Genomic DNA, 56506 nt, shown 5'->3' on the forward strand with positions numbered 1-56506 from the left:
CCTTGGCAAGGTATCGCTCTACCAACTGAGCTATTCCCGCATATCTACCGAAGCCCAACATTGTACAACGTTGTTTGCTGCGATGGATGAATTGTAGCGCAGTTCTGAGCCCTCCCAGAAAAAACGCCACAATTTTCACAAACAAGCATCAATGCTTGATGGCCGCCTCTACTGGCTTGGCATCGGTGGACGCCACGGCAGCTACAGCTTCCTCAGTCAAAGGATCCGGCACGCGCTCCAGCGCCACCTTGAGAACCTGATCGATCCATTTCACAGGAACGATTTCCAGACCGCTCTTCACATTATCGGGAATGTCCTGCAAATCCTTGGCATTCTCTTCAGGAATGAGCACGGTCTTGATGCCACCACGCAGAGCAGCCAGCAGCTTTTCCTTGAGGCCGCCGATCGCCGTGACTTCACCGCGCAAGGTGATTTCACCGGTCATGGCCACATCAGCTCGCACGGGAATGCCAGTGAGAGCCGAGACAAAAGCTGTCGTCATCGCTGCACCGGCGCTGGGGCCATCCTTGGGCGTAGCGCCGTCAGGCACATGCACATGAATGTCCTTTTTCTCGAAGGCTTCATCCTTGATGCCAAGCAGACGAGCGCGGCTGCGCACCACGGTGCGAGCAGCTTCGACCGACTCCTTCATCACATCGCCCAGAGAGCCTGTGCGCGTAATGACACCCTTGCCTGGCATGGTGGCGGCTTCGATGGTCAGCAGATCGCCGCCGACTTCGGTCCAGGCCAGACCCACAACCTGCCCCACCTGATTGGCATGCTCGGCACGGCCATAGCTGAACTTGCGCACGCCCAGATATTCATTGAGGTTGTCGGCATTCACCTCCACCTTGGGCTGAAGCTTGCCAAGTTGCAAGCCCTTGACCACCTTGCGGCAAATCTTGGACAGCTCGCGCTCAAGCGAACGCACGCCCGCTTCGCGGGTGTAGTAGCGCACGATGTCACGAATCGCGGCTTCGGTCACTTCCAGCTCGCCGTCCTTCACGCCGTTGTTGGTGATCTGCTTGGGCAGCAGATAGCGGATGGCAATATTGGTCTTTTCGTCTTCGGTATAGCCCGACAGACGAATCACCTCCATGCGATCCAGCAAGGCCGAAGGAATGTTCATGGAGTTGGAGGTCGCCACAAACATCACGTCGGACAGGTCGAAGTCGACCTCCACGTAGTGGTCACCAAACTTGTTGTTCTGTTCGGGGTCCAGCACTTCCAGCAGCGCGCTCGAAGGATCGCCACGGAAGTCCATGCCCAGCTTGTCGATTTCGTCCAGCAGGAACAGGGGATTGCGCGTACCGACCTTCTCCAGGCTCTGCAGCACCTTGCCGGGCATGGCGCCGATATAGGTACGGCGGTGACCGCGAATTTCCGCCTCGTCTCGCATGCCGCCCAGCGCCATGCGCACGTACTTGCGACCTGTGGCCTTGGCAATGGACTGACCCAGCGAGGTCTTGCCCACGCCGGGAGGACCCACCAGACACAGAATGGGCGCCTTGACCTTGTCCACACGCTGCTGCACGGCAAGATACTCGAGAATGCGGTCCTTGACCTTTTCCAGGCCGAAGTGATCTTCGTTCAGCACTTCCTCGGCATTCGCCAGATTGTGCTTGATCTTGGTCTTCTTGCTCCAGGGCAGTCCAGTCAGCACTTCGATGTAGTTGCGCACCACCGAAGCTTCAGCCGACATGGGCGACATCAGCTTGAGCTTCTTGAGCTCGGCCTCAGCCTTTTTGCGAGCATCGGCAGGCATCTTGGCGAGCTTGATCTTTTTCTCGATCTCCTCGATGTCGGCACCATCTTCACCCTCGCCCAGCTCCTTCTGGATGGCCTTGACCTGCTCATTCAGATAGAAGTCGCGCTGATTTTTCTCCATCTGGCGCTTGACGCGACCACGGATGCGCTTGTCGACGTTGAGGATGTCAACCTCGCGCTCGAGTTGCTCGAACAGGTTTTCCAGACGCTCCTTGATGTCCACCAGATCCAGCACCGCCTGCTTGCTCTCGAGCTTTAGAGGCAGGTGCGCCGCAATGGTGTCGGTCAGACGACCGGCATCATCGATGCTGGCGATCGAAGTCAGGATTTCCTGAGGAATTTTCTTGTTGAGTTTGACGTACTGGTCAAACTGCTGGGTCACGGCACGGCGCAACGCTTCGATTTCGCTTTGCTCATGGGCATCGCCTTCGGGCTCCACAGGCGTCACAGATGCCGTGAAGTGAGACTCTTCGTCGGCAACCTGCTTGACCAGCGCGCGCTGCTGGCCTTCCACCAGCACCTTCACGGTGCCGTCGGGCAGCTTGAGCATCTGCAAGATGGTGGAGACACAGCCCACATCAAACATGTCTTCCGCTGCAGGCTCGTCCTTGGAGGCCGTCTTCTGCGCCACCAGCATGATGCGGCGGTCGCCTTCCATGGCCAGCTCCAGAGCCTTGATGCTCTTGGCTCGCCCCACGAACAGCGGAATCACCATATGCGGAAACACCACCACATCGCGCAGCGGCAGCAGTGGCAGGTCCAGCTCGGTAGAAGGCAAAGGGGTTTGTCCAGACATAGGTATCCTCGGTTTCTCAGCGGAAGATGGTCCGCTTACCGGTGTATTTCAACCCCTGGGGGCAAATTGTTTTTGCCGCCTCAGGGGCATTGCCTTTCAGCCGCAGGCGACAAAGCGAGCCCATTGGAGGGCCCGCCTTGCACGCAAGCACAGTATCAGGCCTTTTTGGCCGCTTCGCGGTAAACCAGCAGCGGCTCCTTGCCGTCTTCAATGGTGGCTTCTTCCACCACTACCTTTTCCACATTCTCGGCGGTTGGCAACTCGAACATGGTGCTGATCAGTGCCTGCTCGACGATGGAGCGCAGGCCACGGGCACCGGTCTTGCGAGCCAGGGCCTTGCGGGCGATCGCCTTCAGGGCCGCGGGGCGTATCTCCAACTCCACACCCTCCATGGCCAGCAGCTTGCTGTACTGCTTGACCAGCGCATTCTTGGGCTCGGTCAGGATCTGTACCAGTGCGTCTTCGCTGAGTTCGGCCAGCGCCGTCACCACGGGCATACGCCCAACCAGCTCGGGAATGATGCCGAACTTGATCAGATCCTCAGGCTCGATCTCGAGGAACATCTCCGAGATGGAGCGCTGCTTCTTGCTCTTGACGGTAGCGCCAAAGCCTATGCCCGAAGCCTCGGTGCGGTTCTCGATGACTTTCTCCAGTCCCGCGAACGCGCCGCTGCAGATGAACAGGATATTGGTGGTGTCGATCTGCAGAAAGTCCTGGTTCGGATGCTTGCGTCCACCCTGGGGAGGAATGCTGGCCATCGTGCCTTCGATCAGCTTGAGCAGCGCCTGCTGCACGCCCTCGCCCGATACGTCGCGCGTGATGCTGGGGTTGTCCGACTTCCGGGAGATCTTGTCGATTTCATCAATGTAGACAATGCCACGCTGAGCACGCTCGACGTCGTACTCACAGCTTTGCAGCAGCTTCTGAATGATGTTCTCGACGTCCTCGCCCACATAGCCAGCCTCGGTCAGCGTGGTGGCATCGGCCATCACGAATGGCACATTGAGCTGACGCGCCAGCGTTTGGGCCAGCAAGGTCTTGCCCGAACCCGTGGGACCGATCAGCAAGATATTGCTCTTGCTGAGCTCCACATCGTCCTTGCCTGCCTTGTCCTTGTGATTCAGGCGCTTGTAGTGGTTGTAGACCGCCACGGCCAGCGTGCGCTTGGCCTGCTCCTGACCGATCACATAGTTGTCGAGATTGGCCTTGATTTCGGCGGGCGTAGGCAGATCGCCGCGACCTTCCTTGGCATCGGCGGCAGGCTGTTCGTCGCGAATGATCTCATTGCACAAGTCGATGCACTCGTCGCAGATGAACACGGACGGGCCGGCGATCAGCTTCTTGACCTCGTGCTGGCTTTTGCCGCAGAAGGTGCAATACAAATTCTTTTCGGTGGAAGAGCCTTTTTTATCGGCCATGGGGGCTGTGCCTCGTTACGAAAAAACGAAAATTAATGATAACCAAAGACAAGGCGGCGTAGGCCATCAGGGACAAACGCCGCCGAGCAAGTCCCGGGAGCCAGTCAGCAACTCCCAGGTTTTTCATTGCCAGCACCTGCAATCCCAATCAGACATGGGACTCGGTGCTATGCATTTCAGGAACGCTTGCTGATTACCTGGTCAACCAGGCCGTATTCCTTAGCCTCATCGGCGGAAAGGAAATAGTCGCGCTCGGTGTCGTTCTGAATCTTTTCCAGGGGCTGACCGGTACGCTCGGCGAGTATTTTGTTCAGGCGCTCGCGGGTCTTGATGATTTCGCGGGCATGAATTTCGATTTCGGTCGCCTGACCACGTGCACCGCCCAGAGGCTGGTGAATCATGACCTGAGCATTGGGCAGTGCATAGCGCTTGCCCTTGGCTCCGGCCGACAGCAGGAAAGCGCCCATGCTCGCCGCCATGCCGGTGCACAGCGTCGAGACATCAGGCTTGATGAAGTTCATGGTGTCAAAAATCGCCATGCCTGCCGTCACGCTGCCGCCGGGGGAGTTGATATAGAAGGAAATGTCCTTGTCAGGATTTTCGCTTTCCAGGAACAACAACTGGGCTACCACCAGGTTGGCGGTCTGATCGTTAACCTCGCCCACCAGGAAAATCACGCGCTCCTTGAGCAGACGCGAATAAATGTCATAGGAGCGCTCACCGCGACCCGACTGTTCAATGACCATGGGCACCATGCCCAAACCCAATGTATCCAATGCGCTCATGTTTTCTCCAGTGCTATGCGCCTACTGTAGCCGCATTCTGAAAAGAAAATGGGGCTTGCGCGCAAAAGCACAAGCCCCGCAATTCAAGTTATCGGAACTTGCCTAGGGCAAGCACCGATAAAAGGTTCAGCCCTTAGGCCTGACCCATCAGCTCGTCGAAGGAAACGGCCTTGTCGGTGACCTTGGCCTTGGCCAGAACGAAATCGGTGACGTTGTTTTCGATCACAACGGCCTCCACTTCGGCCAGACGGTTGCGGTCGCCGAAGTACCAGCGCACCACGTCTTCGGGCTTCTCGTAGCTGGAAGCCAGCTCTTCGACATGAGCCTTGATCTGCTCGGCAGTGGCTTGCAGGTTGTTGGTCTTGACCAGCTCGGCCACCACCAGGCCCAGACGCACGCGACGCTCGGCTTGGGGCAGGAAGATGTCTTCAGGGATTTCAGCCTTGGCTGCGTCCTTGATGCCGCGCTGTTCCAGTTCGGCGCGCGCGCCTTCCAGCAGACGGCCCACTTCAGCCTGCACGGAAGCCTTGGGCAGATCCAGCTCGGCCACGGACACCAGAGCGTCCATCACGGCTTGCTTGTTGCGGCCTTGAACGCGGAACTTCACTTCGCGCTCCAGGTTCTTCTTGATGTCGTCGCGCAGGGCTTCAACAGAGCCGCCTTCCACGCCCAGAGTCTTGACGAACTCTTCGTTCACTTCGGGCAGGTTGGGAGCTTCCACCTTCTTGACGGTCACCAGGAAGTCGGCAGTCTTGCCGGCCACATCGGCACCGTGGTAGTCAGCAGGGAAAGCCAGGGGGAAAGTCTTGGACTCGCCAGCCTTCATGCCGCGGGTTGCGTCTTCGAATTCCTTGAGCATCTGGCCTTCGCCGACCAGGAACTGGAAGTCTTCAGCCTTGCCGCCGGAGAAAGTCTCGCCGTCGATCTTGCCTTCGAAGTCCACAGTCACGCGGTCGCCGTCCACAGCGGCTTCACCGGCAGCGCGCTCGGTGAAGGTGCGACGCTGCTTGCGCAGAATGTCCACGGTCTTGTCGATGGCTGCGTCGTCCACGCTGGTGGTCAGCTTTTCCACTTCGGCAGCAGTCAGGTCGCCGATCTTGACTTCGGGCATGACTTCGAACACAGCTTCGAATTGCGCTTCGCCTTCGGCAGCGCCTTCCTTCTCGGTGATCTTGGGCTGACCGGCAACGCGCAGATCGGCTTCGTTCACGGCAGCGGCAAAAGCCTCGCCCACCTTGTCGTTCAGCACTTCATATTGCACGGAGTAGCCATAACGCTGAGCCACAACGCTCATGGGCACCTTGCCAGGACGGAAGCCGTCCATCTTCACGGTGCGCGCCACCTTCTTCAGGCGAGCATCAACTTCAGACTGGATCGCAGACAGGGGCACGCTCAGCGTGATCTTGCGCTCGAGCTTTTCAAGAGTTTCAACGTTAACGGCCATGATTTTTCCTAAGAGGGATGAGGACCGTGCAGATTGCCAAGCAACCCGCACCGTATTGCGCAAAGTCACAGTGCGCGCATACCCAACGACATGCGGCACCACAAATTTCCAGAGCCTGCCCCGGTCATTTGCCCCAGCGTCTGGCGCCAGGCATTTGCTCAAATCAGGAACAGGCGAAGCCGACCATTATAACGAGGCGCCGCGCAGGCTCCGCCATCGCCCTACAGGGGTTTGCCTTAAAAGCTGACGCCGCGCCTGCAAAGCAGGGCAGGAAAAGAAAAAGCCCGTAACGGCTTGGGGTTACGGGCTTGAGGCAGCAGGGACTGCCAATGTCTGGTGCGCGGAGCCGGACTCGAACCGGCACGGTGTTGCCACCGTCAGGACCTAAACCTGGTGCGTCTACCAATTTCGCCACCCGCGCGGTCAGCAATGCGCAAATTTACGCTTACTGAGGTCAAGACGCAGATTCTAGCCGCAAAATTGGCGGTCTTTCTTTCAGAACAGGCTCAGGCCGTGTCCTTTCTGATGCGGAAAGCCGCCGCATACATGGCGGGCAAGGCCAGCAGGGTCAGCACGGTCGCCACAATCAGACCGCCCATGATGGCCACAGCCATGGGGCCCCAGAACACGCTGCGCGACAGCGGAATCATCGCCAGTACGGCAGCCGCTGCAGTCAGCACGATGGGGCGCAGGCGATGCACGGCAGCTTCCACAATCGCATCCCATGCCGGCACGCCCTGGGCACGTCCGCTCTCGATCTGATCGATCAGGATGACCGAATTGCGCTGAATCATGCCCATCAAGGCCACAACGCCCAGCAGAGCCACAAAGCCAAAGGGGCGATTCAGCAGCAGCAAGGCCGCAGCCACACCAGGGATGCCCAGCGGGCCGGTGATAAACACCAGCAGCGAACGGCTGACGCTGCGCAACTGCAACATCAGCAGGGTGAAGGTCAGGAAAAGCAGCACCGGGACTCCTGCCACGATGGCACCCGACCCCTTGGAACTTTCCTCCACGGCACCGGCCACTTCGATGCGATAGCCTGTGTCGCCCGCAGCATGCCAGCCAGCCTCCATCTTGCGCAACTGCGGCAACAGCTCGTTGGTCAGCGTTGCACCTTGCAGGCCTTCGCGCACATCGCCTTGAACGGTAATCGCGAAATTGCGCTTTTCGCGCCACATCACACCCGGCTCCCAGACCATGACGGGCTTGGCTATCTGCGTGAGCGGAACGGACTGCCCGTTTGCCGTGGTGACATAGACACCTGCGATATCGGTAATCGCATCGCGGTCCTGCTTGGGCGGGCGCATCACGATATCGATCAGCTTGTCGCCTTCACGAAACTGCCCCACTGTGGTGCCGCTGAAGTTCATGCCCGTGGCTTCGGCGATCGACTGACTGGTCACACCCAGGGCGCGCGCCTTGTCCTGATCGACCTGCAGGCGAATGACCTTGACGGACTCATTCCAGTTATCGTTCACGCCACGCATATCGGCATTGGCCTGCATGAGCGCCTTGACTTCATCGGCGTAGGTGCGCAGCTTGGCGGGGTCCGAGCCCATGATACGGAACTGCACCGGATATTGCACGGGCGGCCCGTTGGGCAGCAGCTTGGAGCGCGCCCGCACCTCGGGGAATTCCTCGGCCATCAGCGCCGGCAACTGCCTACGGATTTCCTCGCGCGCCTTCAGGTCTTTGGCCACCAGAATGAACTGTGAGACGTTGTTCTGCGGAAACACCTGGTCCAGCGGCAGATAGAAGCGCGGTGCTCCGGAGCCTATCCACTCGCTGACAGACTCCACTCCGTCGAGCTGCAAAAAGCGCTTTTCCACGCGCAGCGTCACTTCCTTGTTGGCCTGCAAGGACGTGCCCTCGGGGAACCATATATCGACCAGCACTTCGGGGCGGCTGGAATCTGGGAAGAACTGCTGCTGCACCTTGCCCATGCCCGCCAGACCCAGCACGAACACCAGCACCGTCGCGCCAATCGTCAGCCAGCGGTGCTGCACACACCAGTTCACCGTGCGGCGAAAACGGTTGTAGAACGGCGTATCGAACAGCTCATGTTCACCTGCATTGGTGTTGATGCCTGCTTCTTCGGCCGACACCTCACCGGATGCCACTTCGGGCGGCAGCTTGGCGGCATGCGGCGGCTTCTTGAGCAGCAGCAGGCCCAGATAAGGCACAAAATACACCGAGGCAAACCAGCTGAGCACCAGCGCAATCACCGTGACCGCGAAGATGGCGAAGGTGTATTCGCCCGTCATGGATTTGGCCATGCCGATGGGCAGAAAGCCCGCTGCCGTGATCAGCGTGCCGGTCAGCATGGGCTTGGAGGTGATTTCATAGGCAAAGGTGGCGGCACGGTACTTGTCGTAGCCCTCCTCCATCTTGCGCACCATCATCTCCACGGCAATGATGGCGTCGTCCACCAGCAAACCCAGCGCAATGATGAGCGAGCCCAGCGACACCTTGTGCAGACCGATATTCCAGTACCACATGGCCAGGAAGGTTGCGGCGAGCACCAGCGGAATGGTGATGCCCACCACCAGTCCGGGGCGCGGGTCGATATACCAGCGCTTCCACAGCGGATGCTGCCCCGGGCGCTTGTGCAGGCCCAGGCTCAGAAAGCTCACGGCAAGCACCACGACCACTGCCTCGATCAGCACCTGGAGAAACTCGCTGACCGAATCCGCCACCGCCTTGGGCTGGTTCTGCATATTGCTCAGCGTCACGCCCACGGGCAGGCTTTTGGCGATGCGCTCCGTTGCCTGCGTCAGCGCCTTGCCCAGCGCAATGATGTCGCCGCCCTTGACCATGGACACCCCCAGGGCCACCGTAGGCTCGCCCTGAAAGCGCACCATGACATTGGCCGGGTCAGCATAGCCGCGATGCACCTCGGCGATATCGCCCAGCCTGAACTGCGCTCCGCCCTGGCCGATGATGGGCATGGCACGCAGTTGCTCCAGATCGTTGAACTGGCCTTGCACACGCAACACAATGGTTTCGGCTGGCGTCTGCAAGATACCGGCCGATGCCACGGCATTTTGCTGGTTGAGCTGATCGAGCACCTGCTTGAGGTTCAGCCCCATCTGCGTGGCGCGGTGCGACAGCTCCACATAGACCTTTTCGTCCTGCACGCCGAACTGCTCGACCTTGGCCACATCGGGCACCTGCAGCAGTTGCTGACGCACATCGTCGGCCAGGGTCTTGAGCTCGGCATAGCTGAAGCCCTTGGCCTGCAGCGCATAGATCACGCCATAGACATCGCCGAAATCGTCGTTGAAGAACGGTCCCTGAACGCCCTGCGGCAGGGTGTAGCGCATATCCCCCACTTTTTTGCGCACCGTATACCAGAGCTGCGGTACCTCCTTGGGGGGCGAATAGTCCTTGACCTGGAAGATGACCTGCGACTCGCCAGGCTTTGAGTAACTGCTGATCTTGTCGGCATAAGGCACTTCCTGCAGCGTGCGCTCGATCTTGTCCGTCACCTGCTGAGCCACCTGCTCGGCAGTCGCGCCGGGCCAGTAGGTGCGAATGACCATGGCGCGAAAGGTGAACGGAGGATCCTCGTCCTGGCCCAGCTGGAAGAAGGCCGTAAAGCCCAGCAGCATCAGCACGACAATGAAATAGCGTGTCAGCGCCACATGATCGAGCGCCCAGCGGGAAAGATTGAAATGCGCGCCACTGGTCTTTTTGTGTCCAGCGCCGCTCATTTGCCCGCCTCCGCAGCCACCGCAGGCTGACCCACACCTGATTCATGAGCATCCTGCGCTTTGCCCGCCTGCGTTTTCGGCTGATTTGATGCAGAACCCTGCAGCGACTTGGCATACTTATCGCGATATACCGTCACCTTCTGCCCGGGGGTCAGCACGTGGACGCCTGTGGCCACCACCTGCATGCCGGCTTGCAGACCCGAGGCAATCACCGCCTCGTTGCCGTCGGCGCTGGCAATCTGCACCGGCTGCAGCTTCACCGAACTGCTGGCCGCGTCATACAGCCAGACGGCCGTACCCTGACCGTTACCCCCCTCCTGGCGCAAGGCCGTGGTTGGCAGCTTGATGACCTGGCTGCCTATGGCTTCGCCGCTGACGCCCATGCCCTCGGGCATGACATGCACGGTCGCGCCCAATGAAGGCAGGTCCGCGCCCTGCAGCGCAGCCTTGACCACATAGGTGCGTGTGGCCGGGTCGGCACTGGCCGCCACCTCACGCACCTGTGCGTTGATCACGCGCGACTCGTCCGACCAGGGACGCACCTTCACACCCTGGCCCGGCTTGATGGCGCTGCGCCGGTCTTCGGGCACGCTGAACACCGCATCGCGCGCGCCGTCCTGGGCAATCCTCACCACGGGCGTGCCGACCGCAACCACCTGACCGGGTTCAGCCTCCACGGCGGTGACCACGCCATCGGCATCAGCCAGCAACTGGGTGTAGTTCTCCTGATTGGACTGGCTCGAGAGCTGGGCACGGGCCTGATCGAGCGAGGCCTGGGCCGCCTTCAGATTGGCCTCATAGCGCTCCATCTCTGCGGCGCTGATGAAGTTCTGGGCGCGCAGCGTGCGAAAACGCCTGGCATTGGCCTCGGCCAGATCGCGCTGCGTGGTAGCCGAGGCAAGCTGGGCACGCGCGGCATCGGCGCTGAGCTGGTAATCGCGCGCATCCAGTCGCGCCAATACCTGTCCAGCCTTCACATGCTGACCCAGTTCCACTTCGCGCCTTGTGATCTTGCCCGCCACGCGAAAGCCGAGGCGAGATTCGACACGGGCCCGCACATCGCCCGAATATTGCTGAGCAGACTCGATCTGCCCCTCACCCACGGTCACCAGCTTGACTGCGCGCACCGGCTCGGGCGCGGCCTCTTTCTTGGAGCAGGCCGACAGCATGACGGCAGCCGCCACTATGGACAGCGCAGCCAAGGGCGCGGCAGGCCGGCGCGGCAAAGACAACATTGCAAAACGACGAGAAGACGAAACAGCCATGGTGTTCTGGGCTTGTAAAAATAGGAAAAGCGCAGCTGCCGGGCAGGCCGCTGCACCCAAGTCAGCGCTGATTGTGCACGCACGTGCGCTTTTGCGCCGTCTTTTTATGGGCTGCCGCCAGCCGGCAAGTCCACCCGGTCCACAATACGGGCGTGAACCATATGCCCCCAGCGAGCCCCGCCGCCAACGCGCCGGCCAGCATCAACCACTACGAAAATTTCCCTGTCGCCTCCTGGCTGTGCCCGCCACGACTGCGTGCGCCCATCGCCGCCATCTACCACTTTGCGCGCACCGCCGACGATCTGGCCGACGAGGGCCAGCACGGCACCGAGCAGCGCATCGCACAGCTGCAGCAATATGGCGCAGATTTGCAGCAGTTGGGCTGCTCCGGCGAAGCCGCCATGCTGATGCGCACCGCCTGGCCGCATGTCTTTGGCCCGCTGGCAGTCCAGGTCCAGGCCCATGGTCTGCCCAAGCCATTGCTGGCCGACTTGCTCAGTGCCTTCGAGCAGGATGTGCGCATGACGGCCGCCCAGACCCGCTACACCGACATGGCCCATTTGCTGGATTACTGCCGCCGCTCGGCCAACCCGGTCGGCCGCCTGCTGCTGCACCTGTATGGCGTGGTCAACGCCAAGGCACTGATTCAGAGCGACGCCATCTGCACCGCCCTGCAACTCATCAACTTCTGGCAGGACCTGAGCCAGGACTTGCCGCGCCAGCGCCATTACCTGCCGGATGCCGACCTGGCCCGCCATGGCATTGTGCGAAGTGCCATCAAGCCGGAGGCAGCGGCATTGACACCCGAGCTGCAGTCTCTGCTCGGCGAACTCAACCGCCAGGCCCGCAGCATCATGCACCATGGAGCGCCCCTGGTGCATCAGTTGCCCGGCCGCACGGGCTGGGAGCTGCGCCTGGTCGTGCAAGGCGGTCTGCGCATTCTGGACAGACTGGACGCCATGCAAGGCCGCAACCTCTATCAACGCATCAAACTGGGCAAGCTCGACATGGTCGCCATGCTCTGGCAAGCCGTGCGCATGTGAGCGAATAGATAGCCCCTATCCCATTAATGGGCCTATGCAAGGCGCTATTGAATTTGAAGTATGACTAGGCGCATGCCGCGCATTTCACTGTTGTGTCGGCCAACCGCCCGCGTCATGGGACAATGCTCCCCCTATGAATCCGGATCAGTACGTCCAAGACAAAGCCGCCTCTTCGGGCAGCAGCTTCTATTACGCCTTTCTCTTCTTGCCCAAGGAGCGCCGCGCCGCCATCACGGCTTTCTATGCCTTCTGCCGCGAAGTGGATGACGTGGTTGACGAGGTCACGGACCCTGGCGTGGCAGCCACCAAGCTGGCATGGTGGAAGACCGAGGTACACAGGGCATTCACCAGCCAGTCCGCTCATCCCGTGATGCAGGCACTGATGCCCCACGCCAAGACCTATGGCATCGAAGAGCGCCATCTGCAGGCCGTCATTGAAGGCTGCCAGATGGATCTGGATCAGACCCGCTACCTGGACTTTGCCGGTCTGCAGCGCTACTGCCATCTGGTCGCCGGCGTGGTCGGCGAGGTTGCCGCCCGCATCTTCGGGCAGACCGAGGAGCGCACCACCGAATACGCCCACACCCTGGGCCAGGCCCTGCAGCTGACCAACATCATCCGCGACGTGGGCGAAGACGCCATGCGCGGGCGCATCTACCTGCCTATCAGCGAGCTTCAGCAGTTCGATGTCAAGGCCCACGAGATCAACAAGCGCGAGTACTCGGAACGCTTCACGGCCCTGATGCGCTTTCAGGCCGAGCGTGCCCACAGCCTGTATGACAAGGCGCTTGGCCTGCTGCCCGATGCCGACCGCCACGCACAAAAGCCCGGCCTGATGATGGCAAGCATCTATCGCACCCTGCTGCGCGAAATCGAGTCCGAGAACTTCCAGGTACTGCACCAGCGCATCAGTCTCACGCCACTGCGCAAGTTCTGGCTGGTCTGGAAGATGCAGGCGCTGGGTCGCATGTAAGCGCGCCATGGAAGTTGCCATCATCGGTGGCGGCTGGGCCGGCATGGCTGCCTCTGTACAGCTTTCGCTAGACGGCCATCAGCCCACGGTTTTCGAGGCCGGTCGTCAACTGGGTGGCCGGGCCCGCAATCTGGAACTGCCGGGCGGCACCATCGCCGACAACGGCCAGCACATTCTGATTGGCGCCTATGCCGAATGCCTGCGGCTCATGCGCATCGTGGGCGCGACGCCGGAGCAAGCCCTGCTGCGCAAACCACTTACCATGCGTTACGCCGATGGCAACGGCCTGTCCTTCCCCGACCTGCCGGCGCCGCTGGACGCCTTGATCGGCATTGCCAGCGCCAACGGCTGGTCACTGCGCGAACGTGCCGCCCTGCTGGGGCGCGCCCTGCGCTGGCACGTTCAGGGCTTTCGCTGCGCAGAGGCTGCAACCGTTGCTGATATCTGCAGCGGTCTGCCAAAGCGCCTGCTCGACGAATTCATCGAGCCGCTGTGCGTGTCGGCCCTCAACCTGCCGGCCTCACAGGCAAGTGGCAGCATCTTCCTGCGCGTGCTACATGACGCGCTGTTCGCGGGTACGGGCGGCTCGCATTTTCTGCTTCCGCGCTACGGACTCGGTGATCTGTTTCCGAATCCGGCTGCGCAATGGCTGCAAGGCCGCGGACATGCGGTACATACTGCAAGTCGGATTCAGGAGCTAATTCCCCATGGCCGGCAATGGCTGCTGCGTACATCCAATGCGGCACTGAGACCAGCGCTTGAGCAATCGCGCTTCGATGCCGTGCTGCTGGCCTGCTCACCTCAGGAAGCCGCCCGCCTGGCCCTGCTGGCGGCCGAAGACCAGCGCCTGCCCGCGCGCGACGCGGTGGCTTACCAACACTGGGCACAGACCGCGCAGGCGCTGGAGCACACGGCCATTGCCACGGTCTATGCCCGCACCGGCCAGGGCCTTGCGCCTGAACATCCCTGGCTTGCATTGCGACCCGACGCCCAGGCTCCTGCCCAATTTGTGTTTGACCGCGGTCATCTGCAGCCCTCCGATGGCGCCCAGCAAGGTCTGATGGCGTTTGTCATCAGCGACTGCCGCACGGACCGCCAAGCCCTGGAGCAGCAGGTGCTGGAACAAGCCCGGCAACAGCTGGGCTGGCAGGACATTCAAGCGGTGCTGACCGTGGTTGAAAAGCGCGCCACATTTGCCTGCCGGCCCGGCGTGAAGCGCCCTGGCTTGGAGCTGGGCCATGGCCTCTGGGCTTGCGGCGACTATGTGAACGGGCCCTATCCAGCGACGCTGGAAGGTGCGGTGCGTTGCGCACTCGAGGCAGCCGAGCAAGTGGTCCGCAAGGAGTAGGACTGAGTAGCTCTAGCGCAAACCCTATCAGCACAATCCTGATGCCTGGATAGTCCTGCTGCACCAGGTTTGACAGCGATTTGACAGCCACAGTTGCAACCATGGCTTGAGAGGCAATCTCTCAGCCGCATAAAGCCAAAAGCAACGGAGACAACATGGCATCCACATTCGACAAGTCCACTCGCGAAGTTCTGAGCATCTCGCGCCGCCATCTGCTGACCGGCGCCGGAGCCCTGGCCTGCAGCGGCCTGCTGCCCGGCATGGCCCGCGCTGCCGATGACAGCTGGCCCAACCGTCCGATTCGCTTTGTCGTGCCGTTTGCGCCTGGCGGCAGCTCTGAAATCGTGGCCCGCTCCACCGCCGCAGAGCTGTCCAAGACCATAGGCCAGAACGTATTCGTGGACAACAAGCCCGGCGCCGCGGGCAATATCGCCATGCAGGAGGTGGCTCGCGCCGATGACCAGAGCACGGTCATCCTCGGCCATATCGGTACCCTGGCCGTCAACCCTTATATTTTTGACAAGCTGCCCTGGGACCCCAAAAAGGACTTTGTGCCTGTGAGCCTGCTGGCCAAGGTGCCCAGCCTCTATGTGGTGCACCCCGATCTGCCCGTCAAGAACATTGCAGATCTGGTGGCCTATGCCAAGAAGAACCCCGGCAAGCTCAGCTATGGCTCGGCCGGCAACGGCAGCGCGGGGCATCTGGCATTCGAATACCTGAAAATGACGGCCGACATCTTCATGCTCCACGTGCCCTACCGCGGCACCGGCCCCATGATGACCGACCTGCTCTCGGGCCGCCTTGATGCTGCCTCGGTTGGCGCCGCCGCGCTGCTGCCCTTCATCAAGGCCGGCAAGGTGCGCTGCATCGCCACCGGTTCGACCAGGCGCCTGCCGCAATTGCCCGATGTGCCCACGGTGGCCGAACAGGGCTTTTCGGGCTTTGAAATGACCCAGTGGTACGGCATGCTGGCCCCTTCCAGCATGCCTCGCGCCCATGTAGACAAGCTGGCTGCAGAGTGCGGCAAGGCCGTCAAGGCGCCCGATGCACTCAAACGCTTGCAAGGCGATGCGGCCGAGCCCATTGGCAGCACGCCGGAGCAGTTTGCCCAGTTCATCGCCACCGAGCAGAACCGCTGGCAAAAAGTGCTCAAGCGCGCACAGGTGAAACCGGGTTAACCCACTGAGACACCGCTTCTTCCCCCTTCTTTTCGGAAGGGGGCTAGGTTCTCTCTGCGGGGCGGACCTTGCTCAAGTAGTGAGCCGGTCAGCGCCGCCCCATGTATCAGCTCAGCGGCTCTCTATCCACCACTGGATGATGATCTTGGCGAGATAGCCTACAAAGCCCACGCCCAGGCCCAGAAAGATCACAAAGGTGCCGAACTTGCCTGCCTTGGACTGACGCGCCAGCTGCAGGATGATGAACACCATGAACAAGATGAAGGCACCCACACCCCAGGTCAGGAAAAAGTGGGCAAGCTGTTCTTCCGTATATCCGAATATCACGACAACCAGGTCCTTACAGCCTTTGCCAGGCCCTGGTCGCGCAGCGCTCAGACGGCAGGCACTATCGCTTCATCTCTGGCGGGGAATGCAGAGGCATCCACCAGGTCTCGATAGGCGTGCCAGCTGGCATGGCCCAGCAGGGGCATCACAACCACCAGCCCCAGCAGATAGCTGCCAAGGCCCAGCAAAGTCAACATCACAATCAGCGCCGCCCACAAGGCCATAGGGCCAGGGTTGGCCAGCACCACGGACCAACTGGTCAACACGGCCTGGCGCACGGTCACTCGCCTGTCCAGCATCAGCGGCATGGCCACCACGCTGGACGCAAAAATCGGAGCAGCCAGAAAGCTGCCCAAAGCCATCCATTGCACAAACAGCTGACCATCCCTGGCCAGCACCACATGCACAATGAAATCCTGCAGGGTTTGCACGCGCACGGGCGACATCACGGTGATCAGCGATGCCGAAATCAGCACCCAGCCCGTGGCTGCCAGCGCCAGCAAGGCGCCGAACCTGACCATGCACCAGTACCCTCCCCGGCCCGTGGCATGGCAGCTCTGCCATTGCGTCCAGGTGCGGCGGATCAGACCCCAGTCTGCCACCTCACCGCGCTCTATGGCCCGGCTGACGGCATAGAGGCTGGTGGCCACCAGAGGCCCCACCACCAGAAAGCCCGACAAGGCCCCTGCCATCAACCAGAAGCGATTGTGCCCCAGGGTCAGGATTGCTGCACCGATCAGGATCAAGGCCAGACCATGCGCCAGACTGATTAACGGAGCGTTAGAAATGTCCTGCAAGGCTCTGGACAGCCACACCATAGGCCGGCTCCAGGCAATGGTTCGCACAGGTGCCAGCGGAGGCGGCGTGAGAAGACAGGCAGACAGACAGGTAGGCATAGGCGGTCCTTGTTCGCTGACCCGCACTGCTCCCGCTCGTCCCGGTCAACGATCTGCCAGCCCCTGACACAACTGCCAAAGGCTGGCGACTGTGACGTGGGGTTCAGGTCCCACGCAAGGCCATGCTACCTGCCCGCGGTTGAGCCAGACTGCGTGCATACCCGCATCCATGGCGCCCCGGGCATCCAGCTCCGCATCGTCGCCGATGTGCAGCACATGCTCGGGGGCGACGCCGGCCGCATCCGCTGCGGCCTGAAAAAAACGCGTCTCGGGCTTGGCCATGCCGGCTCCGCTGGCAGACAGCGAGGCGCGAAAATGCTCGCCGATACCCACCACATGCACATTCGCATTGCCATTGGACAGGGCCACCACGGGCCAGCGCTGCGAGAGAAACTGCAGCGCCGGCAAGGCATCGTCAAACAGCTCGACCCGCTGGCGAGCGGCAAAGAACTCGTCAAAGGCCGGTTCGGCCAGGGCGGGATCGTCACCGGCGCGACTCAGCGCCAGCCGGATGGACTCGCGGCGCAGGCCGCTGAGGTCAGCTTTCAGATCCGGGCGCAGCCCCACGATTTCATGACGCAAGGCACGCACCTTGTCCGTATCGCCCAGGTGCTCGGCCGTACCGGGAGCATGCTGCGCGAGCCACTGCAGCAAAACGGCCTCAGCCTTGGCAATCGTGGGCCAGATGGGCCAGAGCGTGTCGTCCAGATCCAGACTGATGGCGCGAATCTGGCCACTGTGGCGCAGACGCTGAAGAGTTTCAATGGCAGGGGCTGTGGTGTCTTGGGGTTGCATACCCCGAAGAATAGCGGCCCGGCTAATGCCGCAGAGCGGCTGCGCCTATCCGATTAGCTGACACAATTGCGCCATGCCATCACGCTTTGCGCCCGAACCCAGCTTCCGTCACGACCAATCCGCACGCACCGGCATCCTGCTGTGCAATCTGGGCACCCCGGCCGCCCCCACGGCTGCAGCAGTGCGCCCTTATCTGGCGGAGTTTCTCGGTGACGATCGCGTGGTCGAGATTCCCAAGCTCGCCTGGTGGCCGATTCTGCACGGCATCATCCTGCGCACCCGTCCGGCCAAGTCGGCCGCCAAGTACGCCACCGTCTGGCATGAAAAGGACGGCTCCCCGCTGCTGCACTGGACCACGCGCCAGGCCACTTTGCTGCGCGGCTGGCTGGGCGAGCGCGGCCACAATGTGCTGGTGCTGCCAGCCATGCGCTACGGCACGCCGTCCATTGCGGCCCAGCTGGATGCACTCAAGAAAGACGGCGTGACGCGCATCCTGATCCTGCCGCTGTACCCCCAGTACTCGGGCACGACCACGGCCAGCGTGTTCGACGCCGTCTACGACTGGGCCAGGACCCAGCGCCATATTCCCGAGCTGCGTTTCGTCAACCGCTACCACGACGATGCCGGCTATATCGAAGCGCTGGCACAGCGCATAGAAGCCCACTGGCGCGGCCACGGTCGCGGGGACAAGCTGGTCATGAGCTTTCATGGTGTGCCAGAGCGTACGCTGCATCTGGGCGACCCCTATCACTGCGAATCGCACAAGACGGCACGCCTGCTGGCCGAGCGGCTCAAGCTCGGCAACGAACAGTATCTGGTGACCTTCCAGTCGCGCTTTGGTAAGGCCAAATGGCTGGAACCCTATACCGAGCCCTCGCTGATTGCCATGGCCCAGGCTGGTACCCGGCGCGTCGACGTGGTCTGCCCCGGCTTTACCAGCGACTGCCTGGAGACGCTGGAGGAAATCAAGCAGGAAGCGCGTGAAGCCTTTTTGCATGCGGGCGGCCAGCAGTTCGAGTACATAGACTGCCTCAACGACAGTGCGCCCTGGATCACCGCACTCAGCGATATTGCCCAGCGGCATATGCAAGGCTGGCCCACCGGACGCGAGGACGATGTCGATCTCAAGGCCCGTGCCCAGCGCGCCAAGGCGGCGAGCGCGCCACAGTAGACGGCCATCCAGCGAACTGGCACGGCATATGCTGCCTCCGGCTGCATGCATATTCACGCCCGCTCCATTCGCTATTTCGACATGATTCGCCGCTGCGGCTCCATACGCGAAGCCGCGCGCCATCTGCATGTGGCCTCGTCGGCAGTCAACCGCCAGTTGCTGCAGCTTGAGGACGAAATCGGCAGCCCGCTGTTCGAGCGCCTGAGCTCGGGCCTGCGGCTCACGGCCGCCGGCGAAGTTTTTTCGCGCCATGTGATCACGGTGCTGCAGGACGAGCACCGCCTCAGCACCGAGCTGGAGCTGCTGCGCGGCGTGCGTCGCGGCTCGGTCAGCGTGGCCGCCGTGGAAGGCCTGAACGCCGACCTGATGCCGGCCGTGCTCACGCAGATGCACAGACGCTACCCCACGATTCAGATTCATGTGCGCACCTGCGGCTCCCAGCAGGCGGCGCAGGCCGTGATTCAGGGCGATGCGGACGTGGGCATAGGCTTTTCCGTCAAGCGCCACGACAATCTGCGCCAATGCACCATGGGCCGCTTTGCGCTGGGTGCCATCGTGCCGCCCAAGCACCCGATTGCCCAGCTGGAGCGCGTGGACTTTGCGCAATGCGCGGCCTTTCCGCTGATTCTGCCAACGCCCGAACTCTCCATGCACGACTTGCTGCAGCCCTTGCTGGCGCACCACAAGCGTGCATTGCAGGTGTTGCTGGAAACCTCGTCCATCGAGCTGGCCAAGAGTCTTGCCGAACGCGGCGTGGGTATTTTCTTCCAGAGCAGGCTGGGACTGGAGCGCGAGCTGCGCGAAGGCAGGCTGGTCCATGTGCCGCTGGATACGCCCACCACGCTGTACTCCGAACTCGGCGTCTATGTGCGTGCAGGACGCACGCTGCCATCGGCACTCGACGCCTTCAACCGCATCGCGGCCGATGCCATAGAAAGCCGCGAGGACGAGGAAAGCGTCGCCCTGCGTGAATGGGTGGCCCGCACGCAGACCTCCGCTGCGGCGGCTTCCGCCAGGAGCTGAGAGCGCCCCGATCCATGACTGCACCGGCATTGTGCGCATCGCTTTTTGCGAATGCACCAATGCCGTGCAACACTTTACCCATCAGCGATTAGCGCTCACATTTTTAGATCACCCCGCAGCAAAAGCTGCGCTATCCAGCACGGGCTGCGCTTTCTAAACTGACTCCAGTTCTTCAGTTTCTGGACGCCATTTGTGAGCATCTCTGCCCTCCCCCTCATCGACATCAGCGGCCTGCACAGCCATGACCCTGTGGATCAGCATCTGGTGGCCGAGCAACTGCGCCAGGCTTGCGAACAGCGCGGCTTCTTCTATATCACCGGCCATGGCATAGACCCGGCGCTGATCAGCAGCCTGTTTGCCGCCAGCCAGCGCTTCTTTGACCTGCCCATGACCGAAAAGCTGGCCGTGGACAAAAAGCTCTCCCGCTGCAATCGCGGCTATGAGCCGCTGCGCGCCCAGACGCTGGAGAGCGGCGCACCACCCGATCTCAAGGAAAGCTTTTACGCCGGCGCCGAGGTCGCGGCCAACGATGCGCGCGTGCTGGCCGGCCGCTTCAATACCGGCCCCAACCAATGGCCCGAAACCCTGCCCGACTTCCGCGCCGTGATGCAGAACTATTACCAGGCCGCCTACGGCCTGGGCGCGACCATTGTGCGCGGCCTAGCCTTGTCGCTGGGCGTGCCGGTCAGCCACTTCGACGGCTATCTCAAGGAGGCCGCCGCGACCCTGCGCCTGCTGCATTACCCGCCCCAGCCTGCCAACCCTGAGCCCGGCGAGAAAGGCTGCGGCGAGCACACTGACTTCGGTGGCGTGACCTTGCTGCTGCAGGACGAGGCCGGCGGCCTGCAGGTCTGGGACAAGGATCTCGGCAGCTGGATCGACGCGCCCCCCGTGCCCGGCGCCTTCGTCGTCAACATCGGCGATCTGTTCGCACGCTGGACCAACGACCGCTATGTCTCCACCTTGCACCGGGTCATCAATGTCTCGGGTCGCGAACGCTATTCCGTGCCCTTTTTCTTCACGGGCAACCCGCTGCACAAGGTGGAATGCATTCCCACCTGCCTGGACGATGGCGAGCAGCCCAGATACCCGGCCGTCACGGTGGAGCAGCATCAGATCGAATGCTATCGCCGCACCTACGGTTGACGGAGACCACGATGACAAGCTCACGCAATATGGTGCTGATCCACGGGGCCTGGCAAGGCAGCTGGGCTTTTGCGGCCTGGACGCCGCTGCTGCAGGCCCGAGGCTGGAAGGTGCTTGCCGTCAATCTGCCTGGCAACGATGCCGCCGCCGAAGACGACAGCTGCGCCAATCTCGACGGCTACACCGCCCATGTGCTGCGCGTGCTGGAATCGCTGGACGGCCCTGCCGTGGTGGTCGGTCACAGCGGTGGCGGCATGACGGCGTCTCAGGTCGCCCAGGCCGCCCCCGAGCGGGTCAGCGCCCTGGTCTACCTGGCCGGAATGATGCTGCCCAGCGGCATGAGCTATGGCGATGTGATCGCACAATGCCGCGCCGCCGATCCGGGCTTTGACTACCAGGGCATAGGCCCGCATCTGGCCTGGAACGAGCAGCGCAATGCCAGCAGCGTGCCGCTGGAAGCCGCCATGGCTTTGTTCCTGCATGACTGCCCTCCGACCGCAGCGCTCAAAGCGGCCAGCCGTCTCTGCGTCCAGCCCGAAACGGGCCGGGCCATGGTGAACCGGCTCAGCGCAGAGCGTTTTGGCCGGGTGCCACGTATCTATGTGGAATGTCGCCAGGACCGCTCCGTGACGCTGCCGCTGCAGCAGCGCATGCAGCAGCTCACGCCGGGCGCCAGGCGCATCAGCCTCGACTGCGGCCATGTGCCACAGCTGGCCTGCCCTCAGGCCCTGAGCGATACCTTGCTGCCGGTTTTGGATGAAATTCAATCAAAACCGTTTATGAGCTTGCGCATGCCGCTCATCAATGTATAGCAACCAATTACCCAAAACTCGCATTCTTCAGGAGTTATTCATGACGCGCCCCGCTACCTACTTCAAACGCTCCGCCCTTTTCGCCATGCTCGTCGCCTGTGGCGCAGCGGCCCAGGCAGCCGACAAGCTCACGGTACAGCTCGACTGGCTGCCCGGTGGCGACAAGTCCTTTGTCTATGCCGGCGTGCAGCAAGGCTTTTTCAAGGACGAAGGCCTGGACGTGAAGATTGTTCCCGGCCGAGGCTCGGCCGATGCCGTGACCAAGGTGGCCTCTGGCTCTGCCGATGTGGGTTTTGGCGGCATCTCGGCGCTGATGATGGCCGCTGCCGAAGGCAGGATTCCCGTCAAGGCCGTGATGTCGCTGTATTCCAAACAGCCCGATGCGCTTTTCACGCGCACCGACAGCAAGATCAGGAGCCTCAAGGACATGGAAGGCAAGACGGTGGCCATGCCCACCTTCTCCTCGTCGAATGCCCTGTGGCCCATAGTGCTGCAGAAGAACGGCGTGGACGCCAGCAAGATCAAGGTCATCAAGTCGGACCCGGCGACGCTGGCACCCATGCTGGCCCAGGGCCGCGTGGACGCGACCATCAACTGGGTGACCGTGGCTCCAGCTTTCGGCGCCGTGCTCAAGCAGGCCAGCAAGGAACTGTCGGTCCTGCCCTGGACGCAGTTCGGTCTGGACGGCTATGGCTGGTCCGTCATGGCCAGCGACAAGACCATCAAGGAGCGCCCCGAAGTGCTCAAGCGCTATGTGCGGGCACTGGGCAAGTCGCTGGAGTTCTCCATCCAGAACCCGCAAAAGGCGGCCGAGTCGCTGAAGGCCCAGGTGCCCGAGGCCGACACTGCCGTGGTCAAGGCCGAATTTGAAGCCTCCATCCCGCTGCTCAGGAACGAGATCAGCCAGCGCGACGGCCTTGGCAAATTCGAGCCCCGGCTGCTGGCTGCCACCTGGGGCTGGGTGGCCCAGTCCATGAGTTACGACCTCAAGAAGGTCGACCCGGAAACGCTGGTGGACCGCCGCTTTCTGAGCCAGTAAATCCGATGCGAGGGCGTCGCTGCGCCGCCCTCGCGCTCCCGCCCCTGTTCTTTCCTTGATCGCCTGCCATGCAATACGTAATCGATCTGAACGCGGTCACCCAGACCTTTGTCTCCAGCGATGGCAGCCCTGTCACGGCCCTTCAGGGCGTGGACCTGCATCTGCGCCGCCACGAATTCGTCTCGCTGATCGGCCCCTCAGGCTGCGGCAAGTCCACCATACTGCGCCTGATTGCGGGCCTGATCCGCCCCAGCAGCGGCGAGGTACGCATCTTCGATCTGCCCGTGACCGAACCACGCGACGAGATCGGCATGGTGTTCCAGAAGCCCACGCTGCTGCCCTGGCTCTCGGTGCTGGACAACATCACCTTTCCCATGCGCCACAAATACGGCCATGTGGAAATGAAGGAAGAGGCCCGCGCCCAACAGTTGCTGGAGATGATCGGCCTCAGAGACTTTGGCCACAAGCGGCCCCACGAACTCTCGGGCGGCATGCAGCAGCGCGTCGCGATTGCACGCTCCTTGCTGCATGACCCGGACATCCTGCTGATGGACGAGCCCTTTTCGGCGCTGGACGCACTCACCCGCGACGAAATGAGCCTGGAGCTGTTGCGCATCTGGAACGAGCGCCCCAAGACCGTGGTCTTTGTGACCCACTCCATCCAGGAGGCCTTGCTGCTGTCCGACCGCATCGTGGTCATGAGCGCCCGCCCGGGCCGTGTGGCCGACATCATCGATGTGCCGCTGGCACGCCCGCGCAGCATGGCCACCCTGGCCGATCCCGTGTTCACCGAAATGGCCAACGAGATTCGTCTCCAGGTCTTCAGCAAACACCCCGCACACGCCTGAAGATCCTCCCGCAGCCCCAAGAGGCCCCCTATGTCTGCCCTCATACAACGCCATGCTTCGCTGCTGGTTTTCCTTGCCATCCTGCTGTTCTGGGAGTGCGCCTGCCGCCTGGCGCATATCCCCGAGTACATTTTTCCCGCTCCCAGCCAGATCTGGCGCTCTGCTGCCGAGATGGGGCTGCAGCGCTGGCTGGAGCATGTCACGGCCACCCTGCAGGTCGCGCTCATAGGCTATGCGCTGGCGATCGCGCTGGCCATTCCGCTGGCCATCGCCATCACGCGATCACAGCTGCTCTCGAAAATCATCATGCCCTGGCTGGTGGTGATCCAGTCCACCCCCATCGTGGCCGTCGCCCCCATCATCGTCGTCACGCTGGGCGCCGGCCTGCTGCCCCGCGTGGTCATCACCACGCTGATTGCCTTTTTCCCGCTGGTGGTTTCCACGGCCCTGGGCCTGGCCTCGGTGCCGGCAGAGCTGGTGGAGCTGTCGCGCTCGCTGCGCGCCACCACCAGCCGCCAGTACTGGCAGATTCGCATGCCGTTTGCCGTGCCCTATGTGTTTTCCGCCCTCAAGGTCTCCATCACGCTGGCCATTGTGGGCGCCGTGGTCGCCGAGTTCGTGGCTGCGGAAAAAGGCCTGGGCTATCTGATTCTGTTTGCCACCTCCTCCTTCAAGGTACCCGTGGCCTTTGCCGCACTGGCACTGCTGGTGCTGTGCAGCCTGCTGCTCTATGGTGGGGTGCAGCAGTTGCACAAGCGCCTCTTTCCCTGGAGCCAGAGCACTCCAGCCTGATCAACACAAGGACCGCCACCATGACAGACCAGAACTTCCCTCCTCAGGGCCTGACGCCCTCTGCCGAACAAATCCAGCGCAATCTGCGTCGCGCCCAGGCCGTGGCCCAGCGCGCAACCCAGATGGGCCACCACCCCTTCGGCGCCGTGCTGGTGGGCCCCGACCAGGAGAGCGTGCTCATGGAGCAGTGCAATATCGACACCGTCAACCACGCGGAATCGACCTTGGCGCGCATGGCGGCCACCAATTACACGGCAGAGTTTCTCTGGAGCTGCACGCTCTACACCAATGTGGAGCCCTGCTGCATGTGCGCCGGTACGGCCTACTGGGCCAATATCGGCCGCATCGTGTTCGGCATGACCGAGCACCGCCTGCTGGAATGCACGGGCAGCCATGGCGAGAACCCGACCATGAGCGTCTCGTCGCGCTATGTCTTCGACCATTGCCAGAAGGCCGTGGAGCTGATCGGCCCCGTCCCCGAGATGGAGACCGAGATCGCCGCCCAGCAGCAAGCCTTCTGGGCGCAGCGCTGAGGACCACGCCTGCAGAAGGCTGCCATGCTGCTCACCCACCCCTCGTCACCCCAGGCCGCGCAGGCCCTGGCCCGCAAGCTCGGCGATGCCGCCTGCTTCATCGCCGGGGGCACGCTGCTGCAGCAGTCATGGGCAGAGCCTCGTCTGGCGCCGTCGGCCACCCATTTCATCAATGTGATGCACTGGCCCGAGATGCAGCAGATCAGCCTCGGCCCGCAGTATCTGCATATCGGTGCAGGCATGCGGCTGGAAGCCGTCCGCCGTCACCCCTGGGTTCAGCAGCACGCGCCCGTGCTCGTCCAGGCCCTGGATCAGCTCGGGGCCATGGGAATACGCCGCCTGGGAACCCTGGGCGGCAATATAGGCTGGGGCGAAGGCGACTGCTGCCCGGTATTGCTGGCCATGGATGCGCAGGTCGAGTTGACGGACGGCAACCTGCAGTCGCTGGCGCAGACGCTCAAGCTCATGGACCGGCCTCTGATGCTGTCGTTCCTGCTGCCGCGCAGCGATGTGATGGAGCCCCGGCCACTGGTGTTCGAGAAGGTCGGCTATCGCGCGGCATTCTCCCCCGCGCGCCTGCGCATGGCCTTGCGCTGGAGCGATGCACAAAAGCGCCTGAACCTGGACCGCATTGCGGCGGCAGCCCCGGGCATAGGCGTGCACCGTCTGCAAGCCACGGAAAAGCTGCTGAGCTATGCGCAGGAGTTGCAGATCCGTCCCTCCCTCGGCGATATACGCACCACCTGCGAGCAAAGCCTGCCTCCCGATCTGGCCCGGATTGCCAGCCGCCTGATTGCCGGACATTGCGGGCTGCTGGCCTGAACCGTCATGGAATTCCACACCCCTCATCACATCCGCGAGCTGGGCCTGGAGGCTTTGCCGGTCCGGCCCGATGCCAGGGCCAAGCTCGGCGGCAACCCGGGCTTTCTGAGCGACCGCATTCAGCCCGGTCAGCTGCGCGCAGCGATTCTCGGCAGCCCTCATCCCCATGCGCGCATTCTGAGCATCGACACCAGCGCCGCCCAAGCCCTGCCAGGCGTCCATGCCGTGGTCACCCATGCCGATATCCCCGGCACCAAGCACTATGGCTTGCGTAAGGTGGACCGGCCTGTGCTCTGCATCGACAAGGTGCGCCATGTGGGCGACCCGGTCGCCGCCGTTGCGGCCGTGGACATGGAGACGGCGCGGCAGGCTCTGGCGCTGATCCGGGTTGACTACGAACCCCTGCCCCCTGTCTGCGACCCGGTCACCGCCCTTGACGGAACGGCGGCCTCCGACCAGCCGGTCCATCAGGATGGCAATCTGCTGCATGCCTGCAGCCACCGCCAGGGCGACATGTCTGCGGCCCAGGCAGCCACCGTGCACTGGGTGCAGGACAGCTATGTCACGCCGCGCCAGATGCATGCTTTCCTCGAGACCGAGGGCGGTGTGGCCGAGCCCGATGGCGCGGGCGGCCTGCAGCTGTTCTTCGGCGGCCACAACCCCGCGCGGGACAAGCAGGTCATCGCCGACATGCTGGGCCTGCCTCACGACAGAGTGCATGCCGTGGGCACACCCGTGGGCGGCTCCTATGGAGGCAAGGACGAGCTGACGATTCAGCCGATTGCGGCCCTGCTGGCCTGGAAGGCGCAGCGCCCCGTACGGCTGCATCTGACACGCCCGCAATCGGTGGATCTGGGTGTCAAACGACATCCCATGCAGATCGACATGCAGACCGGCTGCGACGCACAGGGGCGGCTTACCTACCACCAGGTGCAGATAGTGGCCGACACCGGGGCCTATGCCACGCACGGCCCCGAGGTGCTGGATGCCGCGCTCGAGCATGCCCCCGGCCCCTACCGGTATCAGGCGCTGGACCTCGGCGCCAGGCTGGCTTATACAAACAACGGCATCGCGGGTGCGTTTCGCGGCTTCGGCGCCGTGCAGGTGCAATTTGCACTCGAGCAGCAGATGGACAGACTGGCTGCGCTGGTCGGCATGACAGCTGACGCGTTTCGCGCCCTCAATCTCGCCGCTCCCGAGGCACCCGGCCCGCTGGGCCAGCATGTCGTGCCGTTTGACGGCGCCCAGCGCGCACTCGATGTCGCCCGCCAGCAAGCGCTGTGGCGCGGGCCGCATCGCTGGGCCAGCGCGGACGGCCGGCATCTGCACGGCGTGGGCCTGACGCTGATCCATCGCAGCGACGGCTTTGGCAAGGGCGGGCCCAGCGACTGCCGCATGGAGCTGGCCCTGGCTGCCGACGGTGCGCTCGAGCTGCGCTGCGGCTTTACCGAGTTGGGACAGAACCTGGTCGGAGCCATACAGAGCCTGGGCGCGCAGCATCTGGGCTGCGCCGCCGACGCGATCAGGCCGGTGCTGGGCGATACCCGGCTGACGCCCGACTCGGGCCCGGTGGCCGCCTCGCGCGCCACCACGCTGGTATGGCGCGCCTTGCAGCAGGCAGCCCGGCCCTGGCAGCAAGCCTTGCTCCTGGCCGCCGCAAGACTGCTACCCAATATTCCTCTGCGCTGCGGCGCATGGGGCCTGGAAAGCGCTGCGGGCCTGTGCCTCAGCTATGCCGATCTGGCAAAGGCATCGGGCGAACAAGCGCCCTGTATCTCCATAGACCTGCGCGCAGAGGACCCTGAGAGCAACGCGCATGACACCCACTTCGTCTTCGGAGCCTGCGCCGCCATTGCCCAGGTACGCGTCGACACCTGGAGCGGCTTGGTCCAGGTGCAGCGGCTGGTGATGTGCACGGCGCTGGGCCCCGTGGCATCGGCCCAGGGCTATCTGGGCCAGATGGAAGGCGGCGCCCTCATGGGCCTGGCCATGGGCACGCAGGAGGAGCTGGCTTGCCTGGACGGCCACTACCAGGCACGCAATCTCGACGGCTATCTGATCCCCACGCTGGCCGATGCCCCTGAAATGCAGGTGCTGGCGATCGAGAACCTTCCCGAGGGCGATCCCATAGGCCCGCGCGGAGCCGGCGAGATCAGCGTCAACCTGGCCCTGCCCGCAGTGGCCAATGCCCTGGCCGCCGCACTGCAGCGCCCCATCACCCAACTGCCCATGACCCCGGAGCGCGTGATCGCGCTGCTGGAGGCGGGCGCGGAGTCCTCCACACCATGACGACGCCCCACATCCCGGAGCACGGCGGCAAGCCACCCGCAGCAAGCGCAAAGGAGGCCTCGGCTTTTGTGCTGCAACTGAATCTGAACGGCCAGCCGGTCAGCACCAGCTGCAGCCCCGATACCCGGCTGCTGACCTTGCTGCGCGAGCACTGGCACCTCACCGGGGCCAAACCCGGCTGCGAAGTGGGACGCTGTGGCGCCTGCATGGTCTGGCTCAACGGCGAGCCCGTGAATGCCTGCCTGCTGATGGCCTATCAGATCCAGGGTCAGACGGTGCGCACCATCGAGTCCGTGGCACAGGACAGCGCCAGCGAACCCGTGCGCGACGCGCTGGCGCGCTGCGGCGGCGTGCAATGCGGCTATTGCACCTCCGGCATGGTCATGAGCATGAGCTGGCTGCACCAGCAGCAGCCCCGCCCCACGGTCGCCGAGGCCGAGGCCCAGATGTGCGGAAACCTTTGCCGCTGTACGGGCTATGGCGGTATCCGGCGTGCCGTGCAGGAGCTGTTTCCGGCCGTGCAAATCGCATGATTCATCTAGATCAATAGCTGTAATCGCCTACCCACAAAGCGATTCAACCACTTCTAGCTATCATCATCAGAAGTCATGCCGTTTGCTCTCCGGTTCATGACCCCAGGCAATAAGCAGACAAGTTTTTCTTGGTTGGCCCTGTCGCGGCAAGGCCGGACAATAGAGGCCCTGGGCATAGCCATGCCCCTGACGAATCGGCTTTGCCGACTCCTGCCATGAAAAACTCTCTGACACGCTATGCACTGGGTCTGGGCTTGGGCCTGGGCGCCACCAGTTGGGCGCTCGCAGCCCAACCCCTGCTCAACCCCGAGCAACTGCAGCCACTGCTGCAGCAGGCCGATGTCCGCCTCATCGATATCCGCGACCCCAAAGCCTTCGAGGCCGGCCATATCGCCCAGGCTGCCAACGCCCCCTACGGCAAATGGCGCGGCCCGGCCACCAATCCTGGCGAACTGCCTGACCAGGCCAAGCTGGTGGCGCTGGTGCAGTCCCTGGGCCTGACGCCAGCCACGCATGCCATCGTGATCTCCAGCGGTGCCGATGCCACGGACTTCGGTGCCGCGGCGCGTGTGTACTGGACGCTCAAAAGCCTGGGCCTCAAGGAGCTGTCCATCGTCAACGGCGGCATGAAGGCCTGGGAAAGCGCAGGCAAGCCCCTGGGCAAGACCCAGGTGCAGATTGCGCCCAGCAGCTACGCCCCGACTTTTGACGCCAACTGGCTGGCCACCCAGCAGGACGTGGGCAAGCATATCGACCTCTCCAATGCGGCCCTGGTGGACTCGCGCCCCGACGCCTTCTATCTGGGCAAGACCCGCGCACCCGCCGCCAAGCTCTCGGGCACCCTGCCCGGCGCCCAGCAACTGGATTTCAATCAGTGGTTTGTGCCCGGTACCTCACGGTTCGTGGATGCTGCCAAGGCCCGGGAAATCGCTGCCAAGGTCCAGCGCCCGCAAGGCCAGGACATGGTGGCCTTCTGCAACACCGGTCACTGGGCGGCCACCGACTGGTTCGGCCTCTCCGAAATGGCAGGCCTGCCCAATGTGAAGCTGTATGCGGGCTCCATGGTGGACTGGACGCAATCCAAGGACGCGCCGCGCATGGCCAACCAGCCAGGCCGCGCCCAGTCATTGGCCTATGACGCCCAAAAATGGTGGGAAAAAACTTTTAAATGACTCCCCTGAGTCGCTGCGCGCCTTCCCCAAGCCGGGCGCCCCCAAGGGGGACAACAACTTCGCTGCAGGGCGGCCTTTGCTCGTTGTCTCTGATCTGGGTGCATGCCCTTTGCGGAAAGTGCGTCGCAGTCCTTACCCATCAATTCCATAAAAACACATGAAACGACTTCCCATAACGGCCTTGCTGGCCGTTTTCTTTGGCTGGCTGCTGTGGTCGGTCTCGGTGCGTCAGGCGGCGCTGTTTGCCGTGGGCATTGGCCTGGGCGCGGTGCTGGCCGGCAAGCGCTTTGGCTTCACCACGGGCTGGCGCATGCTGGTCGAGGAAAAGGACGGCAGCGGCATCTTTGGCCAGTTGCTGCTGCTGGCGCTGGCTGCGGCACTGGCCATGCCTTTGCTGGGCCATTTCCCGGAGCTGACGGCAGCTCTCGGCCCACCCAGCATCAGCCTGCTGGTCGGTGCCTTTGTCTTCGGCCTGTGCATGCAGATCGCCGACGGTTGCGGCAGCGGCACCCTCTACAAGGCGGGCATGGGCATCCCCATGAACACCGCCATACTGCCTTTGTTCGCGATCGGCAGTTTTCTGGGCAGCCTGCACCTGGGCTGGTGGCTGGACCTGGGCAATACGGCCCCCGTGGGCCTGGTCACGCAATGGGGCTGGGCTCCAGCGCTGATCGCCACGCTGGTCGCGCTGGCCGTGATCGCGGCAGGCGTGGCCCTGTACGTGAAAAAGGCCAATGCCGCCCTGAACCGCCCGGCCAAGCCGCTGCTGGTGCGCAAATGGCTGGTCGGTGCCGTGCTGCTGGCCGTGCTGGCCACGCTCAACCTGATCATTGCGGGCCAGCCCTGGGGCGTGGTCTACGGCTTTGGTCTGTGGGCCGCCAAGATCGCCAACGCCACGGGCGCCGTTGATCTGGCCAGCAACTGGTTCTGGAGCCAGCCCGGCAATGCGGCGCGCCTGCATGAAACCGTGCTGCTGGACGTAACCAGCATCACCAATATCGGCATTCTGGGCGGCGCACTGTGGATTGCCGCCGGCAAGCCCGCGGCAGCCAAGGCACTGACAGGCACGCAATGGGTCGTGGCCCTGGTGGCGGGTCTGGTGCTCGGCTATAGCTCGCGCCTGGCTTTCGGCTGCAATGTGGGTGCCATGCTCTCGGGCATCTCCACCGGCTCCATCCACGGCTGGATCTGGGTGCCGCTGGCATTTGCGGGCACCATCTTCGGCCTGCGCATCCGCCGCCATTTCGGCTTCTGAGCAAGGAACAACCATGACCTCACCAAGCACCTTGCGCACCGTATTCTGGGCTCTGCTGCTCGTCTTTCTGGCCTGGGACTTTCATACATCGCCGGCCATCGACCTGCGCTTCGAAGCGCCGCTGATTGCCGCCGGCTCCGGCCAGGCAGCACAGGGCGGGCATTGCTCCATGCCTGCCGGCAAGTAAGCGCTTCGACCCACCCGACGCCCTGCCCAAGGAATGGTCAGGGCGTTTTCTTTGGGGCCTGCTCAGGCCTGGGGCTTTTCCAGCTCGAAGCCCGCTGCCTCCCAGGCCGTCAGGCCACCGGACAATGGCCGGACGTTGTGAAATCCCGCACGCTGCAATTGCCGGGCCACGCGCGCGGCGGAGATCTCGTCGGGACAGTCGCAGTACACAACCAGGCCATGCTCATGCCGCTCACGCGGCAGCAAATGTTCGTAGGCCGCCTTGCCCTTGCCCTTGCCCTTGCCCTTGCCCTGATGCTCCAGCCAGGAGCTGGCCCCGGGAATATGACCCTGACCGAAGAGCAGGGGTTCGCGCACATCGATCACCGTCGGTGTGATGCCCTGGGCGTTGAGCCCCGCCAGTTCCTCGACCGACATGCGCGGCATCTTCAGCGAACGCACCACGCGCTGCCTCTGCCACCATTTGCGCGCCACGAAGACCGCGAACGCCACGCACAGCAGCAGCAGCCCCCATTTGCCCAGTGCCGTCAGCACATCGAGCAGATCCTGCACCGTGGAACTGAACAGCGAGCCCAGAAACACCGCCGATCCCACCCAGATCAAGGCCCCCAGCGTATCGAACAACACAAAGGTGCGCAGCGGCGTGCCCACCACACCGGCCAGCGCACTGGCAATGGAGGCAAAGCCCGGCACGAACTTGGCCACCAGCAAAGACCTGGCGCCCCAGCGACCATAGACGGACTCGGTCTGGCGTATGCAGGCATCGGGCGAGAGCGAAATGCGGCAGATACGTCCCAGCACCCTGTGCCCATAGGCTCTACCTGCGTGGTACCAGAGCACATCGGCTATCAGCGCTGCGGCCACCGCAATCACGGTGAGCCAGCCCAGGCGTGCCAGGCTTCCGCCCTCCAGCGCTCCGGTCACCACCAGCACCGGATAGGCCGGGATGGGTGCGCCCAGCTGCTCCACCAGCACGTTGAGAAAGACAATGCCGAAGCCGTATTCCCGAATCAGATCCACGACGAAACCCATGACCCACGCTCCTTACCCCGACCAGGGTTAGCCACCGATGCTAGCGAGACGCGAACATCCCCGGGCCTGCGAGGTTTTGCGCGTCAAGCCTGGTGCAAATGGGACAGAACGGCCTCGAAATGCGTGCTCACATTGAGCGCCGGCGCATGGCCGCAGTCCGGCACTTCCAGCCAGGTCAGCAGACCTCGGGCACCGGGGCCACGCTGCTGCATCTGCTCGGCCACCGGCTTGAGCACCAGATCGGACTCCTCGCCGCGCAGCAACAGCACCGGCAGTTGCAGCACGTCATAGTGATCCCAGAGCAGATAGTCATTGTCATGCTCGGTGAACTGCTCGATCATGCGCGGATCGTAATGTGGGGTGACGCGGCCGTCATCGCAACGACGCGTGCTGGTCTCGGTCAGCTTGCGCCACTCGAAATCGCTGAGCCGGCCATAGGGCTTGTAGGCCGCGCGAAAAAAGCCTTCCAGCTCGGCGACAGTGTCAAACACCGGCGGCCGGCCCGCGTAGCTCTTGATGCGGGCCAGCGCAGCCTCCGCCAGTTCGGGCGCGTTGTCGTTGAGCGTGAGTGTGAGAATGCGCCGCCTGAGATCCGGCTCGAACAGGCCGGATGCACAGACCGTGCCTATCGCTCCGCCCATGCTGGTGCCCACCCAGTGCACCTGCTGCAGCGCCAGCGCATCCATCAGCTCGCGTGCCAGCCTGGCATAGAAGCGCAGCTGATACTCCTCGCGCGGGTTGCGGCTCCATTGGCTCAGGCCGCGGCCCAGCGTATCCGGGCAGATGACGCGATAGCCTTGCGCCGCAAGAAACTGCGCCAGTGCATCCATGTCGCGGCCCGTGCGTGCCAGGCCATGCCAGGCGATCACCGTAGCCTTGGTCGGGCCTTGCGGCTGCCAGTCAAGGTAATGAATCTCGTAGCCAGCGCAGTTCGCATAGCGGGATGCCGGCACGATGGCCGCAGAAGCGCAGTTGTTGGGCATGGCAGGTTTCAGCATCAAAAAGGCCTCTAGCGCATATGTGATAAGCGCTATCAGCTATCAACTTCGGTAGTCGGCCGGCAGCCGTAGCCACCTGCCGGTCATGCGTATCAGTCCGGCACGCGGATGGCTCCGGCACTGACCTCTATCCTGTCGGCCGCTGCCGGCGTGCCGGCAATCAGCGGCAGATTGGCTGGCTGTATAGCCGGTGCCTGGCCCGGGTTGCCACCACGCGGCACGGTGCGCACCACCTGGCTCGGAGGCAGCGCCTTGCCGTTGGCAAGGTGGTCATACATGGCATCGAGCGCGCGGTTCAGATAGACATGCAGCGGGATGTAACGCGTGTCGTACCCCGGCAGCACGGTGGGCAGGCCGATGAAGCTGTCGAAGTGCTGGGCATTCGTGACCTCCACATAGCGGAGCTTGCTGGCAGCGCCTTCCACTTTCCGGTTGAGCGCCACATAGGGCCGCGTCGTGTGGTTCACGGGCAGCAGCGCATCCGCGCGGCCATGGACGATGATGGCCGGCTTGCCCTGCAGATTACCGTTGCGCCTTGTCTCGTCGACACCGGCCTGCAGCGCCCTGGCGGCGCCATCATTGCCCGTGACGAGATTGCGCAGGCATAGCGCACCCGGTGTGTTCCAGTCGGCCACGCCCGAGTTCACCGAGACGGAGAGGAAGTCGCGCGCGGCACCGAACTTGCCCTTGTTGTTGATGAGCTGCACGCCGCTCGATGGCGGCACGCCGTTGCCCGTGGAGAACATGCTGGCCAGCGCCTCTGGGGCCAGCGGCGTCACTGCGCCCGCAGCCGTCGCACCGGCATAGCTGTAGCCGCAGAGGTTGTCCTTCACGCTGGCGCGCGAGAGCGAGTTGGCAAAAGTGACCGACACGGCGGGCGCCACCTCAAAGGCGGCCAGCGAGGCATGCAGCTCGCTGGACTCCGGCTCCCAGCCATAGTCGCGCAGCTTCTGCAAAGCTTCTTCGGCCTGTGCCGCCGTGGTCGTGGCATTCAGCAAACCGGCAGTCCTGAGTGCCGCGCAGCGGTTGGGCGCAATCGGCAGAGCCGTGCTGGCAAAGCCCGCAGCAAACGCAGCCGCATAGGGAGAGCCGCTGACCGATGCCGCCAGCGAGGCGCAGGATTGATAGAGGTTGGCATAGCTCGTGAAGTCCACCAGCGTCTTGCCCACCACGGGCAGTGCCGTGCCGCCGCGCTGCACGGTCACGCCGGGGCTGGCGGGCAACTCCACCGCAGGCTCGGACACGGCTACGCCATTGATCAGCCCCTGCGAGTCCTGCTCGGCGGCGGCAATCGCCGCGCCGCCGCCGTTGGAGATGCTTGATGCAATGACGATGGTGTTGCTCGGCTTGAGCGTCCGCAGGCGTTCGCCCAGAATATTGCGGTCCCCATAGTGCTCGTTGAGCACGTAGTAGGCGAACTCCACGGCCTGCAGCGTGGTGCGGCCCCAGTCCTTCTCTGGGTTCTGGCCCGAGTGCGCATGCTTGAAGGCAAAGCGGTTGGGTGTGGCAGTATTGAAGGCGGCCAGTTCGCCAGCCGTGAGCCCCGCATTGAATGCTGCCTGCTTGCCCGCTGCGGCAGCCGTGCTGCGCGTGCCGTCGATCAGCGACACTGTGTCGTTCATGAGGTCGTGCGGAGCGGCGCCCGTGCCCTTGTCGGAATAGGCCACCGCGCAGCCGCGCTTGAGCCCCCATTCGCCCGTGGTGATGGCGCCGTACACGCCACGCGAGCCCGAAGCCGTGGCGGTGATGATGCAGGCCTTCCTGGGATCGAAGCTGTCCGGCACCTGCACCATGAGCGTGACGTTCTTGCGGCCCGTGCCGTCATCCGAGAACGCGATGTACTCGGTGCCGGCAATCCTGCCCTCGCCGGCCGTCACCCGGCCCTGCGCATCCACATTGGGGCCGTAGAGCGTGCCGTAGCCACCCGCTGCCGTCATGTCCAGCATGGCGCGGTAATTGGTGTAAATGGCCAGGCGACGCAGCTCGGCCGTCGTGGGCTGGAGCGCGCTGGCAAAGCCCGGCGCCGTGGCCACGGCCAGGCCGCTCTTGCCCAGGCCCGCGGTCAGCAGGTCATCGCTGCTGCCGTCATAGCTCTGTTGCCGCACCGTGCCCAGGTAGCCGGGCTTGGCATTCAGGTCACCGCCGTCACCGCCTCCACAGGCGGTCAGCACGGCGGCCGCCAGCACCGCAAGGGCGCCAAGGGAAAGAGGCGGCAAGGCAATCGCATAGGTCTTCTGCATGGGCTTTGTCTCCTGTCGTAGTGAAAGCAGTCAGAGAAGGGATGCCAGTAAAAGATGTCAGGGCTTGCGCGCCGCAGCCGCGCGCAGCCGGCCCACCACGCCGGTAGGGAAGTAATAGACCGAAAGCACGAACAGCAGGCCCAGCCACAGCAGCCAGCGGTCGGGCGACAGCAGCGCGGCCAGCCAAGGCAGACTGGCACTGGCCTCGCTGGCCATGCGCAGCAGATCCTGCAGATAGCTCTGGGCGATCAGGAATACCACGGAGCCGATCACCGCGCCGTAGATAGTGCCCATGCCGCCGATCACCACAATGAGCAGACAGTCCATCATGATCTCGAACGAGAGCGAGGTATCGGGCCCGTTGTAGCGCAGCCAGACGGCCAGCATGGCGCCGGCCACGCAGGCGAACAGGGCCGACAGCACGCTGGAGGTGGTGCGATAGACCACCACGCGGTAGCCAATGGCTTCTGCACGGAATTCGTTCTCGCGGATGGCTTGCAGCACGCGGCCGAACGGCGAATTGACGATGCGCAGCAGCATCAGCACCAGAACCACTGCCACGGCAAACAGCAGGTAGTAGCTGATGATCCTGCCGTCGATGAGGATGCCGAAGATCTCGTTTTCGAACGGCTCGAAGCTGGGCGACAGCCATTCGGGCATCTTGAAGGTCAGGCCGTCCTCGCCCCCGGTCCAGTCCGACAGCTGAGATGCCAGCGTCTGAAATGCAGCCGCTACGGCCAGCGTGATCATGGCAAAGAAGATGGCGCGCACGCGCAGGGAGAACAGGCCGATGGCCAGGGACAAGAGCAGCGACACCAGCAGCGCCGCACCCAGTCCCAGGGCCAGTGCCCCCCAGCCCGCGCCCAGCCTGCCTGAGGCAATGGCCACACCATAAGCGCCTATGCCGAAGAACATGGTGTGGGCAAAGCTGACGATGCCGGTATAGCCCAGCAGCAGATCAAAGCTTGCCACCAGCACCACAAAGATCAGCACCTTGGCCGCCACATTGAGCGCCTTGACGCCGGGAAAGAGAAACGGCGCCACGGCGAGGCCCGCGAAGATGAGCAACAACACCACGGCCAGCACGCGGCTGCGCGGCATGTCGCCGGAGAGCAAACGGTTGAGCATCAGACTAGCCTTTCAAACTTTCATGGCGCCACGTATGCAGCCGGCATGCACCAAGCCAGTTGCCACCGAGCAAGGGCCTCGGCCGGCCGCGCCGCCCCGCAGCGAGGGTGACGTCCTCCTTCCAGGGGGAAGGCGCGAAGCGACTCAGGGGGTATCTCATCTGTTGGCGACCGGATAGATGCCTTGGGGACGCCACAGAAGGACGGCCACCATGAGCGCGATATTGGAAAACAGCGCCACCTTGGGCACCAGAAAGCCCGCGTAGTTGGCCATCAGTCCCACAAGCAGCGCACCGATCAGCGCGCCGCCCGTGCTGCCCAGGCCGCCGATGATGATGACGATGAAGATCAGCACATTGACCTGGGCGCCCATCTGCGCCACCACGTTCTGCTGGTACAGGCCCCACATCACGCCACCCAGCCCGGCCAGGGCCGAGCCCGCGACGAACACGGCCACGAACAATCGGCGCACTCGGTAGCCCAGGGACTCGACCATCTCGCGGTCCTGCACGCCGGCGCGGATCAGCAGGCCGATCTTGGTGCGCGACAACATGAAAGCCAGCACGGCAAACACGGCAGCGCCCACCAGCACGGCAAAGACCCGGTATTTCTCCACGGCCGCATCGCCCAGCAGCCAGGCGCCCTTCATGGCTTCGGGCAGCGGCAGCGGAATCTGCTGCGGACCCCAGATGACCTTGATCAGCTCCTCGCCGATGATCATGCCCCCCATGGTGATGAGAATCTGCTTGAGGTGCTGGCCGTAGACTGGCCGCACGATGAAGCGCTCGAAGGCCAATCCCAAGGCACCGGCCACCAGCATGGCTATCACCATGGCGGGCAGCACAGCCACCAGGTTGCGCCACAGCTGCGCCGAGCCCGTCCAGTCGCCCATGGCGCCGAGCACGCTGGTGGCAACGAAAGCCCCCAGAGCGATGAACACGCCATGACCAAAGTTGAGCACGTCCATGAGGCCGAACACCAGGGTCAGCCCCGAAGCGATGATGAAGATGATCATGCCCATTGCCAGGCCAGCCACCGTCAGCGTAAGCCAGGTGCTGGGAGAGCCCACCAGGGGCAAGGTAGCCAGCGCCAGCAGCGGCACCAGCAGCAGCGGCTTGTAATCCAGGTCCTTGCGCATCATGTCCTCACCTCGGCGCGAACTTTCATATCCATAGCGGCCTGCGCTTGACCAGCAAGCGCTCGATCTGCTTTTTGCTTTGACTCTTGTGACTTCATAGCGCCAGCCCCAGCAGCGACTGCTGCAGTTCCTCGTCGGCCGCAAGATCGGCCATGCGGCCCGCGTGCACGACACGGCCGTTGTCCATTACAGCCACGCCGTCGCCCAGGCGCTTGGCGAAGGCAAGGTTCTGCTCGACCAGCAGAATGCTCACGCCGCTGGCCTTGAGCTGGGCGAAGGCCTCGATCATGTTGTTGATAATGGCCGGAGCCAGGCCTTTGCTGGGCTCATCCACAATGAGCAGATCGCGCGGCTCGACGATGGCGCGCGCCACGGCCACCATCTGCTTTTGCCCGCCGCTGAGCTTGCCGGCCGGGTGGTCCCAGAATTTCTGCACGGCCGGGAACAGCTCGTAGATCCAGTCCAGGCGCGAGCGGTCCATGCGCGCCGCATGCGAGGCCGAGCGTGCAGCCAGCAGCAGGTTTTCCTTGACCGTGAGGTCGGCAAAAATGCCCATGTTCTCAGGCACATAGGCGATGTTGAGCTGGGCAATCGCCGGCGTGGCCAGGCGCGTGATGTCCTGCCGGCCAAAGCGGATGCTGCCCTGGCCGGCCTGCCACAGGCCCATGATGGTGCGCAGCGTGGTGGTCTTGCCCGCGCCATTGCGGCCCAGCAGCATGGTGACCTCGCCGCGCGGCACAGCCAAATCCACGCCGTGCAGGATGTGATAGGCGCCTATATGGGTGTGCACGCCCTGGAGCTCCAACAGTATCTCGCTCATGGCTGTTCTCCTTTTCCCCCTGACGGGAGAAGGCCGGGATGGGGGTGAGCGTCAGTGCCGCCAACGGCATCCTGGGGCGTCAGCCCCAGGTATGCCTGCTGCACCACGGGCGAGGCAATGACTTCGGCCGGTTTGCCGTCGGCCACCAGCGTGCCATTGGTCAGCACGATGATGCGGTCGGCCAGTTCGCGCACCACGTCCATCTTGTGCTCCACCAGCAAAATGATCTTGCTGCGATCCTTCTTGAGTTCGCGTATCAGGTCGAGAATCACCGGCGCCTCGTCATGGCTCATGCCCGCCGTAGGCTCGTCGAACATATAGACCTTCGGCTCCAGCGCCATGAGCAGCGCCACCTCAAGCTTGCGCTGGTCGCCATGCGGCAGGGCCGAAACCGGCTCATCGCGCCGCGCCCACAGCGCCACCTGCTCCAGGATTTGCTGCGCGCGCGCCAGCAATGCGCGGTGGTCGCTCCAGATGCTCCAGAGGTTCATGCCGCGCCGGTGCGCGCCCTGGCGCGTGGCCTGCACGGCCAGGCGTACGTTCTCCAGCACCGACAGGGCCGGGAACAGATTCGTGAGCTGAAAGGCCCGCCCCAGGCCGGCACGCGTGCGCGCCGAAGGCGGCAGGCCCGTAAGGTCGTGCCCCTGCAACGACACCCTGCCCTCCGTGGCCCGCAACTGCCCCGAGATCAGATTGAAGTAAGTGGTCTTGCCCGCGCCATTGGGGCCGACGATGGCCGTCAGCGTGCCCGGCTCGAAGGAGCAGGTCACGCCGTTGACCGCAACATGACCGCCAAAGCGGACGGTGAGCTTGTCAGTGGTCAGCATGAGAAATAGGCAAATACAGCCCCTAGCGCCTTACACACAAGCGCATGCAGCTATCAAAAAGTGAACTGAACCTTGCCCGCACGCTGACCAAGTCAGAGACGCCGAGCAAGAGCCGCCTCACGGCGATGGCGTCGTTCCCCTCCCGACGAGAGAGGGGACGCCCGGTTAGGGGGAAGGCGCGGGGCCGCCTAGGCGAAGTAACTCAGGGGGTGGTTACCGTCCGTTCCGGACGGGAACGTTCATTTCTTCAGGCTTGATCTCGCGCACCAGCTCGGGCACGCCCCAGGCCATGGCCGGATCGTTCTTGATCCTGAAGTGGTACATGCTCTGCATGGCCTGGTGATCCTCCTTGCGGAAGGTCATGACGCCCTTGGGTGTATCGAAGCTCATGCCTTCCATGGCCTTGATCAAGGTGTTGGTCTTGGTGTCGCCGCCTGTCTTCTTGAGTGCCGTGACGATGGCCATGGCGGCCGAGAAACCGCCCGCCGTGAAGAAGTCCGGCGGGGCCTTGAACTGCTTGTAGCTCATGGAGACCATGGCTTCGTTCACCGGGTTCTTGGGAATGCCGAAGTAATAGTAAGTGGCGCCCTCCATGCCCGGCAGATTCTTGTAGGCCGCCATGGCGGGCAGTATGTTGCCGCCCGTGGCAATCTCGATGCCGTAGCGCTTGAGATCCATGTCGACGATCTTGAAGGGGTTGCCGGCACCGGCCCAGACAATCCAGATCACCTTCTTGCCCGGAACATCCTTGAGCCTGTCGATCAGGCGCTGGGCCCCGGCCGTGAAATCGGTGGTGGCGGCGGGCAGGTACTCCTCATGCACCAGCTTGCCTTTCTTGACCGCTTCCTTGAAGGCCTTGACGCCGTCGCGACCGAAGGCATTGTCCTGGGCCAGTGTCGCAATCGTCACGCCGGGCCTGTCGATGGCCACGGCATTGCTGATCGCGTCCTGGCTGGAGTTGCGGCCCGTGCGGAAGATGTACTTGTTCCACTTGTCGCCGGTGATGGAATCGGCCACGGCGGGCTCGACGATCAGGATCTTCTTGTACTCCTCGGCCACGGGCAGCATGGCCAGCGCCACGCCCGACGCGCTGGGGCCGACCGCCAGATCGGCCTTGTCGTCCGAATAGGCGGCGGCCAGCAGGCTCTTGCCCAGGTCGGGCTTGCCCTGGTCATCCTTTTCGAGGAGCACCAGCTTCTTGCCTGCCACCGTCATGCTGCCGCCCGTGGCGTATTCCAGTCCCATCAGCAGCCCGGCCTGCGTCTGTTTGCCGTAGGCTTCCAGCGGCCCGGTCTTGCTGTAGACATGGGCAATGCGGATTTCGGATTGCGCCAGGGCGCCGGGAACATGAACCACCATGGCCGCCAGAACGGCCGCCTGCAGCAGGCTGCGCTTGTGCATGTGTTGTCTCCTTGAGGATGGATGCGGTGTGTCCGCTTGTCTTTCTATGGTGTGCAGACAGCAGTCTTCGTGCCAGTCTGGTTTTCCTCTGAGGAGCCGCCATACGCAGCTCTATATCGTCTGAAAATCAGGCAATAAATGTCTTTAATTCAGACAGTGACTGATTTCAATACAAATCAACAACCGCCTTAGGGCTCGTTTCTGGCTTTGCTCAATCCGCCATGAAGCCTGGCGCGCGGTGACTACGCTGGCGCGGCGCTATCCTTGGTCTCGGCCATTCCATTCGCAGGTTGGTTTGGCACTGCGGGCAAGGCCGCGCGACGAGGCGCCAAGGCGGCTGAAGAGGCTTCGACCAAGGCCGCCAAGGAGGCCGCAGATCGGGCAGCGAAGGAAGCGGCGGAGAAAGAAGCTCAACGAAAGGCTAAGGAAGAAGCCGCTAGCAAAGCGCGGAAGGAGGAGTCCGGAGGGAAGGTCAAACAAGGCAGGGTCGTTACCAAGAATGGCTACACCTATCATCTAGACGAGAAAGGGCGCGTCACAAAGGTCGAAGGCGATCTAAAGCTCAACAAAGGTCAGGGACGAAACACTAAAGCGCAGAAGCAAGCGGGCGGCCCTGACCGATTGCCTGATGATCAAGGCGGGCACTATATTGGTCGTAGATTCGATGGCCCAAAAGATGATTTCAATCATTTTGCGCAAAATGGCGATTTTGACAATTCGGCATACAGAAAACTCGAGAATTCTTGGGAAAGGGCAATCAAAGATGGCAAGTCCGTTCGCGTTGAGGTATCACCTTCCTTCAAGGGAGATTCCCTTCGCCCAGACACTCTCAAAGTAAGGCAATGGATTGATGGAAAACCAAAGCCAGCAAAAATATTTAGAAATGCACCTGGAGGTTGATTATGACGCCCGAGATTGAAGCACTTTATCCTGAGATTGGCCAAGCCGCAGTGGACGCTGTGCCCGGGAACTTTAAGAAAATTTGGGCTACCGCCGAGATGCTCGATGATGTATCTGGAACTGAAATTTTCTACCAAGCTGAGAACGGCGAGATCTATCACATCTATGACAACATAGATGAACTAGACGAACTCCTTTTCAAATTGAGAAAGGCTTTTGCTGGAACCGGCAATGAGCCATGGAGCTCAGTGACACTAACTGTTGACAAAGATGGAAAGTTCTCACTGGAGTACGGTTATGAGGATGTGTCCGATATTGGACTCGCCGGCGAAAGACGGGATAAGTGGTTGGCAGAGCATCTTGGCCGTGATGCAAAAATCAACTATGAGTGAACAATCTCAGCGCAGTGCCTGCAGTTTTCCAACGTGGCCCTTGGGGAGTTGATGAAGTAGCGCCAAGGCGGCTCCTGTGAGCCGCTTATTGCGCGCACCAGTACAGAACCCCTGAGGCAAAAGAGCAACCATGTCAACCGAACTTAGTGAAGACCAAGAGCAAGCAATCGTCGCCCTGGCAGTTTCAGGAAGAAAAGCCTGGCTAGCGGGGGACATTGAGCTTGCAGAGCGTGACTTCTTGGCTTCTTGGGATGCAATTCCGGAGCCTAAACTTGAATATGATTTTTCGCAGTCAGCCTCATATGGAATAGCTGTTTTCTATAGGTCAACCGGGCAGACTGAAAAGGCAAAACTCTGGCTCAACATAGTGAAAAATGCATATGGATCTGGAGTGGCAGCAGAGGAATATGTGAACTTCCTTGAGGCGACCATACACTTTGAGTGCGGTGAATTGGACGAGGCGTACAAGCTTTTCTATCCACAATATGAGGCATACGGGAATCGGGCATTTGAGGGAGAGGACAAAAAGTACCTGGAATTCGTAAAAAAGCGCGCCAAGGGGTAGTGAAATGGAGCTTCCAGACAAGATTTACGACGAGGTCGAGGCGCTCTCCATGAAGGGGAACGACCTCATGGATGACGGGCACTTTGATGCCGCCATCGAGAAAAAGGATCACCGGGGTGATCCTTGTGGCTTTCATGCGGCATCGCGTTTTCTGTCCAGCTCCAGCAGCCGCACGGCGTTGTCCTTGAGAATGCCGGGCATGACCTCGGGCTTGAAGCCGGCGACCTCGAAGTCCTTCATCCAGCGCTCGGGCGTGATCAGCGGGAAGTCGCTGCCGAACAACACACGGTCCTTGAGCAGGGTGTTGGCGTACTGCACCAGCTGCTTGGGGAAATACTTGGGACTCCAGCCCGAAAGATCGATCCAAACATTGGGCTTGTGCAGCGCCACCGAGATCGCCTCGTCCTGCCAGGGAAAGCTCGGGTGGGCCATGACGATCTGCATATCGCCGAAGTCCACGGCCACGTCGTCCAGCAGCATGGGGTTGCTGTAGGCCAGGCGCAGACCGCCGCCGCACTTCATGCCGCTGCCGATGCCGCTGTGGCCGGTGTGGAAGATGGCGGGCAGCTTGTAGTGGTTGATGACCTCGTAGATGGGCCAGGCCATGCGGTCATAGGGATGGAAGCCCTGCACTGTGGGATGGAACTTGAAGCCCTTGACGCCGCATTCGGTGATCAGGCGCTCGGCCTCGCGTGCGCCCATCTTGCCCTTGTGCGGGTCGATGCTGGCGAACGCCACCATCATGTCGCTGTTCTCGCGCGCGGCATCGGCAATCTCTTCGTTGGGGATGCGGCGGCGACCCAGTTGCGCCTCGCTGTCCACCGTGAACATCACCAGACCGATCTTGCGCTCGCGGTAATAGGCAATGGTTTCGGCGATCGTCGGGCGCAGCGAGCTGCCGAAGTATTTGTCGGCCGCGCGGTCGTACTCCTCGCCGTAGCTGTCAAAGGGATTGCGGCAGCTGACTTCCGCATGGGTGTGGAAATCGATGGCGATCAGATCTTGATGGTTCATGGGTGGGTCTGCTTTGGGTATTGAGTCAAATCAGCCTCAAGCGCCTGTCACGCCTGCGGCACCTGCTCTCGAAATTGAATGAAGAAATCAATGCTGGATGGGTTGGCCATGGCATCGGGGCTGGCCACCTTGGCCGCGTCCGCTCCCAGCAGCAGCTTGCGCACAGGCACCTCCATCTTCTTGCCGGTGAGGGTGCGCGGAATCTCGGCCACTTGTACCACCACATTGGGCACATGGCGTGCCGAAGCCTTGGTCTTGATGGCGTTCCTGATCTGGGCGGTCAGCTCGTCCGTCAATGCCTGGCCTTCGGCCAGAGTCACGAACAGCGGCATGAAGGAAGGTCGGCCCAGATATTCGAGGTCGACCACCAGGCTGTCCTTGACGGCTTCGAGCTCCTCGACGACACGGTAGATCTCCGCCGTTCCCATGCGTATGCCGAAGCGGTTGATGGTGCTGTCCGAGCGTCCGTAGATCACGGCCGTGCCGCGCTCGCTGAACTCGATCCAGTCACCATGGCGCCAGCAGCCGGCAAACACGTCGAAATAGCTGTCGTGGTAGCGCCCCCCGCTCTCGTCGTTCCAGAAGAACACGGGCATGGAGGGCATGGGCTCGGTAATCACCAGTTCGCCGACTTCGCCGACCACGCTCTGCCCCTGTTCATTGAAGGCATAGGCGGCCACACCCAGCTCGCGGCACTGAATCTCGCCCGCGTTGACGGGCAGTATGGGCGCGCAGGCCACAAAGCCCGAGGCGATATCCGTGCCGCCGCTGATCGAGGCCAGCCACAGATCATTTTTGACGTTCTCGTAGACCCAGGCATAGGCATCGAGAGGCAGCGGCGAGCCCGTGGAGTTGATGGCACGCAGCTTCTCGAACTGGCGCCCCTTCTTCGGCGAGACGCCATCCTTCATGCTCTTGGTGAGGAAGGCCGCACCGCAACCGAAGATGCTGACCTGGTATTGGTCGATGAAGTCCCAGAGCGCATCGTCGCTCGGCGCCGTCGGGTTGCCGTCGGACAGGACCACGGTCGCGCCGGCCAGCAGGCTGCCTATCATCAGGTTCCAGACAATCCAGCCCGTGCTGCCCAGGAACATGAAACGATCGCCGGGCAACACGTCGTGCTGCAGGCGATTGGTTTTGAGATGGGTGAGCACGATGCCGCCATGACTGTGCACCATAGCCTTGGGCAGGCCGGTGGTTCCCGAGGAGTACACCACCCACAGCGGATGGGAGAACGGCACGCGCTCGAACTGCAGCGGCGCTGCATGGCACGTCGCATCGGCCCAACTCATGCAGTCACGCCAGGGCACGGCCGCGTGTTCGGCATCGCTGCCGAACAAGGGCCCCGGCACATGAATCACCCGGGCAATATCGGGCAGACCCTGGAGCACCTCGTCCAGCACTTCACGGCGATCGAACTGCCTGCCGGCATAGCTATAGCTGTCGGTCGCGAAAATCAGCTTGGGCGCAATCTGCTGGAAGCGATCCAGCACCACGGATACGCCCATCTCCGGCGCGCAACTGGACCAGATGGCGCCGATGCTGGCACAGGCCAGAAACGCCACCACGGTCTGAGGCACATTGGGCAGATAGGCCACCACGCGATCGCCGGGCCCTATGCCCAGCTTGCGCAGCGTGGCGGCCAGCGCTCCCACGTCACGCTGCAGCTGTTGCCAGGAAACCTCTACAGGTGCGTTCCCTTCGCAACGCGCAATGATGGCGGGGCGTGCATCGCTGGCGTTGCGAAAGATATGTTCGGCGTAGTTGAGAGAAGTGTCCAGAAACCATTGCGCACCGGGCATCTGGTGCGTGCTCAACACCCGGCTGGGATCGCCGTCGGCCTGGATCCCGAAATAGTCCCAGATGGAGCGCCAAAAGCCTTCGATATCCGTCGCCGACCATTGCCACAGCGCTTCATAGTCGGAGAAGTCACGGCCACGGCTGTCGCGCAGCCAGTCCATGTAATGCCACAGGCCGCTTTGCTCCTGCTGCTGCTGCGTGGGCCTCCACAACTCCTGCCCTTGTACCAATGCCATGCTGTCTCCGGACTCAAATTAGATATTTTTTATAACTATAAAAACAAACCAAGTCCTACCCACCAAGGGCAATCCCTAGCATGGCTCAGAAATTCAGCTTCTCGAGCCGGTCGTAGAGCTTGGCGCGCGATATGCCGAGCGTCCTTGCAACGGCCAGCTTGTTGCCTCCATGGGCCTGCATCGCGGCCCTTATCGCACGGGCTTCGAGCTCGGCCATTTGCTCGGCAAGCGGCTTGAGCAAATCGCCTGCCGCAGCCACGGGTTCCTGCGCCAAGGGCTGCCGATGCGGAACCTGCAGCTCTACCCCTGACGAGCGCAGCACCTGTGCCAGCAGGCCGGCATCAATGTGCGAGTCATCGCAGCGCATGGCTGCCTGCTCCAGCACATTGCGCAGCTCGCGAATATTGCCGCGCCAGGCCTGTGCGACCAGCAATTCCAGCGCCCCCTTTCCCAGCTCCGGCGGAACCATGTCGTTGCGCAGCGCCAGGTCCTCGCAGAGCATTTCCACCAGGGCCGGGATATCGCTGCTGCGCTCGCGCAGCGGCGGCACGCGCACGGGCAGCACATGCAGCCGGTAGAACAGGTCTTCCCGGAAGCGCCCCTCGCGCACCATCTGCAACAGATCCCGAGAGGTGGCGGCCACCACGCGTACATCGAAATGCACGATCTGGTTGGAGCCCAGCGGCTCGATCTCTCCCTCCTGCAAGGCCCGCAGCAGCTTGGCCTGCAGACTGGCGGGCATGTCGCCGATTTCGTCGAGAAACAGGGTGCCGCCATCGGCGAGCTTGAACTTGCCATCGCGCGTCTTGCGGTCGGCTCCGGTGAATGCGCCCGGAGCCACGCCGAAGAATTCAGCCTCCAGCAGCGTTTCGGGAATGGCCGCGATATTGACGCTCACAAAAGGACCGGCAGACCGAGCCGATGCGGCATGGATGGCATGGGCCAGCACCTCCTTGCCGGTACCGGTCTCGCCCAGCAGCAGCACCGGGCTCAGGGACTGGGCCGCCCGTCGCGCCTGGCGCTTGACCTCGACCGCAGCCGGGCTGCTGCCCACAAAGCTGGCAAAGCTGTATTTGCTGCGGCGCGAACCCTGTACGGACGCCTGCAGGCTGCGGCTGCGCTGGGCAGCCAGCTCGCGCCGCGCTTCATCGAGATCGCGCTGCAGCATCGCAAACTTGCTGATCAGCGGCTGCAAGGTCGTCTCGGGCTGATCGAACAGCACAATGCCGATGGCACCGATCACGCCACCTTCATCGTCATGCAGCGGCAGGCGGCTGACGACAAAGGTTCCGGCGCTATTGGTCAGCAGATCGATCAGGACCGGCTTGCCGGTCTCCAGCACGCTGCGCATCTGCGTGTTGGGGATGACCTCCTCCACCTTATGCCCGAGAAAATCGCCCACGCCGGCTACTCCCAGGCGTGGCAAAAAACGCTCGTAGCCTTTGTTGACCCAGACAATGCGCCCGCTTCTGTCGACCAGAAACATGCCCTGGCTCATTGACGAGAACAGCTGAAACATGGACCGTGCCGCCAATGCATAGATGCCGTCGGCATCGTCGGGCAGCTCGCAAGCGAAATCGTTGGGTAGCCGTTGGCTCATTTCCATCATTGCGCCATGGTAGGGCGACATTGCCCCAAAACCATCGGCACAGACCTCCAGCTAGCGCATTCAAAGCATGCTTTAGCCGGCCTCCATAAAAAAAATCCCCTGTCCAGCTCACCGAACAGGGGATATGAATGCAACGGGCTCCATGCGTACAGCACCCGCAGCAGGCTAGGAAACGGGACTCAGGCGGCGCTTGCCTCCCGGGCCTGCTTGGCCTCCGACAGGCGCTTGAGCACACGGGGAATGATCAGTACGGCCAGCACGATGATGATCAGCGTCAGCGACATGGGACGCTGCAGGAAGATCCACCAGCTGCCTTCGCCAATCGACACTGCATTGCGCATCTGCGCTTCCGCCAAGGGGCCGAGGATCATGCCCACCACCACGGGAGCGGTGGGGAAGTCGAAGCGGCGCATGATCACACCGAGCAAGCCAATGCCGTAGAGCAGGAACAGGTCGAACGCGCTCTGGCGCATGCCGTAGGCACCGACCGTTGCAAAGATCAAGATGCCGGCATACAGCTGGGGACGCGGAATCTTCAGCAGCTTGACCCACAGACCCACCATGGGCAGGTTGAGCACCAGCAGCATCACGTTGCCGATGTACAGCGAGGCAATCAGCGCCCAGACCAGGGCCGCCGAGCTGGTGAACAGCTGGGGGCCGGGGTTGATACCGTAGTTCTGGAAGGCGCCCAGCAGCACGGCCGTGGTGTTGCTGGTGGGAATACCCAGCGTCAGCAGCGGAATCAGGGCTGCGGTCACGGTGGCATTGTTGGCAGCCTCCGGACCGGCCACGCCTTCGATGGCGCCCTTGCCGCCGAACTCGGCCTTGTCTTCGCCCTTGGCCAGCTTCTTCTCGGTCGCGTAGCTCAGAAAGGTCGGGATCTCGGTGCCGCCAGCGGGAATGCAGCCAAACGGTGTACCCAGCAGCGTGCCGCGCATCCAGGCGGGCCAGGAACGCTTCCAGTCACGCTTGGTCATGTGCACACGGGTCAGCTTGTTCTGCGACTCCTCGACCTTGCCTTCATACATGGCGGCATACAGCACTTCAGCCACGGCAAACAGACCCACGGCCACCAGCACGATGTCGATGCCGTCCAGCAGTTCCATCTTGCCGCCGGTATAGCGCGCGGCACCGGAGATCTGATCCATGCCGATGCAGCCTGCAGCCAGGCCGACAAACAGTGCCGTCATGCCGCGCAGCGAGCTTTGGCCCAGCACGGCGCTCACGGTGGTGAAGGCCAGCACCATGAGCATGAAGTACTCGGGCGGGCCCAGCTTCACGGCAAAGTCGGCGACATAGGGAGCGAACATGGTCACCACCACGGTGGCAAAGGTCCCCGCGACAAACGAGCCGATGGCGGCGGTTGCCAGCGCCGCGCCCGCTCGGCCGCTCTTGGCCATCTTGTTGCCCTCCATGGCCGTGACCATGGACGCCGTCTCGCCGGGCGTGTTCAGCAGAATCGAGGTGGTCGAGCCGCCATACATGGCACCGTAGTAGATGCCGGCAAAAAAGATCATGGAAGCCGTCACATCCACCTTGGCGGTGATGGGCAGCAGCATGGCCACTGCCACGGCCGGGCCGATACCGGGCAGCACGCCCACAGCCGTACCCAGGGCACAGCCCACCAGGGCCCACAACAGATTGGCGGGCGTGATGGCGGTGGCAAAGCCTGCCATCAAAGCATTGAAGATATCCATTACAGCCACCCCGTCTGAGTCAAGCCAGGCAGATTGATTGCCAGGAACTGAGTAAACATCCAGAAAACGGGCGCTGAAATCAGCAAGCCAGTGATCACATCCTTCACCCAGGTACCGATTTCAGAGGCCTGAGGCTGATGCGCGGCGCGGCGCAGGCCCTGCACGGCCAAGACATAGCAAATCGTGCAGCTGAAGATAAAGCCGACGGTTCCAATCAAAGCCGCATTGATCAGCAGACCTGCAGAAACCCAGACAAAAGACAATATATCCGCCTTGGCATGGCCGCCAGGATCCGCCGCATGGCGAAAACCGCCGCTCCGAGCTTCCCAGATCAACAGCGCACCGCAAACGGCCAGCACGATGGCGCACAGCCAGGGCACAAAGTTGGGGCCGACGCCGCCATATCCCGAATCGGAAGGAATCTGCAGTGCGCCGACAGCCAGGCCGACAGCGACCAGCAGCACGCCCGAACCGACAATGGTTTGCGCTCTTTTGGACGGTACATTGGGGCTTTGCGGCTCATCGGGGTCTGCATAGGCCGAAACCTGTGCGGCCTCCGCTGCCCGGGCCAGATCTTGGAATGAATCAGACATGATGAATGTGTTTGATTTCAATGGTTTTCGGAACCCGTCAGAGCAAACTTGCCAGTAGCTCTCACGGCATCATGGGGTTGCACAAACCCTGGCTTGCGCCGTCAGGGGCAGGCCATCAATCAGTGCGGGGGAAAACAGCAGGACACAACGCGATCAGGGCTGAAGTCGCAAGCCCTGTGCTATGTCCCTGGAGCGTGTTCACGCGCCAGAGGCCGCTGCAGAACGCAGCGGCCTGGTGATCATCAGATCATGCCGGACTTGGCCATGGTGGCGCGCAGGCTGGCGAACTCGTCATCCACGAACTTGCCAAAGGCATCGCCGCCCAGCCAGGCAGGTGTCCAGTCGTTCTTCTGCAGCGCTTCGGCCCAGGCCTTGCTCTTGGTGGCTTTTTCGATCTGGGCGACCAGTTCGTCGCGCTGGGCCTTGGAAATGCCGGGCGCGCCATACACACCGCGCCAGTTGCCGATTTCCACATTGATGCCCTGCTCCTTGAGCGTGGGAATGCTGGAGGCCGCACCCTTGAGGCGTTGAGCCGAAGTCACGCCGATGGGCTTCATCTTGCCGGTTGCGATGTATTCCGCAAACTCGCTGAAGCCGCTGCCGCCCACGGTGACGTTGCCGCCCAGAATGGCGGAGATGGCCTCGCCGCCCCCACGGAAAGCCACGTAGTTGATCTTGGCTGGGTCCACCCCCACTTCACGGGCAATCATGGCCGCAGCAATGTGTTCGGTGGAGCCGCGCGAGCCACCGCCCCACTTGATGGATCCAGGGTCCTTCTTGAGCTGGGCCACCACTTCCGCCATATTCTTGTAGGGCGAATTGGCGGGCAGCACAAACACGTTGTACTCGCTGGTCAGGCGCGCCAGAGGCGTGGCCTGGCTCAGGTTGACGGGAGGCTTGCCGGTAATGATGCCGCCCAGCATCACGGCGCCCATGACCATCATGGCATTGGGATCGCCCTTGCTGCCGTTGACGAACTGGGCCAGACCGATGGCGCCGGCAGCGCCGCCCTTGTTGTCATAAGTGACGGAAGAAGCCACACCTGCGTCCTGCAAGGCCTTGCCCAAGGCACGGCCTGTCGTGTCCCAGCCGCCACCAGGGTTGGCGGGCAGCATCATCTTGATGGCTGCCGCTGCCTGGGCCGACAGGGGCAAAGCACCGGCCGCCGCCAGGGCTGCCAGAGACTTCAGAAACGTATCACGACGCATGATGTACTCCTTATGTAGTTGGTGAATGCAATCATGGACAGCCTGCCTGTCAAACGGCTGTCCAATCACCTAGGGCTATCCCTTAAGCAAGCCCGGTAGTTTCACGACTTGTCTTCGCATTCGCAGCGCAGTGCTATGTTCGGCTCCATGCAATTACTGCTTGTTGAAGATGATTCCGCCATGCGCACCACGCTGCAGCGCACCCTGATGCGCCGCGGGCTGCATGTGGATGTGGCGGCCGACGGCCCCAGTGCCCTTGCTCACTGGCAGACCCGCGAACCCGATGCCGTGGTGCTGGACCTGAGCCTGCCCGGCCTCGACGGCCTGCAGGTGCTGGAGCGCGCCCGGGCCCTGGGCCTGCGCACACCGGTACTGATACTGACGGCACGTGGCACCGTGGGCGACCGCGTCATGGGGCTGAACGCCGGTGCCGACGACTATCTGGCCAAGCCCTTTGACCTCGACGAACTGGAAGCACGCCTGCGCGCCCTGCTGCGCCGCAGCCAGGATAGCTTCACACCCAGATCGGCCTCTGAAGTTATCACCCTGGGCGCATTGCGCTATGAAAAGGAAAGCGGCGCCATTTATCTCGACGACAAGGTCCTGGAGCTGACCCCGCGCGAGCTGTCCATGATGCATGCGCTGCTGGCCCGCCCCGGCCATGCGGTCACCAAGGAGCGGCTGTTCAGTCTGGTCTTCCCCGGCGAGGTCGATGTGCAATACGAGGCCGTGGAAGTCGTGGCCTACCGGCTGCGCAAAAAGCTGGGCGGCACCGGCGTGCAACTGGTCACACTGCGCGGACTGGGCTATCTGGTCAAGGCCGAGGCGGCCGCATGACAGCGGCTGGTGCCAAAGCGCGGCTCAAGACGGCCTGGTCACTGCGGCGCCTGCTGCTCACCGGCATCTTGCTGCCTGTGCTGGCGCTGATTGCCCTCAACGCCTGGAGCCTCTATCAGCAAACCCTGGCATCGCTGCACACGGCTTACGACAGAACCCTGCTGGCCTCGGCCAAAAGCATCAGCGAGCAAATCGGCGTCACGGGATACGACGATCAGGCACAGTTGCGCGCCATCGTTCCCTATTCGGCACTGGAAATTTTCGAGGCTGACAACCAGAGCCGCATGTTCTACCGCGTCTCCACGCTGGACGGACAGTTGATCTCCGGCTTCGAGGAACTGCCAGTCTGGAACGGCAGGATTCCGCAGCGCCCGCCCTATGCGGCGCTGGTGGACTTCTACGACGACGAGTTTCGCGGCCACCCCGTGCGCGTGGCCGTGCTGCTGCAGCCGGTTGCCAGTGCCAACGGACGCGGCATGGCCGTGATCCAGGTGGCCGAAACCCTGGAACTGCGCGAATCCCTGGCCTTGCAGATTCTGCGTGACACATTGATTCGTCAAGCCCTGCTGGTACTGGTCGTCGCCCTGATCGTCATCATCGTGGTGCAGCGCGCCACCCAGCCCATACGCCAGCTCAGCCAGGACCTGCAAGGCCGTGCCCAGGGGGATCTGAGTCCGCTGGCTGCGCCCGAGGTCCCGCGCGAAGTCCAGCCCCTGCTGGAAGCCACCAACCAGACCATGCAGCGCCTGCAAGGCCTGCTGAGCAATCAGAAGCGCTTTGTGCGCGACGCCTCGCACCAGCTGCGCACGCCGCTGGCCGTGCTCAAGGTTCAGGTTCAGTCAGCCAAGCGCGGCGATATTCCTCCGGCCCAGGCCTTTGCCGAGATTGACGACACGGTGGACCGCGCCACCCGCGTCGCCAATCAGATGCTGGCCCTGGCCAAGGTCGAGCAGCTGCGCCAGGAAGACAGCAACCAGAGCAGCGCCATGCTGGCCCAGCTCGACGATATCGTGCGCGACGTGGCGCTGGAGCTGTCGCCGCTGATTGCCGATCACGACATGGACTTCGGCATCGAAACCCAGGCCTGCTGCGTGGCCGCCCATGAATGGATGCTGCGCGAGCTGACCCGCAACCTGCTGCACAACGCCATACGCCACACCCCCAGGCACGGAAGTCTGCAGATCGATGTGCGCGCGCACGACGGCATGGCGCAGCTGAGTATCGAAGACAGCGGCAGCGGCATCGACGATGAACTGGCCCAGCGACTGTTCCAGCCCTTTTCGGCGGGCAACACGCGCAGCGGCTCGGGCCTGGGCCTGGCGATCTGCCAGGAGATCGTGCAGACCCTGGGCGGCCAGATCGAGCTGCGCAACCTGCACGACGAACTCGGCCGCGTGCGTGGCCTGCAGGCGCTGATTCAGCTGCCCCTGCACAATGGCGATGCCCAGGACATGGATACTGCTCTGACTTGAATCGCCATCCCTTCACGCCGCAAAATACCGATATGAGTGAAACTGAATCCATGCGTCTGGACAAATGGCTGTGGTGCGCGCGGTTCTACAAGACCCGCAGCCTGGCTGTGGAGGAGATTGGCAAAGGCCGGGTCACGGTCAACAACGCCAATGCCAAGGCCTCGCGTGAAATCCGCCCGGGCGACCACATCCACCTGCGCCAGGGCAATATTCCCAGGGAAGTCATAGTGCGCGGGCTGAGCGGCATGCGCGGCCCGGCACCCGTGGCCCAACAGCTATACGAGGAAACGGCGCAAAGCATTGCCCAGCGCGAACAGCTGGCCGAGCAGCGCCGTCTGGCACCTGAGCCCGCCGAAGCACTGGCGGCCCAGCACACCGGCCGCCCCACCAAGCGCGACCGCCGCGAAATCGACCGCGTGCAGCACAACAGCGGCTGGGGCGACCGCTGGAGCGCTTCCATCGATGACTGAAAACCTTCGCCCATGAAGCGCAGGCTGCTGATCTCCACACTCTCCACCCTGGCAGTTGCGGCAACCGGCGCCTTGAGCTGGTCGTGGCTGCGCAAGCGTCAGGGCAGTACCGAACGTCGAGCCGTGATCCAGATGGTCTTCAGCCAGGCGCTGCCGCCGCTGAGCGCCCAGCATCTGCAGCTGATGCGCCTGCTGCGGGTGCAGTGGATGCCCGTAGAGTCTGGGGCACCCGGCTTCGATCCCGTGCAGCCCTTGGGCGGCGATCTGTCCACCCTCGACACGGCCCAGCAGGTGCTGCGCAGTCACGATCCAGCTCTCGCCACCAGGCTCCTGGCCGAGGTCTGCCTTTGGCTGCCGCAGTTTGTGGCCACCGCCACCTTGGCGCCCGGTCGCTATGCCTTGCCGCCCGACTTCTCAGGTCAGGCGCCAGACAGCAGCTTCGACTTTCGTCCCGAACACCTGACGCTGCTGCATGCCGCCCTGTGGCGAGAAGTCGGTGCCGATGACCTGCCTTATGTCTTGGCCGAGGAGGAAGACGGCCAGGCGATCTGGCCCTTGCCCTATATCGACGGCAAGCGGCCGTATGGCGACCGCAGCTACTACCAGATCGACATGGCCGACATTCTGGGCAAGCCCTATGCCAGGAACGCACAGGGCCAGTACATTTTGCCGCCCCAGAAAGACGAGGCGCTCAAGCAGCTGCATCTGCAAACCCAAGCCGCACTGCAGATCCTGCTCATGCATGGAACGCCCTCAGGGATCCGAAGCTTGGCGACGTAAGCAGGGACAGGACTGCGGCAAAGTCCACCCCTCATAAAATATGAGCATTTAGCGCTTTATTACAAAGCTTTTCAGGAAACTTTCACCTTGAAAAGCTTTCAAAGCTTGCGCAAGCAGCTCTTATTCAAGTAGCAATCACTCCTCCTCGATGACGGCCAGACTCGCTCTTGCGCCTGGGCTGCTGGCACTCTTTTCATCTCCCTCGGCCTTCTTCGCGCATGTCTTCCGCTTTTTCAGCACCGCTCTCCTCTTTCTCCTCACGACCCCCACTATGGCTGCGCCATGCCGGCATCGCAATGCTGGCCATCGGCAGTGTGGCCTGCTCCGCCCGGATGCCTGTACCCTCGGCAGCGGCCAGCACCGCATCGCTCATCCAGGTCAGCAATCCCACGCGCAGCACCCAGGGCTTTGAGCAATGCCCGCAGTTCTTTGCCAATGGCAAGGCCCCCGTGCTCAGCGATCAGCCCAAGCTGCGTGCGCTGTGCTATGACGCTTTTGCCGTGCTGCACAGCGGCCAGAGCAAGACGCCCGTCTTCGTTGCTCAACGTCTGAACAAGGCCCTGGTCGCCGATGCCGACGAAAAGCGCACCAACAAGTTCTACAGCGATGCCCGCCTGCCCCGCGATGAACGCGCCGAGCTGGACGACTACAAGCGCTCCGGCTACTCACGCGGCCACATGGCTCCCGCTGGCGACATGCCGAGCGCACAGGCCATGGCCCAGAGCTTCTCGCTGGCCAATATGGTGCCCCAGTCCATCAAGCAGAACGGCGGCCCCTGGGCCCGCATCGAAAAAGACACGCGCAGCTATGCGCAACGGGCTCAGGGCGATGTCTACATCATCACCGGCCCGGTCTTTGATACCAATACAGCCTCCGTCGGCCACAACCAGGTGCGTGTGCCCAGCTTTCTCTACAAGCTGGTTTATGACGCTCAGAGCCAGCGTGCCTGGGCGCACTGGCAGGCCAATGATGATGCGGCCCGTGTCACCGAGCCCATCAGCTACGCGGAGCTGGTGCGCCGCACCGGCATCGAATTCCTGCCCGGCGCTGCGCTGCAAACTTCGGGCAAGCTCCAGCAGGCGTCCATGCTCCCTGCGCAGCGGCACTGATTTCCCCTGTCGCCAATCAGAAAGCCTGCTGGCGCAAGCCAGCAGGCTTTTTATCTTGCTTTGTCTTACTTGCCCGGCTTGAACAATTCCAGCTCATCCGCCGTAAGCCAGCGCCATTGGCCAGGCTCCAGCTCTGCGGGCAACTCCAGGCCACCGATTCTTCTGCGATGCAGACCTTCGACCCGATTGCTCACAGCCGCAATCATGCGCTTGACCTGGTGATACTTGCCCTCGGTCAGCGTCAGATCCAGCACATGGCTATCCACCTGCTCGCAGGCCGCTGCCTTGACGGGCTTGGGATCATCATCGAGCACGACACCATCCAGCAGCCGCTGTATCTGCTTGGCATCCACCGGATGCTTGCAAGTCACCCGGTAAACCTTGGAGACATGCTTTTTGGGCGACGACATGCGGTGGATGAACTGGCCATCGTCGCTGAGCAGCAGCATGCCCGTCGTATCCTGATCCAGACGCCCCACCGCCTGAACACCTTGCACCGCCCCTTTGTTGGGTCGTTGACGCAGCGGAGCTGGCAGCAAGGTGTAGATGCTGGGATAGGCCGATGGCTTTTGCGAGCATTCGGTGCCAGCAGGCTTGTTCAGCAGCACATAACCCAGCTCGTGATACTCCCACTCCACGCTTTGCACCTTGAAGCGCAGACCTTCGGGATCCACCTGCTGGGTGGAATCCAGGACCTTCTCCCAGTCAGAAGTCTGCGGGTTCCACAGTTCCACCCAGCCTTGCTGCACCAAGCCGGAGCAGACACGGCGAATGCCAAAGCCTTGTGAATACAACATGTCCTGCAGCTGCATGCTCATCCTTTCCATGTCCACTACTGCGCAAGCAATATCAAGAATACCGATTGATCA

The 56506-nt window shown here is 62.6% G+C and carries 50 protein-coding genes and 1 tRNA gene; 26 read left to right on the top strand and 25 right to left on the bottom strand.

Translation table 11 applies throughout. The annotated features are described in order from the left end of the window. Positions 1–148 precede the first annotated feature (148 nt). The 7 genes from lon to AAIL67_RS22760 form a co-directional block, all read right to left on the bottom strand. The gene (gene lon, locus AAIL67_RS22730; RefSeq protein WP_034360129.1) at positions 149–2563 is read right to left on the bottom strand and encodes an endopeptidase La; all 2415 of its coding nucleotides are present in this window, start codon (positions 2561–2563) and stop codon (positions 149–151) included. Between the two features lie 155 nt (positions 2564–2718). Then, the gene (gene clpX / locus AAIL67_RS22735; RefSeq protein ID WP_012837449.1) at positions 2719–3981 is read right to left on the bottom strand and encodes an ATP-dependent Clp protease ATP-binding subunit ClpX; all 1263 of its coding nucleotides are present in this window, start codon (positions 3979–3981) and stop codon (positions 2719–2721) included. A gap of 176 nt (positions 3982–4157) precedes the next feature. Further along, positions 4158–4766, bottom strand: coding sequence for an ATP-dependent Clp endopeptidase proteolytic subunit ClpP (gene clpP, locus AAIL67_RS22740; RefSeq protein ID WP_003068910.1), 609 nt, complete (start codon positions 4764–4766; stop codon positions 4158–4160). A gap of 133 nt (positions 4767–4899) precedes the next feature. Beyond that, complete coding sequence (tig, locus tag AAIL67_RS22745; protein ID WP_045840434.1) at positions 4900–6210, bottom strand: trigger factor; 1311 nt, start codon at positions 6208–6210, stop codon at positions 4900–4902. Positions 6211–6544: 334 nt separating this feature from the next. Further along, positions 6545–6631 (bottom strand) — tRNA-Leu (locus tag AAIL67_RS22750). Between the two features lie 85 nt (positions 6632–6716). Then, on the bottom strand, positions 6717–9926 hold the full coding sequence (locus AAIL67_RS22755) for an efflux RND transporter permease subunit (protein WP_343485175.1): 3210 nt from the start codon (positions 9924–9926) through the stop codon (positions 6717–6719). Beyond that, positions 9923–11161 (bottom strand): efflux RND transporter periplasmic adaptor subunit, encoded by a 1239-nt coding sequence (locus AAIL67_RS22760; protein WP_343485203.1) that lies wholly within the window; start codon positions 11159–11161, stop codon positions 9923–9925. Before AAIL67_RS22760 ends, AAIL67_RS22755 begins: the two co-directional genes overlap by 4 nt. A 191-nt stretch (positions 11162–11352) precedes the next feature. Between AAIL67_RS22760 and hpnC the strand changes: the two genes are divergently transcribed. From hpnC to AAIL67_RS22780, 4 genes are all read left to right on the top strand, one after another. Further along, positions 11353–12234 carry a squalene synthase HpnC gene (gene hpnC / locus AAIL67_RS22765; protein WP_343485176.1) on the top strand — a complete coding sequence of 294 codons (882 nt, stop codon included), beginning with the start codon at positions 11353–11355 and terminating at the stop codon, positions 12232–12234. 133 nt (positions 12235–12367) lie between these two features. Continuing rightward, positions 12368–13207, top strand: coding sequence for a presqualene diphosphate synthase HpnD (gene hpnD / locus AAIL67_RS22770; RefSeq protein WP_034358010.1), 840 nt, complete (start codon positions 12368–12370; stop codon positions 13205–13207). 7 nt (positions 13208–13214) lie between these two features. After that, positions 13215–14555, top strand: coding sequence for a hydroxysqualene dehydroxylase HpnE (hpnE, locus tag AAIL67_RS22775; RefSeq protein WP_343485177.1), 1341 nt, complete (start codon positions 13215–13217; stop codon positions 14553–14555). Positions 14556–14710: 155 nt separating this feature from the next. Further along, a complete protein-coding gene (locus tag AAIL67_RS22780; protein ID WP_343485178.1) occupies positions 14711–15733 on the top strand; it encodes a tripartite tricarboxylate transporter substrate binding protein in 1023 nt (340 codons plus the stop codon). Between the two features lie 111 nt (positions 15734–15844). On the opposite strand, the gene AAIL67_RS22785 is transcribed toward AAIL67_RS22780, so the two are convergent. The 3 genes from AAIL67_RS22785 to AAIL67_RS22795 are packed head-to-tail and all read right to left on the bottom strand — an operon-like array spanning position 15845 to position 17751. Next, positions 15845–16060, bottom strand: coding sequence for a DUF2788 domain-containing protein (locus AAIL67_RS22785; RefSeq protein ID WP_003068886.1), 216 nt, complete (start codon positions 16058–16060; stop codon positions 15845–15847). Positions 16061–16107: 47 nt separating this feature from the next. After that, complete coding sequence (locus tag AAIL67_RS22790; RefSeq protein WP_034358000.1) at positions 16108–16956, bottom strand: DUF2189 domain-containing protein; 849 nt, start codon at positions 16954–16956, stop codon at positions 16108–16110. A 45-nt stretch (positions 16957–17001) separates the two neighbouring features. Next, the gene (locus tag AAIL67_RS22795) at positions 17002–17751 is read right to left on the bottom strand and encodes an HAD family hydrolase (protein WP_343485179.1); all 750 of its coding nucleotides are present in this window, start codon (positions 17749–17751) and stop codon (positions 17002–17004) included. A 73-nt stretch (positions 17752–17824) separates the two neighbouring features. Here AAIL67_RS22795 and hemH point away from each other — a divergent pair, with 73 nt between their 5' ends. From hemH to AAIL67_RS22865, 14 genes are all read left to right on the top strand, one after another. Next, positions 17825–18922, top strand: a complete 1098-nt coding sequence (gene hemH, locus AAIL67_RS22800) for a ferrochelatase (protein WP_343485180.1) — start codon at positions 17825–17827, stop codon at positions 18920–18922. A gap of 45 nt (positions 18923–18967) precedes the next feature. Then, a complete protein-coding gene (locus AAIL67_RS22805; RefSeq protein ID WP_045840430.1) occupies positions 18968–19945 on the top strand; it encodes a LysR family transcriptional regulator in 978 nt (325 codons plus the stop codon). Positions 19946–20137: 192 nt separating this feature from the next. After that, on the top strand, positions 20138–21091 hold the full coding sequence (locus AAIL67_RS22810) for a 2-oxoglutarate and iron-dependent oxygenase domain-containing protein (RefSeq protein ID WP_343485181.1): 954 nt from the start codon (positions 20138–20140) through the stop codon (positions 21089–21091). 11 nt (positions 21092–21102) lie between these two features. After that, positions 21103–21903, top strand: a complete 801-nt coding sequence (locus AAIL67_RS22815) for an alpha/beta hydrolase (protein WP_034392762.1) — start codon at positions 21103–21105, stop codon at positions 21901–21903. Positions 21904–21943: 40 nt separating this feature from the next. After that, on the top strand, positions 21944–22942 hold the full coding sequence (locus tag AAIL67_RS22820) for an ABC transporter substrate-binding protein (protein ID WP_034357982.1): 999 nt from the start codon (positions 21944–21946) through the stop codon (positions 22940–22942). A 68-nt stretch (positions 22943–23010) separates the two neighbouring features. Then, complete coding sequence (locus AAIL67_RS22825; protein ID WP_003078463.1) at positions 23011–23790, top strand: ABC transporter ATP-binding protein; 780 nt, start codon at positions 23011–23013, stop codon at positions 23788–23790. 30 nt (positions 23791–23820) lie between these two features. After that, positions 23821–24582, top strand: coding sequence for an ABC transporter permease (locus AAIL67_RS22830; RefSeq protein ID WP_343485182.1), 762 nt, complete (start codon positions 23821–23823; stop codon positions 24580–24582). Positions 24583–24602: 20 nt separating this feature from the next. Next, entirely contained in the window at positions 24603–25115 is a 513-nt protein-coding gene (locus AAIL67_RS22835; RefSeq protein ID WP_343485183.1) for a nucleoside deaminase, read from the top strand. Positions 25116–25139: 24 nt separating this feature from the next. Continuing rightward, positions 25140–25937 (top strand): FAD binding domain-containing protein, encoded by a 798-nt coding sequence (locus AAIL67_RS22840; RefSeq protein ID WP_034392753.1) that lies wholly within the window; start codon positions 25140–25142, stop codon positions 25935–25937. A 6-nt stretch (positions 25938–25943) separates the two neighbouring features. Continuing rightward, positions 25944–28226 carry a molybdopterin cofactor-binding domain-containing protein gene (locus AAIL67_RS22845; protein ID WP_343485184.1) on the top strand — a complete coding sequence of 761 codons (2283 nt, stop codon included), beginning with the start codon at positions 25944–25946 and terminating at the stop codon, positions 28224–28226. Continuing rightward, on the top strand, positions 28223–28759 hold the full coding sequence (locus AAIL67_RS22850; protein ID WP_343485186.1) for a (2Fe-2S)-binding protein: 537 nt from the start codon (positions 28223–28225) through the stop codon (positions 28757–28759). The genes AAIL67_RS22845 and AAIL67_RS22850 overlap by 4 nt, the downstream gene beginning before the upstream one ends. A gap of 215 nt (positions 28760–28974) precedes the next feature. After that, the gene (locus AAIL67_RS22855) at positions 28975–29931 is read left to right on the top strand and encodes a rhodanese-like domain-containing protein (RefSeq protein WP_343485187.1); all 957 of its coding nucleotides are present in this window, start codon (positions 28975–28977) and stop codon (positions 29929–29931) included. A 157-nt stretch (positions 29932–30088) separates the two neighbouring features. Further along, positions 30089–31186: a YeeE/YedE thiosulfate transporter family protein gene (locus tag AAIL67_RS22860; RefSeq protein ID WP_343485188.1), complete on the top strand. Its 1098-nt coding sequence runs from the start codon at positions 30089–30091 to the stop codon at positions 31184–31186. Between the two features lie 13 nt (positions 31187–31199). Beyond that, positions 31200–31373, top strand: coding sequence for a hypothetical protein (locus AAIL67_RS22865; RefSeq protein WP_012837430.1), 174 nt, complete (start codon positions 31200–31202; stop codon positions 31371–31373). Positions 31374–31435: 62 nt separating this feature from the next. Here AAIL67_RS22865 and AAIL67_RS22870 read toward each other — a convergent pair whose 3' ends face one another. The 8 genes from AAIL67_RS22870 to AAIL67_RS22905 form a co-directional block, all read right to left on the bottom strand. After that, positions 31436–32404 (bottom strand): VTT domain-containing protein, encoded by a 969-nt coding sequence (locus tag AAIL67_RS22870; RefSeq protein WP_343485189.1) that lies wholly within the window; start codon positions 32402–32404, stop codon positions 31436–31438. Positions 32405–32487: 83 nt separating this feature from the next. Continuing rightward, positions 32488–33402 carry an alpha/beta hydrolase gene (locus AAIL67_RS22875; protein WP_343485190.1) on the bottom strand — a complete coding sequence of 305 codons (915 nt, stop codon included), beginning with the start codon at positions 33400–33402 and terminating at the stop codon, positions 32488–32490. A 92-nt stretch (positions 33403–33494) separates the two neighbouring features. Then, on the bottom strand, positions 33495–35642 hold the full coding sequence (locus AAIL67_RS22880; RefSeq protein ID WP_343485191.1) for a D-(-)-3-hydroxybutyrate oligomer hydrolase: 2148 nt from the start codon (positions 35640–35642) through the stop codon (positions 33495–33497). A 57-nt stretch (positions 35643–35699) separates the two neighbouring features. Further along, a complete protein-coding gene (locus AAIL67_RS22885; RefSeq protein ID WP_343485192.1) occupies positions 35700–36770 on the bottom strand; it encodes a branched-chain amino acid ABC transporter permease in 1071 nt (356 codons plus the stop codon). Between the two features lie 156 nt (positions 36771–36926). Continuing rightward, positions 36927–37910, bottom strand: a complete 984-nt coding sequence (locus AAIL67_RS22890) for a branched-chain amino acid ABC transporter permease (protein ID WP_063665356.1) — start codon at positions 37908–37910, stop codon at positions 36927–36929. Positions 37911–38001: 91 nt separating this feature from the next. Continuing rightward, a complete protein-coding gene (locus AAIL67_RS22895) occupies positions 38002–38727 on the bottom strand; it encodes an ABC transporter ATP-binding protein (protein ID WP_034378261.1) in 726 nt (241 codons plus the stop codon). Then, positions 38724–39554 (bottom strand): ABC transporter ATP-binding protein, encoded by an 831-nt coding sequence (locus AAIL67_RS22900; protein ID WP_343485193.1) that lies wholly within the window; start codon positions 39552–39554, stop codon positions 38724–38726. Before AAIL67_RS22900 ends, AAIL67_RS22895 begins: the two co-directional genes overlap by 4 nt. Positions 39555–39767: 213 nt before the next feature. Continuing rightward, complete coding sequence (locus AAIL67_RS22905) at positions 39768–40955, bottom strand: substrate-binding domain-containing protein (protein WP_343485194.1); 1188 nt, start codon at positions 40953–40955, stop codon at positions 39768–39770. A 264-nt stretch (positions 40956–41219) separates the two neighbouring features. Between AAIL67_RS22905 and AAIL67_RS22910 the strand changes: the two genes are divergently transcribed. From AAIL67_RS22910 to AAIL67_RS22920, 3 genes are all read left to right on the top strand, one after another. Then, complete coding sequence (locus AAIL67_RS22910) at positions 41220–41855, top strand: DNA/RNA non-specific endonuclease (protein WP_343485195.1); 636 nt, start codon at positions 41220–41222, stop codon at positions 41853–41855. Positions 41856–41857: 2 nt separating this feature from the next. After that, positions 41858–42247, top strand: a complete 390-nt coding sequence (locus AAIL67_RS22915) for an immunity protein YezG family protein (protein ID WP_343485196.1) — start codon at positions 41858–41860, stop codon at positions 42245–42247. Positions 42248–42377: 130 nt separating this feature from the next. Beyond that, a complete protein-coding gene (locus AAIL67_RS22920) occupies positions 42378–42812 on the top strand; it encodes a hypothetical protein (RefSeq protein ID WP_343485198.1) in 435 nt (144 codons plus the stop codon). Positions 42813–42944: 132 nt separating this feature from the next. Here the strand turns inward: AAIL67_RS22920 and AAIL67_RS22925 are convergent, their stop codons facing one another. From AAIL67_RS22925 to AAIL67_RS22950, 6 genes are all read right to left on the bottom strand, one after another. Continuing rightward, a complete protein-coding gene (locus AAIL67_RS22925; protein WP_034357944.1) occupies positions 42945–43826 on the bottom strand; it encodes an amidohydrolase family protein in 882 nt (293 codons plus the stop codon). Positions 43827–43873: 47 nt separating this feature from the next. Further along, positions 43874–45862, bottom strand: a complete 1989-nt coding sequence (locus AAIL67_RS22930) for an acetoacetate--CoA ligase (protein WP_343485199.1) — start codon at positions 45860–45862, stop codon at positions 43874–43876. Between the two features lie 85 nt (positions 45863–45947). Then, positions 45948–47462, bottom strand: coding sequence for a sigma 54-interacting transcriptional regulator (locus AAIL67_RS22935; RefSeq protein ID WP_343485200.1), 1515 nt, complete (start codon positions 47460–47462; stop codon positions 45948–45950). Positions 47463–47650: 188 nt separating this feature from the next. Next, the gene (locus AAIL67_RS22940) at positions 47651–49168 is read right to left on the bottom strand and encodes a tripartite tricarboxylate transporter permease (RefSeq protein WP_034392732.1); all 1518 of its coding nucleotides are present in this window, start codon (positions 49166–49168) and stop codon (positions 47651–47653) included. Continuing rightward, on the bottom strand, positions 49168–49761 hold the full coding sequence (locus AAIL67_RS22945) for a tripartite tricarboxylate transporter TctB family protein (RefSeq protein WP_063665364.1): 594 nt from the start codon (positions 49759–49761) through the stop codon (positions 49168–49170). Before AAIL67_RS22945 ends, AAIL67_RS22940 begins: the two co-directional genes overlap by 1 nt. A 242-nt stretch (positions 49762–50003) precedes the next feature. After that, the gene (locus AAIL67_RS22950; RefSeq protein ID WP_034357938.1) at positions 50004–50969 is read right to left on the bottom strand and encodes a tripartite tricarboxylate transporter substrate-binding protein; all 966 of its coding nucleotides are present in this window, start codon (positions 50967–50969) and stop codon (positions 50004–50006) included. Positions 50970–51104: 135 nt separating this feature from the next. On the opposite strand from AAIL67_RS22950, the gene AAIL67_RS22955 reads away from it, so the two are divergent. The 5 genes from AAIL67_RS22955 (at position 51105) to AAIL67_RS22975 (ending at position 55637) form a co-directional block, all read left to right on the top strand. Further along, positions 51105–51806 carry a response regulator gene (locus AAIL67_RS22955; protein ID WP_034357937.1) on the top strand — a complete coding sequence of 234 codons (702 nt, stop codon included), beginning with the start codon at positions 51105–51107 and terminating at the stop codon, positions 51804–51806. Then, positions 51803–53278 carry a sensor histidine kinase gene (locus AAIL67_RS22960; protein WP_034357934.1) on the top strand — a complete coding sequence of 492 codons (1476 nt, stop codon included), beginning with the start codon at positions 51803–51805 and terminating at the stop codon, positions 53276–53278. Before AAIL67_RS22955 ends, AAIL67_RS22960 begins: the two co-directional genes overlap by 4 nt. A gap of 32 nt (positions 53279–53310) precedes the next feature. Then, positions 53311–53748: an RNA-binding S4 domain-containing protein gene (locus tag AAIL67_RS22965; protein WP_034357932.1), complete on the top strand. Its 438-nt coding sequence runs from the start codon at positions 53311–53313 to the stop codon at positions 53746–53748. 12 nt (positions 53749–53760) lie between these two features. Then, complete coding sequence (locus AAIL67_RS22970) at positions 53761–54528, top strand: hypothetical protein (protein WP_343485201.1); 768 nt, start codon at positions 53761–53763, stop codon at positions 54526–54528. Positions 54529–54824: 296 nt separating this feature from the next. Then, positions 54825–55637 (top strand): DNA/RNA non-specific endonuclease, encoded by an 813-nt coding sequence (locus AAIL67_RS22975; RefSeq protein ID WP_343485204.1) that lies wholly within the window; start codon positions 54825–54827, stop codon positions 55635–55637. Positions 55638–55702: 65 nt separating this feature from the next. Here the strand turns inward: AAIL67_RS22975 and AAIL67_RS22980 are convergent, their stop codons facing one another. Next, complete coding sequence (locus tag AAIL67_RS22980) at positions 55703–56449, bottom strand: 16S rRNA pseudouridine(516) synthase (RefSeq protein ID WP_343485202.1); 747 nt, start codon at positions 56447–56449, stop codon at positions 55703–55705. Between the last annotated feature and the right edge of the window lie 57 nt (positions 56450–56506).

It is taken from the genome of Comamonas sp. A7-5 (genome assembly GCF_039581385.1).
In the GTDB taxonomy this organism is placed as follows: Bacteria; Pseudomonadota; Gammaproteobacteria; order Burkholderiales; family Burkholderiaceae_C; genus Comamonas; species Comamonas thiooxydans.

Excerpts from the sequence above, each read along its gene's own strand:
- hemH (WP_343485180.1), top strand. The coding sequence starts at position 17,825 with ATGCCATCACGCTTTGCGCCCGAACCCAGCTTCCGTCACGACCAATCC.
- AAIL67_RS22795 (WP_343485179.1), bottom strand. The coding sequence starts at position 17,751 with ATGCAACCCCAAGACACCACAGCCCCTGCCATTGAAACTCTTCAGCGT.
- hpnD (WP_034358010.1), top strand. The coding sequence starts at position 12,368 with ATGAATCCGGATCAGTACGTCCAAGACAAAGCCGCCTCTTCGGGCAGC.
- AAIL67_RS22895 (WP_034378261.1), bottom strand. The coding sequence starts at position 38,727 with ATGAGCGAGATACTGTTGGAGCTCCAGGGCGTGCACACCCATATAGGC.
- AAIL67_RS22835 (WP_343485183.1), top strand. The coding sequence starts at position 24,603 with ATGACAGACCAGAACTTCCCTCCTCAGGGCCTGACGCCCTCTGCCGAA.
- AAIL67_RS22760 (WP_343485203.1), bottom strand. The coding sequence starts at position 11,161 with ATGTTGTCTTTGCCGCGCCGGCCTGCCGCGCCCTTGGCTGCGCTGTCC.
- hpnC (WP_343485176.1), top strand. The coding sequence starts at position 11,353 with ATGCCCCCAGCGAGCCCCGCCGCCAACGCGCCGGCCAGCATCAACCAC.
- AAIL67_RS22920 (WP_343485198.1), top strand. The coding sequence starts at position 42,378 with ATGTCAACCGAACTTAGTGAAGACCAAGAGCAAGCAATCGTCGCCCTG.
- AAIL67_RS22980 (WP_343485202.1), bottom strand. The coding sequence starts at position 56,449 with ATGCAGCTGCAGGACATGTTGTATTCACAAGGCTTTGGCATTCGCCGT.
- tig (WP_045840434.1), bottom strand. The coding sequence starts at position 6,210 with ATGGCCGTTAACGTTGAAACTCTTGAAAAGCTCGAGCGCAAGATCACG.
- AAIL67_RS22915 (WP_343485196.1), top strand. The coding sequence starts at position 41,858 with ATGACGCCCGAGATTGAAGCACTTTATCCTGAGATTGGCCAAGCCGCA.
- AAIL67_RS22925 (WP_034357944.1), bottom strand. The coding sequence starts at position 43,826 with ATGAACCATCAAGATCTGATCGCCATCGATTTCCACACCCATGCGGAA.
- AAIL67_RS22890 (WP_063665356.1), bottom strand. The coding sequence starts at position 37,910 with ATGATGCGCAAGGACCTGGATTACAAGCCGCTGCTGCTGGTGCCGCTG.
- AAIL67_RS22790 (WP_034358000.1), bottom strand. The coding sequence starts at position 16,956 with ATGCCTACCTGTCTGTCTGCCTGTCTTCTCACGCCGCCTCCGCTGGCA.
- hpnE (WP_343485177.1), top strand. The coding sequence starts at position 13,215 with ATGGAAGTTGCCATCATCGGTGGCGGCTGGGCCGGCATGGCTGCCTCT.
- AAIL67_RS22885 (WP_343485192.1), bottom strand. The coding sequence starts at position 36,770 with ATGCTCAACCGTTTGCTCTCCGGCGACATGCCGCGCAGCCGCGTGCTG.
- AAIL67_RS22905 (WP_343485194.1), bottom strand. The coding sequence starts at position 40,955 with ATGCACAAGCGCAGCCTGCTGCAGGCGGCCGTTCTGGCGGCCATGGTG.
- AAIL67_RS22850 (WP_343485186.1), top strand. The coding sequence starts at position 28,223 with ATGACGACGCCCCACATCCCGGAGCACGGCGGCAAGCCACCCGCAGCA.
- AAIL67_RS22880 (WP_343485191.1), bottom strand. The coding sequence starts at position 35,642 with ATGCAGAAGACCTATGCGATTGCCTTGCCGCCTCTTTCCCTTGGCGCC.
- AAIL67_RS22930 (WP_343485199.1), bottom strand. The coding sequence starts at position 45,862 with ATGGCATTGGTACAAGGGCAGGAGTTGTGGAGGCCCACGCAGCAGCAG.
- AAIL67_RS22975 (WP_343485204.1), top strand. The coding sequence starts at position 54,825 with ATGCTGGCCATCGGCAGTGTGGCCTGCTCCGCCCGGATGCCTGTACCC.
- AAIL67_RS22805 (WP_045840430.1), top strand. The coding sequence starts at position 18,968 with ATGCATATTCACGCCCGCTCCATTCGCTATTTCGACATGATTCGCCGC.
- AAIL67_RS22830 (WP_343485182.1), top strand. The coding sequence starts at position 23,821 with ATGTCTGCCCTCATACAACGCCATGCTTCGCTGCTGGTTTTCCTTGCC.
- AAIL67_RS22755 (WP_343485175.1), bottom strand. The coding sequence starts at position 9,926 with ATGAGCGGCGCTGGACACAAAAAGACCAGTGGCGCGCATTTCAATCTT.
- AAIL67_RS22780 (WP_343485178.1), top strand. The coding sequence starts at position 14,711 with ATGGCATCCACATTCGACAAGTCCACTCGCGAAGTTCTGAGCATCTCG.
- AAIL67_RS22935 (WP_343485200.1), bottom strand. The coding sequence starts at position 47,462 with ATGAGCCAACGGCTACCCAACGATTTCGCTTGCGAGCTGCCCGACGAT.
- clpP (WP_003068910.1), bottom strand. The coding sequence starts at position 4,766 with ATGAGCGCATTGGATACATTGGGTTTGGGCATGGTGCCCATGGTCATT.
- AAIL67_RS22900 (WP_343485193.1), bottom strand. The coding sequence starts at position 39,554 with ATGCTGACCACTGACAAGCTCACCGTCCGCTTTGGCGGTCATGTTGCG.
- AAIL67_RS22955 (WP_034357937.1), top strand. The coding sequence starts at position 51,105 with ATGTTCGGCTCCATGCAATTACTGCTTGTTGAAGATGATTCCGCCATG.
- AAIL67_RS22860 (WP_343485188.1), top strand. The coding sequence starts at position 30,089 with ATGAAACGACTTCCCATAACGGCCTTGCTGGCCGTTTTCTTTGGCTGG.
- AAIL67_RS22815 (WP_034392762.1), top strand. The coding sequence starts at position 21,103 with ATGACAAGCTCACGCAATATGGTGCTGATCCACGGGGCCTGGCAAGGC.
- AAIL67_RS22950 (WP_034357938.1), bottom strand. The coding sequence starts at position 50,969 with ATGCGTCGTGATACGTTTCTGAAGTCTCTGGCAGCCCTGGCGGCGGCC.
- AAIL67_RS22965 (WP_034357932.1), top strand. The coding sequence starts at position 53,311 with ATGAGTGAAACTGAATCCATGCGTCTGGACAAATGGCTGTGGTGCGCG.
- AAIL67_RS22855 (WP_343485187.1), top strand. The coding sequence starts at position 28,975 with ATGAAAAACTCTCTGACACGCTATGCACTGGGTCTGGGCTTGGGCCTG.
- AAIL67_RS22845 (WP_343485184.1), top strand. The coding sequence starts at position 25,944 with ATGGAATTCCACACCCCTCATCACATCCGCGAGCTGGGCCTGGAGGCT.
- AAIL67_RS22945 (WP_063665364.1), bottom strand. The coding sequence starts at position 49,761 with ATGTCTGATTCATTCCAAGATCTGGCCCGGGCAGCGGAGGCCGCACAG.
- AAIL67_RS22840 (WP_034392753.1), top strand. The coding sequence starts at position 25,140 with ATGCTGCTCACCCACCCCTCGTCACCCCAGGCCGCGCAGGCCCTGGCC.
- AAIL67_RS22825 (WP_003078463.1), top strand. The coding sequence starts at position 23,011 with ATGCAATACGTAATCGATCTGAACGCGGTCACCCAGACCTTTGTCTCC.
- AAIL67_RS22870 (WP_343485189.1), bottom strand. The coding sequence starts at position 32,404 with ATGGGTTTCGTCGTGGATCTGATTCGGGAATACGGCTTCGGCATTGTC.
- AAIL67_RS22940 (WP_034392732.1), bottom strand. The coding sequence starts at position 49,168 with ATGGATATCTTCAATGCTTTGATGGCAGGCTTTGCCACCGCCATCACG.
- AAIL67_RS22960 (WP_034357934.1), top strand. The coding sequence starts at position 51,803 with ATGACAGCGGCTGGTGCCAAAGCGCGGCTCAAGACGGCCTGGTCACTG.
- clpX (WP_012837449.1), bottom strand. The coding sequence starts at position 3,981 with ATGGCCGATAAAAAAGGCTCTTCCACCGAAAAGAATTTGTATTGCACC.
- AAIL67_RS22970 (WP_343485201.1), top strand. The coding sequence starts at position 53,761 with ATGAAGCGCAGGCTGCTGATCTCCACACTCTCCACCCTGGCAGTTGCG.
- lon (WP_034360129.1), bottom strand. The coding sequence starts at position 2,563 with ATGTCTGGACAAACCCCTTTGCCTTCTACCGAGCTGGACCTGCCACTG.
- AAIL67_RS22865 (WP_012837430.1), top strand. The coding sequence starts at position 31,200 with ATGACCTCACCAAGCACCTTGCGCACCGTATTCTGGGCTCTGCTGCTC.
- AAIL67_RS22820 (WP_034357982.1), top strand. The coding sequence starts at position 21,944 with ATGACGCGCCCCGCTACCTACTTCAAACGCTCCGCCCTTTTCGCCATG.
- AAIL67_RS22875 (WP_343485190.1), bottom strand. The coding sequence starts at position 33,402 with ATGCTGAAACCTGCCATGCCCAACAACTGCGCTTCTGCGGCCATCGTG.